The following is a 57,671-nucleotide window of genomic DNA, read 5'->3' on the forward strand; positions in this document are numbered from 1 at the left end:
TAATGTATTGATTATATGTTCGATAAAAGTCTTGTCTTGAAGTTCTACTAAACCTTTTTCAGATAACATTCGACTGCTTTTTCCACCACAAAGAATGTATGCCGGTATGTGGTTGAGTGACTTCATAAACTAAGTTTTGACTATGATTGATTTAACGCCTTAAATTGATCATTTAAAAAATGCTCACAAGCAGTGTTTAAAGTTTCAAATTGCTCAATCATTTGTTTTCCGTAGGTAGTCAATGTGGTTCCTCCACCGTCTTTACCTCCAGTATTTGTAATTACTAGTGGCTGTCTAGAATTTGCATTCATAGTATTTATAAGCTTCCAGGCTTTTTTATACGACATATTTATTTCTTTAGCAGCAGCACTTATTGAATGTGTTTCTGCTACTTTTTTAAGTAATTCAACACGCCCATAACCTAGAAAGACTTCACCTTCCTGTTCGATCCAAATTCGACTTTTAATAGCTCTCATAATTAAGAATTAAGATCTAAATACGTCACAGCATCACCGGCATTTAACTGTTCTGTATCTTCCGGAATCAGTAAGAGTGCATTACTCAGTGCATACGTGTTTAACATTGAGCTTGCCTGCCCTGTAAAGGGAGTAATCGTATTACCATTAACTCCTGCTTTTAGAAAGAGAGTTTTACCATGAATATTTGTTATGGTTTCACTCAATATTGCCGAACGCTTATTTAATAACGGATTTATACTACCCATTCTTGATCTTAAATGCGGAAGCACATAAGCATAAAAACAGGTTAAACTTGAGGCCGGATTGCCCGGCAACCCAAAAACTGATTTATCGTCTTTTATACCAAACCACAAAGGTTTTCCGGGTTTTTGATTCACTTTATAAAAGTGTTCCTCAATTCCATTATCCTGAAATGCCTGCTGTACAAAATCAAAATCACCGACAGATATACCGCCAGAAACGATTAAAACATCTGAATTTTCTAACGCCTCATGTACAGCTTTAGAAGTTGCATCCAGTGTATCTTCGGCATTTAATAATTGAATATTTAAAATACCCAGACGCTTTAAGGCATTCTGCAACATAATGCCATTACTTTCATAAATATGATTGGGTTTTAGGGGTGTACCGCGCTCTTGCAGTTCGTTACCTGTGGTTATGATGCAAACCTTCGGTTTAGCATACACTTTAACTTCAGTTAAACCTAAACCTGCCATAAAACCAATAGAGGCTTCATTTATCTGATGCCCCCGATCTAAAACTTGAGTTCCTGCCGTTAATTGCTCGCCAATAGGACGAACGTTTGCTTTAGGTAGGGGTAGCTTTTCAATAATTAAAGTATCACCTTCTCGGGTTGTGTGCTCTTGAATAACAACCGTATCTGCAGTGTCAGGAACCGGAGCACCCGTAAAAATACGTACAGCTTCTCCAGGTTTTAAATGTGGTGTGGATAAATCTCCTGCTTGTATTTGACCGGTTACTTTTAAGCGGGTTTCATTAGTATGTGTAAACGCATAACCGTCCATCGCAGATTGTCTAAAAGATGGAAGCGATAAGGGTGAAACGCAGTCTGTGGCTAAATAATACCCTAAACTATCTTCTAATTTTAGAGTTATAACCGGCAGTTTTTCTGCATTTTTTAAAACAAATTCTTGAGCCTCTAAAACCGATATCATAAGTTAAGCGTTATGTCCTAGCGAATATAACGATAGTTGCGTGTTTTCTCTGGTACAATGGGTGAGGTTTAACAGCATTTTGACGTTTATACAGTAGATATTGATCAGTCTCAAAAAAATTAAAGGTTCTGATACAAACTCATTATAGATCTTTTCATTTTAATCTTTAATTGTGGAAATATCTCTTCTGTTTTTAGTTTTTTCTTAATACTTCGGGCTTCAAATATTGTTTAAATTGAACAGGCAAAGTATCTGTGTTACGGTAATGCCACATTTTTTGCACTTCAGTAGTTTATATAAAAGATCTCAAGTGAATTAGCTTTAGATTGCTATTGCCACATTAATTAAAAAAATCAATAAAAATGTCTCAGTCTTTTAAACGCAACGTGTCTTTAACGGGTGCAGAAGAGTTTACCAATATTAAATTAGGAGAACCTGTACGCGATGCGGCGGGTATGTTAGGAGTTAAAGAAGCACTTAAACATGGCTTTAAAGAAATGGGTGTTTTACGCTCTATGGGTGCATTATTAAAGATGAACCAGAAAGACGGTTTTGATTGTCCCAGTTGTGCCTGGCCAGATCCCGAACAGCGATCTCCTGTTGCAGAATATTGTGAAAACGGAGCCAAAGCACTGGCAGACGAGGCGACTACAGATAAAATAGGTGCAGATATGTTTAAAAAATGGTCTGTTGAAGAGTTGTCGCATTTATCAGATTATGAACTCAATAAATTTGGTCGTCTCGTAGAACCATTGGTTTTAAGACCAGGAAGTTTACATTATGAGTCCATTAGTTGGGATGCTGCATATGCGCTTATTGCTGAAGAATTGAAAAAGCTTAATGACCCTAACGAAGCCATATTTTATACATCAGGGAGATCTAGTAATGAAGCTGCATTTTTATATGGAACCTTTGCACGTGCGTTTGGCACTAATAATATGCCAGATTGCTCAAATATGTGTCACGAGTCTAGTGGTGTTGCCTTAGGTGAAACTCTTGGCATAGGAAAAGGCTCAACGGTTCTTGAAGATTTATATGAGGCTGAAGTTATAATTATAGCAGGGCAGAACCCGGGTACAAATCACCCCAGAATGATGTCTGCACTAGAGAAGTGCAAAAATAACGGTGGAAAAATTATTAGTATCAATCCACTGGAGGAATCTGGATTGGTAAATTTTAAAAATCCGCAGCATTTAAGCGGTGTTATAGGGAGTGGTGTAGCTATGGCAGATGTGCATTTACCGGTAAACATCAATCAGGATATTCCGCTTATAAAATTGATTCTAAAGAAACTCGCAATATTAGATTCAGTAGATAAAACTGTTTTTGATCACGTGTTTATTGAAAAATATACCAGTGGTTATGACGCACTTATTGCAGATTTAATGTCTTACGATGAAAAAGATTTACTATCGAGAACCGGCGTAGATGAGTCTGCAATTAATAAAACTGTGGCGTTATTGCGCCATTCTACAAAAATTATTGTGTGTTGGGCAATGGGACTTACGCAGCATAAAAACGGTGTAGAAAACATACGCGAGTTTGTAAATCTGTTGCTTTTAAAAGGAGCATTAGGCAAACCGGGTGCAGGTACCTGTCCTGTACGTGGTCATAGTAATGTACAGGGTGATCGTAGTGTAGGAATTCAGCATTTTGTAGATAAAGATATGAATGCCCGTATTGAGAAGTATATGCACTTTACACCACCAGCAGAGCAGGGGCTTGATGTTGTAGAGTCTATGCAGGCAATGCACGATGGTAAAGCAAAAGCTTTTTTCTGTCTGGGAGGAAACTTTCTAATGGCTGCCTCTGACACAAAATATACCGCCGAAGCTTTACAGAACTGCGATCTTACCGTACAAATAAGTACTAAACTAAATCGAACACATTTGGTTACCGGTAAAACAGGTCTTATACTACCCACGTTGGGAAGGTCTGAAAAAGATGAACAAAATGGCCAGCGCCGATATTTTACGGTAGAAAATAGTATGGGTAAAATAAGTCAGTCTAAAGGGATATTGAAACCGGCTTCAGACAATGTGCGTTCAGAACCACAGATAATTGCTGAGATGGCAGATGCTTATTTTGATTCACATCCCTTAGACTGGAAGCTAATGGGGGAGGATTATGAGATTATTAGAAACTATATAGATCTTGTTGCAAAAGGTTTTGAAAAAACAGCAGAGCAATCTAAAGGTCACGGCTATTACTTGCCAAATAACGTACGTAATCTTGATTTTAGCATGTTGCCCGGTGGTAAAGCCCAGATAACGGTTAATAAATTACCTGAGCATACGCTTGAAGCAGATGAATTTATGATGATGACTATACGATCGCACGACCAGTTTAATACTACTATTTATGGTTTGGATGATAGATATCGGGGAGTTTATAATGAACGGAGAGTAGTCTTTATGAATCCGAAAGACATGGAATTAAAAGGATTAAAAAAGTTAGATGTTGTAGATCTAACCAGTACCTATGATGGTATAGTACGAGAAGCACATAAATTTTTGATGATACCTTATAATATTCCGCAGGGTAACGTCGCTGCTTATTTTCCTGAAACGAATATGCTGGTGCCCTATAATCACTTTGCAGAGCGCAGCAATACGCCTATAAGTAAATCTGTGAGAGTACGCATTTATAAGCGGGAAGTAGAGCCAATGGTTAGCTAAGTCTTCTTGTTCTATTTCAAAATGTAAAAACAAAAAACCATTGATAAATCAATGGTTTTTTTAATTCCTTAATTTATTAGAAACAGAGTTTAATTTCTTTTTTACCTATTATAATTTACCGTGTTCTTCTAAATCTTTAATGATACTGGTTAATTCACCGGGTCGTATAGGTTTTATGATGTAGTCTGAAATTTCACAAAGACCTTTAGCACGCTCTATATCTACAGGATCTACCGAAGAAGAAACCATATAAATGATAATTTTTTTACTCACTTCTGGCTTTATTTTTATGTACTCTTCCATAAACTGAAAGCCATCCATAATAGGCATATTAACATCTAGAAATATAACATCTGGAAGTTCTTTTTGTTTATTGAGGTTGCTTATCATGAAATCGATCGCCTCTTCACCGTCTGAAAATGAGATGATTTTCTTAGATAAATTTAGTGTCTCAAGAGTCTTGATCATTGTGAATTGATAAATGTCATCATCATCAACAATACATATATTAAATGGATCTCTCATATTTAATTAAAATTGATCGTAAAGGTTGAGCCTTCATTCACTTTGCTTTTTGCGGTAATTGTACCTCCCATTGCTTCAACCTGAATTTTAGTCATAAACAAGCCAACTCCCTTAGCATCGGGATGTCTGTGAAATACTTTATTTAAGCCAAATAATTTGTTGCCATTCCGTATTAAATCTATTCCTAAACCATTGTCTTTAAAACTCAAGATAATCTTTTTATCTATAATTTCTGACTTGATAAAAATTTCGGGTGTTTTGTCATTGGATCTATACTTAATGGCGTTACTAACTAAATTAAGAAAAATACTTTCTAAATAAACAGTATTGTAAGTAATTGTTGAAACCTGTGAGAAGTCTGTGATGATTACGAAACCCGATTCTAAGATCTCACCACTAAGAATTTCCTGAGTTTTATGCATAACTTCAGAAAACGAAACTAGCTCTAAATCTTGAGCTGAGTCACTTTTTGTTCGTAACGCTTCAATTAGCGTATTTAAGGTTAACGTAAGGTGATGAATAACTTTTTCAAATTTTTGAAATAAAATTGCCTTTTCTTCTTCACTTTCAGATGTATTATAAAATTCTAATAGCGAGTTTAAATTGCTTACAGGGGCTCTTAAATTATGAGATGTAATATGTACAAAATCTGCGAGCTGAGTATTTTGCGCAGTAAGTTTATTGGCCAAAACTTCGAGGTTTTCTTTAGCCTCTAAAATTTTACGTGATGCTAATTTTTGAGTCGTAATATCCCGAATTGCTGCAGAAACAAGAAGACCTTCTTCAGTTTGTAGTGGACTCAAACTTATTTGAATAGGAATTTCTTTTCCTTCTTTATTTACTCCAAATAAATCTTTACCACTTCCTACACCAAAAGCTTTTACTTTAGGCTTAGCAAAAAAACCATCCCGTAAACTTATATGTGCATTGTTGCCGGTAAAGTGCTGGGGTATAAGTATTTCTACAGGTTTATCGTATAACTCTTCCTGTGTATATTTAAACAGCTTTTCTGCCTGTTTATTTATAAGTTGTATGCGTCCCTTTTCATTAACAATAACCATTGCATCAGGAGCAGACTCTAACAGGCCTCTAAATTTATTCTCTGCCATTTTAGGAGCCGTAATATCCTGACATGTCCCTACCATTTCTGTAACATTACCTTGATGATTTGCAGCGATTACTCCTAAAAGTTGAATTATTTTTATTGTGCCATCATTCAAAATAATGCGATGTATTACCTTATTAAAGGCGAGACCACTTAAAGATTCAGAAATCTTTAGATCTACATTTGCTCGATCATCGGGGTGTATAAAATCTAAATATGTTTTAATTTCTAAATCTGTAGATCTATCTACATTAAAGATTTTATACATATTTTTTGACCACTTCAATTTATTGGTTTTCAAATCCCACTGCCAGTTACCCATTAGTGTGATTTCTTCGGCGAAGTTTAAGAGCTGATTGTTTCGTAATAATTCATTTTCAGCTAATTTTTGAGCAGTAATATCCCGTATTGCGGCAGATACCAGAAGACCTTCTTCAGTCTTAAGGGGACCTAAACTTATCTGTATAGGAATTTCTTTACCCGCCTTATTAACCCCAAATAATTCTTTATCATTACCCATACCAAAAGCTTTTACTTTTGGCTTAGCAAAAAAACTATCTCGCAATCCTATATGAGCATTATTGCCGGTAAAACGTTTTGGAATTAAAATTTCTACAGGTTTGTCAAAAATTTCATCAAGAGTATAGCCAAAAAGTTTTTCTGCCTGTTTATTTATAAGTTGAATGCAACCTTTTTCATTTACAATTACCATCGCATCGGGAGCAGATTCTAAAAGGCCTCTAAATTTATTTTCGGCCATTTTTTGCTCTGTTACATCCTGACAGGTACCTATCATTTCTGTAACTATTCCTTTTTCATTTTTAAAAACTTTACCTATAAGTTGTATTGTTTTTGTTTTACCATTTGTTTTAATTCGATGATTAAAATTCTCAAATCCATTATTATTAATTGCGTTCTGAAAATTAGTGGTGACAAGAACTTTATCATCAGGATGTACAAAATTAAGATAGGTATCAAATTTTAAATTTGAAGTGGTATTATCTATTTCAAATATATTAAACAAATTATTAGACCATTTTATCCTATCATTTACAATATCCCATTGCCAGTGTCCTATTTTAGTAATCTCTTCTGCAAAGTTTAATAACTGGTTTTTTCTTATTAATTCGTTTTGAGCTTTTTTTCGTTCTGTGATATCAGAGGATATTCCAAGAAAACCTATTCGTTCTCCGTTATCATTGGTAATTGCTGTAACCGTTAATTCAACAGGTAAGGTTGCGCCATTTTTTCTACGATAAGTCCATTCACGAGTACCTGTAAAATTTAAATTATTTAATAGGTTAGTTGAGTCCTGTTGAAGCATAGAATTATCAGGCAATTCGCTCAAATTCTTTTGAAAGCTATCAATCTCGTCTTTAAGATGAAAAATTACAGGAGAATGAATGCCTATAACTTCTAATGCCGAATAACCTAATAACTCTTCAGCTCCTTTATTAAAGTGATTAATTATCCCATTATTGTCTGTAGAAATAATAGCAACAGAGCCTGAATTTAAAATTGCATTCATTTCAACATTAGCTTTATTTAAAGCCAATTGCGATACTTTCATTTTATTTATATCCTGAAACATTCCTGCCAGGCGTACGCATTTACCATCTACCATTTCGGGCTGACCTATAGAGCGTGCCCATATTGTTTTTCCTGTTGCTGTCTCAATTTCTACTTCTAAATCAAAGGGAATACCATCTTCAACAGCCTCTTTCATGGCTTTTAATATGAGGTCTCTATTTTTTCCTTCTTTATAAAATTTTATATTAGTCTCTACTTCAGGAATGAAGTCATCAGAAACTTCATGAATTTCATATACTACCTTACTCCAATAAACTGCATTAGTAATGAGATTAACTTCCCAAATTCCTATACGAGCAATCTCATTTGTATTCTCTAATATTTTTTCAATTTTCTTTCGTTCTTCATCATTATTCTTTATATGAGTAATATCGCCGGTGTGCATGATTAAACCGCCAATCTCATTTTCAGAAATATACCAGGGGCGCACATCCCAATAAATCCATTGCACTGTGCCGTCTGCTCGAATAAAAGGAGCTTCATCACAAATATCAATAGCACCATTAAGGCACTTTTGATGATTGGCTTTCCAGTCGTCGCCTATTTCAGGAAAAAGGTCATAATGAGAACGACCAATAATTTGCCTGCCTTCCATTTTATAATCTGCTACCCATTTCTTAGAGACAGATAAGTAACACATATTTTTATCAAGCATTGCAATAGCAATTGGGGCTTGCTCAATAAAGATTTTATTATAGGATTCTCTATTTTCTGACATTTTGTTTTTGCTAACTTTCTTAACCTACAAGTGGTTTAAAATAACTTATTTGCTAGCTGCTAATTATCAATTGTGTATGTTCACAAAAATAACTTAAAATTTAAAACAAGGTTATTTAAACGAATTTTTAAAATAATGTATATCTGTCACGTAAATCTTTACATAATGGTGTATAAATAATTAAATATTACAAGTATAAAGCGCTTAAAATAGTGCTATTATTTCGTTACGGTATGAAAATATAACTTATAAAATAGGTATAGGGCGTACTTATGATTTAATTCTTATTTGGGTCTAAGTTTATAATCAAAAAAGTCCCTTCAAATTTAATTGAAGGGACTTTTTAAATATCAAAATAGGATACACCTTACTGGCCTGCAGCTGCAATCTCTTCTTCTATTGCTTTGTCAATTCTTCCGGCGAGGTACATGTGATCTGAGGCTGAATTTTTACGTAATACATTCGTCATTAAGCACACGATATATTTAGAACCATTATCAGGATGCTCTACAATAATTACGGAATTCATATAGTTAAAAACATTACCGGCGTAGTCTCCGCAAGCTCCTTTAGAGCGATCACATTTATAAAAACTTCCACTTTTAAAATATACTGCAGCAGAGTCGAGCGTTTTTGATTGGGCATACCTAATACGACGTTCTGTCTGATACATAATGCGCTTCATTTCTAAGCTAGAAAGTGAATCTATGGCTTTCCCCTGTTCAATATTTATAAGAAATTTCATTAGACCTTTAGGAGAACCGGTACTACCACCTTGTCTGCTTACATAACGTTCTGCACCATTTGTAAAGAAACCTCCTAAACGCCACTCATCTTCACTAATTCCCATATCACGTAAGGGTTGATTTACAACTTCAAAAGCTAGATCTGAAATCTCTTTACGACTTGTATCTTTAAACCACTGCATCGCTTCTTCATCGGTAAGGTCAAAGTATTTTTCTCCGAAAACTTTAAGTAATAAAGCTTCGCGATACACAACACTCGCAGCACCATTATTGCTTACTGCGACCATATGATCTATCCACTCGTACAGACTAAAAACATCATCTTCACGAGCCGTTCTGCGCGTTAATTTATCTTGCTCGATGTCGTAAAGCGGAATGGTATGATGATCATATACTGCAAACGGCCCGCCTTTAACACGCTTATGTTTTAAAAGACTCTCACGAGCACCCCAGTCATCAGGGCATAGTTTTTCTAATTGATCAAACATTGCTAGAAGTATCGCAAGTTTTCCTACACTTCCCGGTTGATAACCTCGTGTTTCATTACGGGCGGCATATTTTAGATTAGTCGTGTCTGTCATATCTAATACCGAAATAGAATAACTGGCATCAAGACCATAAAACAGGCTTGATATTTTTTTCTGCAATGCAGGATCTTCAGTCATATAGGTGATAGCACTTTTTTTTTTTGTGGTTAATCGCAATTTTATATCAGCTGTAGATAGATAAGCACCTGCTGGAATACGAGTGTACTTCACACTGTCACGTACAATTTTTTGTAGATATGCCAGGCGATCTATCCCGGTACGCTCATACCCATCAATAGGATAGAAGGAAGGTACTGTAAAGGCGAGTACCAGAGCGAGTACCGGTAATAAAAGGAGTAATTTTTTCATAATTAACTTTTAAAATAGTTATGGGTATTTATTTCTTCACTCAAATTTGCTTTTTAGCAAATTAGCGAAGCATTAAATTTATAATTGGGTGTCTAGATCTATAAACGCTTCTTCATTTGTTTTAGGCGATATCGAATCAAGATACCCGTTGCTTAAGGCATTTTTATTTTCTACAAAAGGACGTATCTGAAACAGCCACAATTTATTATCCTGAAATCCTAATTCTACATCATAAGCCCCTACATAATCTGAACCCGTTTCCTGCGGAATTTTCGAACGAATCTCGTTAGCAACTTCACGCAAACTTTCAATATTTTGAGAATTGAGTATAGGGTTTTCAAACGTAGTCATATACTTTTTTGTAGCTCCGGATGATGGTAATCGTATATAATCGGGTTGACGCGCAGGAGCAAGAAGGCGATTGTCTTTGTCAGTAACTAAACGGGTTTCTGCCGCCTGGCCATCTACTGCACCACCGGCACCACGACTAAACGCCACCGTTAAATCTTTATCAACACCTTCATTAATTCCTTTAGTGATCATTACACCAGAATAATCAACATCTACACTGGGTATTACTAATATAGACGGAAATACATTCTCAGGATTTGATAAATAAACCTGTCTCCATTTAAAACTACGTTCGGTATAGGGTGAAGCCCAGACTGATTTTATTCCGTCTAGAATCTTTTGTTCTTCAACCACATTAAACAACGTCAGGTTTAAGCCCGCTCCGGTAAACTCTTTAAGATCTTCCATATTAGTATCGCTACGTAAAAACACCGGAGTTTGACCTATAGGTTTACCAAAGTTCGTTACAAATGAGTTTCGCAATTCGGTGATAAAAGAGGGTTTCAATTTCATTTCTGCAATAGCGGTGCGTAGCGTTGCCAATTGTTTTAGCTGAAAAGCTTCAACCTGACTTTCTGAAGTGCCTGAAGCTCGTTGTTTTTCTGCGGAAGCAAACATATCGGTAAGAAACTCCCAGTAGCTTACACTTTGACCCGGCATTGGCAAATTCATATGATCTCTAAAAATCCCAAATGGAATTACCAGACCTTCAACCACATGCTCAGGAAACATTTTTTTAAGTTCTCCTAAATTTGCTGCTTTTGGTCCTGCTAACTTTCCGCTTGCAGAAGCGTCAATGTCGCGCATATTAAGTATATTCTTGAGATCAAGTCTAATTTTTTCAACAGGCACGGCAATTTTAGTTTGCTTACGCTCTTCTTGGGAGAAAAGTTGTTTTTCTTCCTTAGACATATCTTCAGCAAGTTTTAAAATCACAGTTCCTTTATTAGAAACGGCATAAAAAACTTCTTTACCATTAAATTCTTGCAATGCCTCTAGATTAGAATCTATAAGTGCTGCGTTAGGAATACCCAGATTACGTGCAAGTAATTGTACGTGTGAAACCAGATTTCCTTCATCTACAGTGGCAATACCTGCAACCGGTTTAAGATCTGATGGTGGTCTTTTAAAAATGTATATTTTTTTACTAGAAACTTCTACAGCATCCGGGTTACCGGGTACAACGACAAGTTCGCCCATTGCATAACCGGGATTTAAACCGTGAATAGCGCTTTGGTTTTCAATGCGCATCACTTTGTTCTCCAGATTATATTTTTGAGAGACTAAATCTCCCAATTCGCTTACTGCTTTACCTAAAGGTAGCGCCACAGAAGAACGCACGCGATCGTCTATAAAACCTGCTGCCAGTGGCTCAAACGCGGTATATTTTTCTACATCACTATCATAGGTTGCTTTTACCATGGCGGCGCTCCACTGTACGACATTGCGGCTTGTGTTAAGCATCGTATTCAATTCAGCCAGTGAAACATTTGTATATTTTATGGGCGCTAAGGTTGCGGCAATTTCTTCCCATTCCCACACTTCAGTTAGGCCTGTTCCCGCAGTTGCATAAGATAAATGATATACTTTGTCTAGTAGACCACGTAAATCTTTAGGCTCCCAGGATGGCGCTTTCTTAAGAAGCATTTCTTCTAATTTTAAAGAAATGTCTAATATGGTTAGGCGGTCTTCTGGTCTTTTAATTTGAGTAATTTGCGTACGTATATTGCACAATAAATCACTTATTTCAGGAATTATTTTTTCTGCAGGAGTATCGTTTGTTATTGTTGTAGTAAATTGTAACAATTGCTTCTTTACTTCGGGCTCACTTTTTAAGCTCGAGATTTGATTTTTTAAACTCTGTAAATTGATAGGAGCATAGTACTCATTAAGTGTAACAAGCAAATTATCAAACTCTGTGTTAATCTTAGGTGTTAGCTGATCTTGATATTTTTGCTGAAATTGTTGAACTAATGCAATATCACTTACATCTGGCTGGCCGTGTATTTTTACACGAGCATCCATAAACTTGGGAAACAACTCTGCGATAACTTTAGATTCACTACGCATACGCTGTGCGATATTATCATCGCCTGAGTGTGGTATATCTTTTAAAGATTGGCGTATGAGATAATAGTTAGCTTCAACAGCATCATCCTGCTTTAATAAATTTTTATAAAAATCTATTCCCCAGGCTTCTTCATCTTCAGATTGTATGGCACCGCGATAGTATTGAGCTCTTTGTAAAATCCACCCATCATCAACACTTTGTAAATATTTACCCAGTTGATATTGTTTTAAACGGCTGTGATTATTTGAAGCATCCCAAAACTTTTTAGGGTCTGCGGCTGCGAGAATTTCAGCAAAATACAATTGATTGCGTTCTGCTAGATTTTTTGTAATTTCTTTATAACTGGCGTGCTGCACCCCATCTACACCATCTGGACATGGGTCTTTAGGTTCGCGCATTGTACCATCTTCACAGAACCAGCGTATACGCAAATAAGGACCTCTGGCGTCATTTTTAAATTCATTAATAGTTTTCTCTATACTGGCGGTAGAATATTCTTGTGCGCTTGTTGTAATTGCTGTTAATAGCGACAAAACAAGAGCAAAACGTAAGATTTTTTGCATAAAAGGTTGTTTCACACAAAAATAGGGGTTATAGGTGTTAATTAACCCTTAAAAAAAGACTATGATTTACTTAAATTATAATTCTTTTTAAGAATAATAGAGTTCTAAGATTGTATTAATCTTAAACAACAAATCCCACCAGAAACTGGTAGGATTTGTAATTCTAAAAGAAAATCTATTTAATTGCGCAACTCTAGTTTATTCAATTCTTTATAGTTACGGTGTAACCTACGTAATAAAATACCATATAGTAATTTATAGAACAACCAGAATAAACCTATTATTAGTAAAAACATACCCATAAAAGTAAGTATAAAACTTAATGGTAATGTCTGAGTACCATCTTCACCTTGTACATAAATTTCTTGAATTTTTGGGCTATATATTGCAGAGGCGACGAAGACAATTACGCCTATGATAAAAGCCATTACCAGATTATAGATTACATAATAATTTACAGTTTTGCGTACTTTTAAAATACGCTGCATCAGTTTGCTTGTATTCTCGGTGGTTTGTACTTCTTTATAGTTTTTGTAAAATACGTAGATGAAATAAATTAAAATACAATAATGAACGAGTGTTGCTATTATTTCAAATTCATACAGATGCAACTCTTTAAGTGAGTTTAAGCTTTTAGTATTAATCGTAAACGCATTAATTACGGTCCAAAATAGGAATTCAATTATTGAGATATATAAAATCCACTTCATAATAGAAGAAGATCGTTTATGAATCATTTTATAAATAGATTCTATATTCACTTTAGGAAGGTCGGCCTCCTGCCGTTTCCAGTCTTGTTTTAAAAATTCAAGTTCGTCCATCTGCTGCTACACATTTAATAAGTCTTTCAACTTGCCTTTTACACGATTCATTTTAACCCTTGCATTTACTTCGGTAATACCTAAAGTTTCTGAAATCTCGCTGTAGGGTTTATCTTCGAGATATAAAAAAACCAGCGCTTTATCTATATCGCTAAGCTGGCGTATTGCTGAATACATAAGTTTTAATTGTTCTTCTACGGTATTATCATATTCTGTACTCGCAATCTTAAACATAACACTGTCATAATCCTGTGTACGTACACTACGTTTTGATTTACGATAAAGAGTTATTGAGGTATTGAGTCCCACCCGGTACATCCAGGTACTAAATTTTGAGTCTCCTCTAAATTTAGGGTACGCCTTAAATAATTGTATTGTAATCTCCTGAAACAAATCGTTGTGTGACTCCTGATCGTGCGTATATAATCTACAGATTTTATGTACGATGTTTTGGTTTGCTTCAAGCTGGGTTACAAATTCTTTTTCAAGTTTTGGATCCAAAAGCTAATTGTTAGTTGCCTATTTGTATTGATAGCGGGTAATATGTTACAACTAAAGCTAAATAAATAATAAAGATTAAACGGTTTAGCATCTGTTAAGTAACTTTACTAAAACTAGCAACTATGAATATTCCTAAAACTCAGGAACCACGTATAGTAATTATAGGCGGAGGTTTTGGAGGGATTAATCTTATAAAAAAACTCAAGAAAACAAAATACCAGGTAGTTTTACTTGACAAGCGAAATTTTCACACCTTTCAACCGCTTTTGTATCAGGTTTCTACATCGGGTCTGGAGCCCGAATCTATTGCATATCCCTTACGTAAACTTATACGCAATCAAAAAAATATGCATTTCCGCCTTGCGGAAGTAAATCATATAGATACCACTCTTAAAAAAATACGTACAGATATAGGTGATTTAAGTTATGATCATCTGGTAATTGCCACGGGAACGCGTACAAATTTCTTCGGAAATAAAACTATTGAAGACAATGCAATCTGGATGAAAAGCCTTCCGCAGGCATTAAACATACGCAGTTTAATGTTTGAAAATCTGGAGCGTGCAAATCGTACTGAAGATCCCGTAAAACGTAAAGAATTATTACGTTTTGTGATTGCAGGAGCAGGACCTACAGGTGTTGAATTGAGTGGAGCCTTAGCAGAATTGCGCTCTAATGTATTACAGGCAGATTATCCTGATATGGATGTAAGTGAGATTGAAATACATCTTATTGAAGGTGCAAACCGAGTGTTACCACCGTTTAGCGAATACTCATCAAAGAAAGCGCATAAGTTTCTTGAGAATATGGGCGTTACTATTCATTTAGAAACATTTGTAGCTAATTATGAAAATAATCGGGTAACTACTAAAGGTGATTTAATTTTAGACACAGCAACATTTATCTGGTCTGCCGGGGTTACAGGTGCTTCTATTTCCGGTTTTGAGGAAACTGCATTACTGCCTAAACTGAATCGATATAAGGTTGACCGTTATAATAAAATCGCAGGATTTGAAGATATTTATGCAATAGGAGATATCGCGCTTATGGAAACTGAGGCTTTCCCTAAAGGGCACCCGCAAGTGGCACAGCCTGCAATTCAACAAGGTAAAAATTTAGGCGAAAATTTCAAAAATATGCTGAAGAATAAGGAGTTAAAACCCTTCAGTTATTTTGATAAAGGGTCTATGGCAACTATAGGTCGTAATAAAGCCGTTGTAGATATAGGTAAAATACATTTTGGAGGCTTCTTCGCCTGGTTTATCTGGATGTTTATTCACTTATGGTTTTTAGTAGGTTTTAGAAACCGTGTAGTGACCTTTTTTAATTGGACGTACAGCTACATCAACTTTGACAAGGCTGCACGCTTAATCATAAGACCGTTTAAACAGAATAAAATTATTGCGGAAGAAGATTAGACTCCAATCTATTTCAGAGTAATTGCATATTTTATTTAATACCCTCTGTAAATTCTTTAATTTCTTTAAAACGCGTACTTAAAGGCCAGAAAAACTGAGTCACCATAGGTACGTGTTTTTTATTTAGCGTAATGAGTTTAGCCTGCGGCTGAAATTCTAGAAGTTTTTGATGAAAAAGATCATTGTAATAATATAAAGAAGGGATGGTCTTAGTTCCTAAATAGGTTAAAATAGGAGGGGTATTCTCATCGAGAAAATAATAAGGCGAAGCATTACGCCATTCTTCAGGATCTTTGGTCCAGGTCACGTCATAGTAATCTTCACTGGTAGGTGAATTTTCCTGTAGATATTTAAACTGATCGAGCGCAGCGGCATCGTCAAAAATAAGGCCCTTTACAAGTGAATCATCATTTAAGTATTTGGGATTCATAGTCGCTAAAGCGATTAAATGACCTCCGGCAGAATGTCCCATTAGAAAGATGCGATCTGGATTACCCCCATAGTTAGCAATATTTTCTTTCGTCCATAAAATAGCTTCGGTAATTTGTTGGGTCATTGTGTCGTAGTTAGCAAAAGGACTCAGGGTATAACCGGGAATTACGGTTACGTAGTCGTTTTTGGCAAAATTACGACCTAATACAGAATAGGTATTTTTTGAACCGCTATTCCAGTTGCCCCCGTGTACAAAAATTAGTACGACGTGCTGCTGTGTTGAATCTTTAGGCTGAAAAATATTAAGGGTAGGTTCTTCAGTTGAAGCTGAATATTCAGACTTTAAATAATTTATGTCAGTATGTTTTACTGAAGAACAACTGGTAACAAAAACTGCGACTACAAGTGATGCGGCTAATCGAATCGATTTCATATTTAGAAGGTAAAATTCTTTAAAGTTCAAATTACGTAATTAACCGAATAGATTCAGCCAGTTTTAACTCCTGTTAACTTTCAAAAATTTAGATCGGTTTAAAATAAATTAATATAGCGCTTTCAGGTTTTTAAAGTAATTATCTAAGTCTTTAAAATCAACTTTGCAGACTATTTTAAGTCTATAATTTAACATGCTGAATTTTAATTTATTATATCGCTATTTTACTATTTATAAGGCTCAGAAATTCAGCTTAATTTTTAACTATAATTTTAACGCTTATGCATTAATATTTATGAAAAAGGGATTGAAATTCGTTATACATTAGTGGTATTAATTACGATTACAATGGCAACAAATAAGTCATCTAAAAAGGCTGCTCCAGCTAAACAGGCTACTAAGCCTGCTGCTGTAAAGCCGGTGAAGACTGCTTCTAAAAAGAAGTAATCTTTAATATCTAAGGGCATCCAGGATGCAGCCGATATAATTAAAATTAAACGCCGCCTAAAAGGCGGCGTTTTTTTATTCTACGTTAGGCAATGTGGCACTTTTTATAGCACCTAAAATACCTAAACCAGAAAGAATCGCGATTATACCTTCTACCGAAATCATTGAAGCTAAAGCGCTAATACCACCGGTAATTAAAAGAATAAAACCAATAAGTGTATTGCTTACTGCAACGTAATCTGTACGGCGATTGCCTTCAGCCATATCTACGATATAGGTTTTTCTACCCAGTCTTACTCCTTGATGTGCAATGCCCAAAATAAAAAAGGCTACGGGGTAGAGCCATACCTCATCACGCCAGGCAGGTATAAACTGAATAATACCAACAATTAGTAAGCCTAAACTTGCGGTAAGAATCGCAGAATAGGTCATTACTTTTTTACTTGATTTATCAGCCATTTTGCCCCAAACTGGAGCACTTATGATAGATGCGACCCCATTAGCAATTACAAACAAACCAAGTAAATACGCTTCTTTACCCACATAACGTTGCGCTAATAGCACATAGAAGGGAGCGGTGAGAGCAGAGCACAGCAATAAAGATCTTGTAATTACAAAATTGCGGAATTGTTTATCTTCTTTTAAAAGACTTAATCTGCTTAATGCTTCCTTAAAACCATTTTTACCTCCTTCAGTCTCACCGGGAAATTCTTTAATATTTGCATAAATAAGCGCGGCAATTAGCCATAATGCTGAGGCGAAAAAGATGAGATAACTGTAAAATTCAATGCCCACATTTTCTTTTGATTTATAAAGAATAAAAAGTCCGGCAGCAAGAACTAAAATTCCACTTACTGATGCAGTATACCCCTTTAATTTTCCACGTTTTTGCTTGGGGATTGTTTTCCCTAAAACATCTTTAAAAGCAATAGAACAGAGACCGCGTGCCAGACTAAAGGCTACTAAACAAACTATAATGAGCCAACCGGCTGCACTACCCTCAAAAGATAAGGCGACAAGACCAATACCGGCAATTGCCAGAAATTGCAATACAGAACCCAAAACCCAAACGTATTTACGCACCGGTTTTTGTCTAATGTAGTGCGCTATGAATAACTGCGGAAGCATGGAGCCTGATTCTCGTATGGGTACGATAAAACTTATGAGCATCACGGGAGCATTTACATAACTCATCACCCAGGTTAGAACTGTTTTAGGGTTACCTAGCGTATCGCCAAGTGAGGTAAGCATATTACTTACAAGCAATAAAAAATAATTTTTTGGAGTCTCCTTACAAGCCTTATCGTCTATGGCCTTACACGTTCTTGCATCTTCTTCGTCGTTTAGATAATCGTAGAGCTGCTCAAGATTAGATTCTTTAGAAGTCATTGAGGTTTTAAAATAAGTCTATTTAGGGATTTATCACAGCTTAAAGCTAGAACTGGTATTCGCGAAAAATTTAAAGATCTGGTGAATTTAATCAGTTGAATTTGATTTTAATAGCGGTCTTAAAATCGGGAATACATTAGCTGCAAGTATTTTATGTCCTTCTGCGGTAGGGTGTATTCCGTCAGCCTGATTTAAACGTGCTATACCGCCTACATTTTCTAGTAAAAATGGCACTAGCGCTATATTGTTTTGTTCTGCTAAGTCATAAAAAAGAGCTTTAAAATCTGCAGTGTATTCTGTACCTAAATTAGGAGGTAATTGCATACCGGTAAGTACGATTTTTGCAGTGGGTTTTTGAGCTTTTACCTCATCTATAATGTATTGTAGATTTGCTTTAGTTTCAGCAACAGGAATTCCACGCAAACCATCATTAGCGCCTAATTCTAAGACAAAAATATCAATGTTTGTTTCTAAAATCCAGTCTAATCTGTTTTTACCCCCAGAGGTGGTTTCCCCACTAATACCCGCATTTACTACTTGATATGAAATACCCAGACTATCTATTTTATCTTGTATTAAACCCGGGAAGGCATCGTCAGGGTCGTCAAGCCCATAACCTGCGGTAAGACTGTCTCCAAAAAATAATATTGTTTTGAGTGTCGTATCTTTTTCTACACCATTAGATTCAGTAGTGCTAATACTATCTGATTGTGTTACAGGCTGGGATTCATTTGTATTTTTACAAGATGTTGATGCTACAAAAAACAAAAAACAACAAAACATTAACAGGGTTCTCAAAGTGATCTAATTTTTAATTAACTGCAATTGGTTATTTTTCCGCAAAGCGGAATTTAAGAAACAGAAATCAACGTATTTTGTTAGTTTCTGTAAGGTTTCAGACTAATAGTTGGTCAAAATAATTCTTTGTTACAAACAATCACGCAATGACTTCCATATTAAAGATTTCAAATTTAGAAAAAAGCTATACTAGTGGATCTAAAAAGCTCACTGTACTTGAAGATATTAACTTTAGTATAACAGAAAAGGAGACTTTTTCCATCGTTGGCCCATCAGGAAGTGGTAAAACAACGCTTTTAGGTATTTGTGCAGGTCTCGATAAGCCAGATTCGGGCACGGTAACGTTAAATGGTATTGTACTTAGTAGCCTTTCTGAAGATGAACGAGCAGCGCTGCGTAACAAACACGTAGGTTTTGTTTTTCAGGATTTTCAACTTTTGGCAACATTAACAGCATTAGAAAATATTGCAATTCCGTTAGAATTACAAGGTTCAAAAAATGCATTATCTAAAGCAAAAACGCTTTTAGAGAAAGTAGGTTTAGGAAATAGGGGAAACCATTATCCCTCTCAATTATCTGGAGGTGAGCAGCAACGTGTTGCACTGGCTCGAGCATTTGCAAACGATCCTAAAATATTATTTGCAGATGAGCCTACCGGAAATCTCGATGCAGAAACCGGTGAAAAGGTAGTAGAATTACTTTTTGAACTCAATAAAGAATTAGGTACCACCCTTGTGTTGGTTACTCACGATATGGATTTGGCAAAGAAAACACAGAACATTCTTACTATAAAAGGGGGTAAAATAGCAAGCTTAACAAATACAGTCCATGTCTAAATCTATTAAGAATCAGGCAGGAACCTACTGGTTATTTAAAATGGCCTGGAGAGATTTTAGGGCAAGTGCAGGAAAGTTAAGTTTGTTTATGCTTTCAATTGTTCTGGGTATCGCCGCTATCGTTTCTATTCAGTCTTTTGGAGAAACGTTGAAAACAAATATTGCGCTGCAGTCTAAAGGTTTAATGGGTGCAGATTTTAAAATAGATAGCGACAGCGAACTTACAGATGAAGCTTTATTTATCGTAGATTCTCTGGGAGGTGCAGATGCAAAAGAAATTACGTTTGCTTCTATGGCATTGTTTCCTAATAATAATGCTACTAAACTTGTTCAGGTACGTGGTATTTCTAAAGGGTTTCCTTTCTACGGAAAATTAGAAACCACACCAGAAAAGGCAGCAATAAATTATGAGGAGCAACGAGGAGCATTAATTGATGCTACCGTGATTTTACAGCTAAACATCAAAATCGGCGATAGTATAAAACTAGGGGCTGTAACCTTGCCGGTGTTAGGAGCACTAAAAGCCATTCCCGGAAGTAATGCGGTTTTCAGTGCAATAGCACCACCGGTCGTGATTCCTTATGAGGTTATTGCAGAAACCGGTCTTGTGCAAGTGGGAAGTCGTATTGCTTATGAATATTATTTTAAATCACCTCAAACTGATTTGACTAAATTAGAATTGGCTGTATCAGATCGTTTAGACGCAGTAGAGGCAGATCTTGACACCCATTTAGCAACAAGTGAACGATTGGGAAATCGCTATGCTAATTTTGGTAAGTTTTTAAATCTGGTAGGTTTTATTGCTTTACTCTTAGGCTGTGTAGGGATTGCCAGCGCCACTACGATCTATATACGTGAGAAATTAAAATCTGTAGCCGTTCTTAAATGTCTGGGAGCTTCAAATAAACAGGCTTTTCTTATCTACCTGATACAAATAGCCGTTTTAGGTCTTGTGGGTGGCATTTTAGGAACACTTGCCGGTTTATTTTTACAGCAGCTATTTCCGCTACTATTAAAAGATTTACTCCCTGTAGATGTAACATTGACGTTCTCGTGGCTGGTTATTGTAATGGGAATCGTAACCGGTGTTTTTATGTCTGTACTTTTTGCGTTATACCCATTGCTAAATACCTTACAGGTTTCTCCGCTTCAGGCATTACGGGTAACAGAAACGGGTACACAATCGCGTAAAACAGCATTAGGCGTAACCCTGGCAATCCTTGTATTTGTATTCTTATTTGCACTTTGGCTATTGCAAGACTGGAGATATGCCTTAGGATTTTTGGCAGGAATTTTAATCACCTTTAGTATTCTGGCAGGAATAGCACGTGTATTTATGCGTGCGCTTCGTCGTTATTTTCCCACTTCATGGAGCTTTACCTCGAGACAAAGTTTACGTAATTTATTCAGGCCAAAAAATCAAACAGTTATTCTAATTCTAGCTATTGGCGTGGGTTCTTTTTTAATAAGTACGCTCTATTTTACAAAAGACATTTTGTTAGCTCAGGCCGCGTTAGATGGTAATACCGAAAGTGCTAATATGATTTTGCTCGATGTGCAAAAAGACCAAATGGCACAGTTGGTAACTACTTTAGAAAACAACAGTTTAGATGCTTTAGATCAAATACCCATTGTAACAATGCGGGTTCAAAGTATTAATGGTAGAACCAATACCGATCTTAAACTCGATAGTACAAGCCAAATAAACAGATGGATTCTCAATCACGAATTTAGAACCACATATAGGGATTCGCTAATCTCTTCAGAGGTTTTGCAAGAAGGAACATTTACAGCGCGAATGTCTCCTCAATTTGAAAAAATTCCTATTTCGGTGAGTGATAATTTTGCACAAGATGCTCAGGTAGCACTTGGAGATGAAGTTGTTTTTAATGTGCAGGGCAAATTAATAACTACAACAATAGGCAGTATACGTACAGTGGACTGGAGTAGAATGCAATTAAATTTTTCAATAGTATTCCCGGCAGGAGTTTTAGAAAATGCACCACAATTTGGTGTAATTACTACAAATGTGGCTAATGATAAAGCTTCCGCAGCTATACAGCGTGTGTTAGTGACAAAATATCCTACATTATCAATTTTAGATTTACGACAGGTACTTAATGTTATTGAAGAATTGCTTATTAAAATTAGCTACATTATTAATTTTATGGCATTTTTTAGTATTCTAATAGGTATCATTGTCCTTTTAGGAGCGGTTCGTACGAGTAAATATCAGCGTATACGAGAAAGTGTTCTTTTACGTACGATTGGAGCAAAGGGGCGACAAATATTAAAAATACAGGGCTTAGAATATTTATATTTAGGTATTATAGGTTCTTTGTCGGGTATACTTTTATCCTTAATAGGTAGTTTGTTACTGGCATATTTTGTTTTTGATACCAGCTTTGTTCCCTCGTGGATTCCATTTTTTGTTTTACTACCGGGAATCACACTTTTAGTTTTAGCGATAGGCCTCAGTAACAGTAGAAGTGTTATTAAAAGTTCGCCACTCGAAGTACTGCGGAAAGCTTAAGGATAATCTAAATCAATCTTTTTACATTATTTAAATATCAATTTTGGCAGAAGGTATAATGTTGATTATACACTTATGTTTATAAAACTTTTCTATTTTTACGAAAAACTCAATACATCAAAATTGTAGAATGACCTCGATCACGTTGAAAAGATGAAGCAAAAAAAGGAAATTACCATTTATGACATAGCCAAGAAGTTAAAGTATTCTACTTCTACAATTTCCAGAGCTTTACGCGATCATCATTCTATAGGAAAATCTACAAAAGAACTTATTAAGAAAGAAGCAGAGAAGATGGGGTACAGGCCAAATTCTCTTGCTGCAGGTTTGCGTAATAACCGGAGTAAAACTATAGGGGTACTTATATCGCGCATTAACAGACCCTTTATGTCTTCGCTAATTAGTGGGATAGAAGACGAGGCCAAAAAAGCAGGTTATACTGTTATTATAATACAATGTAATGATAGTTATGAAAGCGAGGTACAAAATGCGAGAACGCTTTATGATATGCGTATATCAGGTATAATTACTTCACTATCTATGGAGACAGTTGATTATAGTCATTTTGAACCTTTTTTACATCAACAAATACCTATAGTATTTGTTGATCGCGTACCAGAATCTTTTCCGTCCTACAATATTGTAATAGACAATTATGCGTCGGGTTATAAAGCTACAGAGCATTTAATCAAAAATGGATGTAAACGAATTGCACATTTTGCTGGTTCTCAAAATCGAAATATTTATAAAGAGCGTAGAAGAGGATATGAAGATGCGTTAAGAGCATATGACTTACCGGTATTTGAAGAGTTGATCATTCAATTTGAAACCTTAAGTGCTAAAGAAGGTAAGAAAGCGACTAAACAGTTGATGAGTCTAGAAAATCCGCCAGATGGTATTTTTTCTTCAAATGATACTGCAGCTGTAAGTGCCATCCAATACGCAAAAAAGAATCAAATAAAAATTCCTGAAGATCTCGCTATCATTGGTTTTAATAACGATCCTGTTTGTTCAATAATAGAACCGGGTCTTTCATCGATTACGCATCCTGCCTCTAAGATGGGCAAATTGTCTGCAAAATGTATTTTAAATCATCTTGAACATACAGAAATTGATACCACACTTACTCAGGTAACGATTTTAGAAACCGATTTAATAAGTAGACAATCCTCACTAAAAATCTAAGTACTTCAGACTTCATTTACGCAACAATCGGTTGTGCAACTTTTAATCTTGATATTTAAATACTAAGAAAATTCAGACTTTAAAATTAAAATTTTAGGGTGCTGATATTGAATGCTCTGTACTTTTTTTCTAAGGAATAATTAAATTTTCAATCTCGGTTAGCTTGAAGAATTCATTTAAAATGTAAAAAACACATTTTATTTACGCAATCGATTGTGTAGTCTAAATTTTTTGTTAATTTTGGAATTCAGATAAATGAGTACGAGTTCAAAACCAATTAAAATTTAATTTTTATGAAACAACAAATACCTATAAATCGAATTCTTTCGATTTTTATTTATTTGGGCTTTGCATTAGGACTGCAAGCTCAGGATGTAATTAAAGGTAAAGTGACTGATGCTAATAAGTTACCTATTCCTTATGTGAACGTAATTGAGAAAGGTGCATCTAACGGTGCTATTTCTGATATTGACGGTAATTTTTCTTTAGAAGTACAAAATAAAGCTACTGCAGAACTGGTATTTTCTTCTATTGGTTTTAAAACGCAAACGATTTCATTAAACGGAAAAACAACTATTGAGGTTGCCTTGCAAGATGATGTAGCATCTTTAGATGAAGTTGTTGTTGTTGGGTATGGTACTCAAAAACGTAGTGATGTAACCGGTGCTGTTGCAAGTGCAAACTTAGAAGCTTTTGAAGACGCCCCTAATACAAACATAGCACAAAGCTTACAAGGTACGGTTCCTGGTTTAAATATTGGTCAGGTAAACAGTGCAGGTTCTACACCAGAAATTTCAATTAGGGGTACAAGTACGCTAGGTGGTAATCGTGATGTACTAATTATTTTAGATGGTATTCAATATAATGGTTCTCTTTCTGCACTAAACCCTAACGATATTGCATCTATAGACGTTTTGAAAGATGCAAGTTCTACTGCAGTTTATGGTGCTCAGGCAGCTAATGGAGTTATTTTAATTAACAGTAAAACAGGAAAACGTAATCAAAAACCAAGAATAACGATTTCTTCATCATACGCAACTCAAGGACCTTCAGAAGATCTTAGGCCTATGCGAAGAACCGAATATCTTGATTTTATAAATACCCAATTGTATGATATCGCATTTTTAGGTCCAGACTTTACAACGCCTAATCCAGATTTTACAGGATATTTTGGAAATGGAAATGGAATCAATCCTAATTTTGAACTAGAAGACCCAGACAATCCAGGTCAATTTAAAACTACAGATTATGACTGGTGGGAAGAAGGTACTCAGACAGGTTTTGTGCAGGAAAATAAAATTAATGTAACCGGTGGTTCTGACCGCATCAGTTACTTAATGTCTGTAGGTTTGACAGAGCAGGAAGGTTATATTAAAAATGATAATTTCTCCCGAAAGAGTGTGCGTGTGAATCTTGATGCAGATGCAACTGACTGGTGGAAAGTAGGTGTTCAAACCTTTGGATCATTTGTTAAGCAAGACGGTGATGAGCCAAGCCTATCTCAGTTAGTAAATATGTCGCCGTTATTAGTGCCACGTGATGAGAATGGTGACTTAATACCTAACCCTGCAGGTACTATTGAGCCTAACCCTTTTTTAGGATCAAATACTCAGGATTATGAGCGTCACGACTACTTTTTTGCTAATTTATATTCTGAAATTAGTTTACCATTTATAGATGGTTTGAAATATAGAATCAATTTTGGTAATAATTATAGAATTGATAAGGCTTACGGTTCAAGTATCTACGCCGCAGGTCAAACTGGTGATGCTGGTAAATTTATACGTTTTTACAAAGATTACACTTTAGACAACATATTGTCTTACAACAAGGTTTTTGGAAAACACGATATAGGAGCAACCTTATTATACGGTGCAGTAGAGCGTAGGGACGAAACTACAAATGCATATGCTTCAGGTTTTGATAGATTATCATTAGGCTATAATGATCTTAGTGTAGGTGCTCTTCAGTTTGTAGGGTCTTCTGCATATACAGAGCGTTTAAATTATCAAATGTTTAGAGCAAACTACAAGTTTGATGACCGTTATATTTTAACAGGAACAATACGTAGGGATGGTTTTTCGGGGTTTGCAGATAATGAAAAGACGGCATACTTTCCATCAGGTGCTTTTGGTTGGAGTGTTTCGAATGAATCTTTTATGCAGAACGTAGATTGGGTTAATAACTTAAAACTTAGAGTAGGTTATGGTGTAAGTGGTAATCAAACTCCACGATATACATCTTTAGCTCGTATAGGTACTCGTGCTGCATATGTTTTTGGAGATGGTTCTGGTCCTGCTTTTGGACAAGAGTTAAACTCTCTGGCTAACCCTAATCTTAGATGGGAAAAAACAGCCGGTTTGAATTTAGGTGTTGATTTTGCATTATTTTCTAATAGATTAACAGGTAATATCGATGTGTATGATAATATTACAGATGATCTACTATTTGCAATACGTATACCTTATTTAACAGGTTTTAATCGTATTCAAACAAATGTAGGTAAGCTTCAAAACAGGGGTCTTGAGATATCATTAACTGGTGATATTATACGTACTCAAAATTTCACGTGGTCTATGACGGGTAACTTCTCTACTAATAAAAATGAAATCTTAGCACTAACCGGTGAAGACGCAGATGGAGATGGTGTTGAAGATGACCTTATACAAAGTGGATTATTTATAGGAGAATCTATAAATGCAATTTACGGTTATGAAGTTAATGGTATTTATCAACTAGGTGAAGAGAATATTCCTGAAGGATATGGCCCAGGAAGATATAGAATAGTTGATCAAAACGGAGATGGTGAAATTACTCAAGCTGATGATCGTAAGATTTTAGGTACCAGAGATCCGGCCTACAGATTTTCAATTTTAAATACGTTTAGCTATAAAGGATTGAGCTTAAGTGTATTTATCAATTCAATTCAAGGAGGTAATGATAATTATTTAAACTATAATGATAATTCGGTATTTAGAAATGCAAATACACTTTATCAAAACAGATTAAGTGGTATAAGCTATTGGTCACCATCAAACCCTAATGGATTGAATGCCTTATCATCAAACAGTTCTGGGATTACCGGTGCAAGACTTGAAAGTAGAAGTTTTGTACGCCTGCAGGATGTTAACCTAAAATATAATTTTGATAGCGAATTCTTAGACAAGCTTTCTATAGCAGGATTAAGCATTTTTGTTAGCGGTAAGAACTTAATTACCTGGACAGATTGGAATGGTTGGGATCCAGAATTTCAAGATACTAATAGAAACATTTATGGTGTAGGATTAGGAAACGGTGGTAGACCATTAATGAGAGGCTATTCGTTAGGAGTGAACATATCATTTTAAAAAAAAAAGACATGAAAAAAACAATAATATTTTTAGTATTAGTTTCTCTATTCTGGTCGTGCGAGGAAGAATTTTTAGATGAGAAACCAGAGGACTTTTTGAGTTCTGCAAATGCGTACACAAATTATGCAGATTTTACAGCCTCAGTTAATAATTTGTATTTCTTAGTAAGAAGACAATTTTATGATCGTGATGAGAACCGTCCTTTTGATTTTATTTATGGGACAGACCTCGTTTATGATGGTGAACCAGGAGGTTCTCAAAGACACGGAAACATGGAGCAGGCCTATAGACCTGACGGTGATATAGCTACTACACATTGGAATTTGTTATACAAGACTATTGCCGAAGCAAATACCGTTATAGGTAGAGCTCCGGCATCTGAAATGTCTGAGGCAGAAGCAAAAGATATAATATCTCAAGCTCGTTTTTTTAGAGGATTTGCATATCGTGTTTTAGTTACATTATATGGAGGCGTACCGTTAGTTACAGAAGAGGTAACAGCTCCTAAGATAGATTTTGTTAGAGCGTCTAAAGAAGAAGTACTTAATCAGGTAGTTGAAGATTTAACATTTGCATCTCAAAATTTGCCTTCAATAACAGAAGCTACAGACGGTCGTGTAAATAATTTAGTTGCTTATCATTATTTGGCTGAAACATTCTTAGCATTGGGTAAGAATACAGAGGCGATAACTGCTGCGTCTATGGTTATAGATGATTCTAATACAGATTTAATGCGTACACGTTTTGGTTCTAGATCTACCGAAACTCCTGGAGATGTTTTTTGGGATTTATACAGAAAGAATAATCAAAACAGAACTAGCGGTAATAAAGAAAGTTTATGGGTTATTCAGTTTGAATTAGATGTTCAGGGTGGTGGTTTACAATCTGGAAATAGAGGTGGTTCTTACGCCTTTGAAAGACATTTTGCACCATTATTAAGATTTAGACCGTTTAATTCTTGGCCAGTAGGAGACTATACCGGTGGTCGTGGTATTGGATGGGGTATTACAACTGAGTTCTATTCTAACCAAATTTGGGGTGGAGATGCTTCTAACCCAGATTTTACTAATGATATTAGAAATGCAAATCACAATTTTGTGAGAGTTTATAATCGTGATAATTCAAGTGCATTAGGTATTCTAGCTAATGATATAGGTCGTGATACAATCTGGTCAACAGAAACTCAACCACGTAGAAGAGAGTTTTATGCATATCCTTCAAAAATCACTACTCCCTATAATCACCCTGACGGTTTGCTAAGACCTGGGAGTGTGCCATTTGCATTAACTTCGTCTGCAGGAGGTACGTATACAGATCAATATATGTTACGTTTAGCAGAAACCTATTTGCTGCGAGCAGAAGCTTACTTAGCAAATAGCCAGCCAGCATTAGCTGCTGCAGATGTTAATGTTGTGCGTAGTAGAGCCAATGCCTCTTTAGCAACACCTAGTCAAATGAATATAGATTATATTTTAGATGAGCGTGCCCGTGAATTAGGATTAGAAGAAAAAAGAAGACTTACATTAATGCGTACAGGTCGGTTGTACGATCGCGTTATAGAAAATAATCCATTTTATGTACAGCAGGGAATGCAGGAACACTTCAATCTTTGGCCAATACCTGCAGATGAGATAGAAGGAAACCGTGGAGCTGAACTTCAGCAAAATCCGGGATATAATTAAAATTAAATGCAGACTTATAAATCCTAAATTAAAATGAATACTATTAAATTGAAAAATGCATTCGCCTGTTTAATTTTTGTTTTTTGTATTAAAAGCATGTATGGACAGCTAAGTCTTGCTGAAAAAGCCTCTTCTAAAGAGGCTTTTTCTATAGTAAATGCTGGCCAGGCTGTAACTATATATTATGATCGTGCAGATGCAGATGTAGTGGAGATCGCTGCAAATCTACTCGCTGAAGATATAGAACGTGTTACAGATAGTAAACCAAAGGTAATTTCAGACTTGCCCGTAACTAATGGTATCCTTATAGGATCTTTAGATACTAATATTTTATTGCAACAACTGGTACGAGAAGGCAAAATAGATGCAAAAGATCTTAAAAACGGTTGGGAACGCTATACGATACAAACCATTAAGAAACCATTTACAGGGGTAGATGAACTGCTTGTGATTGCTGGTAGTGACCGTAGAGGTACTGCTTACGGCGTGTTTGAACTTTCTAAAACAATAGGAGTTTCTCCCTGGTATTGGTGGGCAGATGTTCCGGTTGTAAAGCGAAAAGAGTTAATGCTCACTCAAACTAATTTTACATCAAAAGCACCTTCTGTAAAATACAGAGGTGTATTTCTTAACGATGAAGACTGGGGATTAAAGCCCTGGGCATCTAAGTTAATGGATCCTGAAATAAAGGATATAGGCCCCAACACCTATGCTAAAGTGTGCGAATTGTTATTGCGTTTAAAAGCAAATATGCTTGCTCCGGCGATGCACGAAGTTACCGGTGCCTTTTTTAAATATCCCGAAAATAAAGTAGTGGCAGATAAATATGCCATAATGATGACCAGTAGTCACGCAGAGCCTCTTTTATATAACAATACTACAGAGTGGGATCACGATGTTGATGGGGATTGGGATTATGTATCTAATAAAAAGGGCGTTTTAAATGTACTCGACAAGCGGGTTCAAGAAGCGGCTCCTTATGAAAATATCTATACAGTGGGTATGCGAGGTATACACGATACCGGTATGAAAGATGTTCCGGAAGGATATACTAAAGCGAATGTACTCGAACAGGTAATTGAAGAAGAGCGTGTAATTTTATCAAAGTATATAGAAAAGCCTGCAGATTCCATTCCGCAGATATTTGTTCCTTATAAAGAAGTGCTAGACATTTATCGTAGTGGTATGCAGCTGCCCGAAGATGTAACGCTGGTATGGCCTGATGATAACTTTGGATATATTAAAAAATTAAGCGATCCTAAAGAGGCGCAGCGAAGTGGTGGAGCAGGAGTATACTATCATATTTCATATTTAGGAGAACCCAACGATTATCTATGGTTAAATACCACCCCACCGGCCCTAATGTATGAAGAGATGTACAAAGCATATCAAAATGGTGCAGATAGATATTGGCTTTTAAATGTAGGCGATATTAAACCCGGAGAGTTAGGTATGCAATTCTTTCTAGATCTTGCCTGGGATATAAATTCTATCACTTATGAATCTTTGCCCAGGTACAATGCTGAATTCTTAGCGTCAATTTTTGGTGAACAATATGCTGAAGAATTTCAGGAAATTTACAATACCTATTTTCATTTAGGCTTTGAGCGTAAACCTGAATATATGGGGTGGGACTGGAGATGGAATAGCTTAGATGCTAAAGAAAACATCATAGATACTGAGTTTTCATTTGCTAATTATAACGAAGGTGAAACCCGTATTCAAGACTATACCACAATTGCAAACAAAGCTGAAGCGATCTATAAAAAACTTCCAGAGGCTCAGAAATCAGCTTATTATCAGTTAGTTTATTATCCGGTGGTGGGTGCATATTTAGAGAATGTAAAAATGCTAACAGCACAAAAAAACAGATGGTATGCACAACAAGGTAGAGCCGCAACAAATGATTTAGTTGCAGAAGTTAAAATGCTTGACGAACGCCTCTCGAAAATAACCGCAACATATAACAATCTTGAAAATGGCAAGTGGAACGGTATTATGACGGCTCCCGGCAGACTGCCAGAATTGCAATTACCACCTACTGTAACAATTGACAATATAAAGAAAGCTGAAATGGGAATATTTATTCCGAACTCAACTATTTCATCAGGTGTTTTTGTGCTTCCGCAGTTTTCAATATATACTCAAAAATCGCATTCATTTGAAATTTACAACAAAGGTAACACGGCATTAAGCTGGAAAGCTGAAGCATCAAAACCCTACATCAAATTGAGTAAATCTAACGGTAAAACAACTACTCAAGATCTTGTAGAAGTTAGTATTGACTGGTCTAAAGTTCCTGAGAAAGCTAACAGTGTAGAAGTGATTACAATTATTTCCGAAGGGAAAGAGCAGCGTATTTATCTATCAATTAATTCTAAAAAGGATGAGGTTGCTAACGATGTGATGTATGTTGAGGACAACGGAGTTGTGGTTTTAGATCCATCTAAATTCTCAAGAAAAACTGAAAAAAATGGCTCAAAAATTCAGATAATCGATGAGTTGGGCTATGCAGGAGCAAGTGTACAATTAGGTTCTATAATTGATAAAGGTTGGGCTAATACAAGCACCGAATATGATTTTTATGCAGATAAAGCGGGTTATGTAACGATACAAACCTACGCACTTCCGGTTTTTGGTAAAGACGATAATACGGGTACCGCTTATGGTGTACAAATTGATAACAGTCGTGTTAGTTGGGAGCAGACTGCTTCAGCTGAATATTCATTTAATTGGAAGCAGAATGTAATACGCAATGCGACAATAAATTCAAGCAAAATTTTAATCGATAAACCGGGCAAGCATACCCTCAAGTTAATAGGAGGTAATCCCGGTATGGTAATTCAAAAAGTAGTTATTGATTTTGGAGGTCTTAAAGATTCTTATATGGGACCTGATCCTACTTTTAAAAAATAATGATATTTATAAATTAAAATATAAAGAGTTAATGAGCTTAAAAACGGCAATAGTTACAGGTGGTAATTCAGGATTGGGATACGCGACCGCATTAAAATTCTGCAATGCAGGCTATCGTACCTACGTAATAGGTCGTAATGACGAAAAAACACGAAATGCCTGTAGTGAGATGGGTACAGATGCAATTCCGGTAGTATTTGATTTAGATAATCTGGATGCTATACCGCAATTGATCGCAGACATTGCTAAAGAATCAACTACCATAGATGTTTTAGTAAATAACGCTGGTATAAATATGAAAAAAGAATTTACTGAGGTTACCGATGCAGACTTCGATAAAATCATACATACTAATGTAAAAAGTGTATTTGCTATAAGCAGAGAAGTGGTAAAGGTTATGCAAAATAATGGAGGCGGAAATATTGTAAATATAAGCTCTATGGCAGCTCAGTACGGTATTCCTAAGGTAATCGCATACACAGCCAGTAAAACTGCAATAGAAGGGATGACGCGTGCCATGGCGGTAGATCTAGCTCAATTTAACATACGGGTAAACTGTATCGCTCCCGGTTTTATTGAAACACCTATGACAGCAAAAGCTTTAAACAGTGATCAACAGCGTAAAGATAAAGTGTTTTCCAGAACGCCTATGGGTAAAATGGGGCAGCCTTCAGATATTGCAGATGCCGTATTTTACTTTGCAGGAAATGAAGCTAAATTTGTTACCGGAGTGGTGATGTGTGTAGATGGTGGTAATTCAATTGGTTTTTAAGATATATTCTACATTATGAAAACACAATTTAGAACTCAACAGACTATGCGCTGGTTTGGACCCGGTGATGCTATTGCACTTCGCGACATTAGACAGTGCGGAGTAACCGGTATTGTAACTGCGTTGCACGAAATTCCAGTAGGTGAAGTTTGGAGTATTGAGGTTATTCAGGAGCGACAGGCTCTACTCGAGAAAGAAGGATTAGAATGGACAGTGGTCGAAAGTTTGCCGGTAAGTGAAGACATAAAAAAACAAAATGGAAATTATAAAACACATATAGCAAATTACAAGACGAGCATTGCAAATTTAGCAGCCTGTGGGATATACGTAATCACTTATAATTTTATGCCTATTCTTGATTGGGTACGCACACATCACAATCACGTGAATCAGGATCTTACTCAGGCATTATTATACGATCACACGGCATTCATATTTTTTGATGTATATCTTTTAAATCGGCCAGGTAGTGAACTCGATTATTCTGAGCAACAATTAAAAGATGCTTTAAAGTACGGTACAAATTTGAGTGAAGTTGAGAAGAAAACATTGTTTAAAAACGTTCTTTTAGGACTACCCGGAAGTAAAGGACATTTTACCGCCGAACAAATTTTGACCTTGCTCGAAAACTATAAAGATATTGATGATGAAAAGCTGCGTAAACATCTAATTTATTTTTTACAGGAAGTTGCTCCGGTAGCAGAAAAATATAGTGTAAAGCTCGCTATTCATCCTGATGATCCTCCATTTTCGGTAATGGGTCTTCCGCGCGTGGTATGTACACAGGCCGATTTGAAGCAGATTTTTGACGCAGTACCACTTACCGCAAATGGATTATGTTATTGTACAGGATCACTGGGCGCAGAACCTACTAATGATTTATTACAAATAATTGATGATTGTGCAGATCGCATTCACTTTTTACACCTTCGGAATATTATACGTACAGATGAAAATATTTTTCAGGAATCTGCACACCTTGATGGTGATAATCCTATTGCTGCAATTATGCAAAAATTAGTAAACCTGATGCAAACGCGTAAAGTAAATCTGCCTTTACGACCTGATCACGGTTTTTTGCATTCCTTAGAATTGGGTAAAGAGCAATATCCCGGTTATTCACTAATAGGTCGACTTAAAGGCCTTGCAGAACTTCGTGGACTAGAGGAAGGAATATTACATAATTTACAATCGTAACAATTCGGGAATATTTCTAATTACTTCAGAAATTTTAAAAAGCGCTTCTCAAACTACCTTAGTTTCAGAAGCGCTTTTTTAATATAGTTAAGGATAATGAAGTCTTCTTTTTTGCAACGAATTTTAATTTTAGTTCACCATCAAACATTATAAACGATACATATCAAATTCAATATAATTTTATGAAATAAAACGTGTATAGTGTCTAAGTAAATGATAATCAATATTTTATATTTTAAGTCAAATTAGTATAAAGTGATTTACTTATAATTAACCGTTTTTAGATTAACAATTTATTATATAATAATATTAAATTTTGCACAATTATAATATTTCAGAAATAACGTTTGAATTTAAGTTGCTAAATTTAAAATATAACTAACGAAAATATTATAGCTATGCAACTATCTAATCAAAATCACTATCATAAGACTTTAAAAGATCTCCTAGAACGCTATAAATTTTCAGAGGCCGAACTTGAAAAAATAGCGCTTTTAAATACCACAACCATTTTAAGTTTAGCTTATACAGATAATGGAGGTTTTAGAAAACGCGACGGATCGTTCACAGATTTAGAATCTTCAGAAACCTATAAATTGCGCGTTTATTATTTTGATATAAAGGCCTCAAAATCCAGAATGATGCTGCTTTTGCCTAATACTTCGAGTTATAATCTAAATCTAAATCTCGCAACTTTAAGAAGTAAATATTAATAATTAGTAATTCATTTAAATTTCTAAATTATGAGTGATAAGACAAAAAATGATCAAAAAGAAGATAAAAAAAGTATTGATAAAGGTCCTTTAAAAGACAAGCACGTAAACCAATACGGCGATCAGGATGATAAAAAGAAAAAGCGAAAAGCATAAAAAATACTTCAAAAAAAAAGGTAACCGGGCGGTTACCTTTTTTTTTGCTAATTAAATTAATACGATTTACTCTTTTAAATTTTAATCCTGCTCTTCCTCTTCAATTTCATCTTCAGAGATTAAATAATGATCCTTACCAAGTCCTACAATTGTAATTATATTAGTGACAGTTGTATATAGTAAAAGAATTACGGTTACCATCATTCCGCTTAAGAGTGAAGAAAAGAATAAAGTGACCCAGTATAAATACTTAAACCATTCGGTAGGCATATTTTCAGATTCCGTAATAGGAATATTGAACATTTGAAACATTATTAAGGCAGAAATAAATAAAATAGTATCAATTTTTGCAATATTTAATACCTGTTTATAATGTGCTTTTTTCAATTTTGAATTGGAGCTGGTGCTAATTCCCAGTAAAGTTAAAAGTAATGCTAAAATAGTGGCAGATCCTAAAACTATAGTATTGCATAGCATATTGATTCCTGATAGAGAAGCTTCAATAAGCTCCTTAGCTTTATAACCACTCATATCTCCCAGAAAAAATACACCTACCCCTAAAAATATGAAGGTGATTAACCCTCCATAAATTGAAAGTTTATTCTTCTTGAAAAAATCTTTCATAATTTAAGTTATTTAGAATATTTCAATTTGATAAAGACCATAATACCATTAAATAATACCGAAAGTCCATTAGTAATTATGATAGGCCAGTCTTCTTTTACAATACCGTAAAGCGTCCAGGATCCTACTCCTATAAGTAAGCATACAAACATCCAGATAGAAATATCTTCTGCAGATTTTGTCTTAATAACTTTAAAAACCTGAGGAAGAACTGCTATAGTTGTAAATACGCCTGCAATGATTCCTAGTACAGTTATTAATATAGACTCCATTTTTAAATTGTATCTAAGATTTCAAACTGTATAGGCTTAAATGAACCACCATTACTATCGCTGGCGGAGCAGGCAGTTAAGGCACCTACTAAATCTATTTGTGCTTCAAAAATCACATAGTCTCCCGCTTTAGAAGTAGGAGGTAAGACTGAAATTTTTCCGGCCTGGTCAAATTGAACATTCATAAAAACATTGAATGCTGTAGGAATGTCGTAATAGGGAATATCAAATATTTTAAGAGCATTCGTAAGATTATTAAAACAGCTGGGGTGGTCTTCTTTTATACCATACATAATCTCGAATGTTTCTTGCGAACAAGGCGCCAATAAGAAATCATTACGACCATTTGTATCTTCTATTATTTTTAATAATTTATTCCCCAGATTACTCCAAATAAAATTGCCGGTAGTCAACAGGATTGATTCTTCAAAATCCATACTCTTACCGGCGGAAATTTTCTCGTTATAATCATTAGCATTGAAGACTACAAGATCACTTACTTGCTCACCTTTTACATCTATAACTTTTAAAAATTGGCCTTTTTTTAAAGTAAATGAATCTCCAGATTGTATTGGTATTGTTTTTAACATGGTTGTTTAGTGTTTAAAAGGACATTTCCATTTTTCAGTTACATGTCTACCGCTATATTGTAAAGCTTCAGAACTGTTGCCAAAATCTGCTAGCATAGGATTTATCGATCCGTTTTTTTCTAGATCTCTTTTACGTATGCGGTCGCGTACATTGCCGTAAACGCCCATATTTCTTAGAATTTCAAATTGATGATGTAAATTGAAAACTAAAGTTACGTTTTTTGTTTTTCGTGCATTTCTAGAACTGTTAGGGTGCATACCTATTATATAAAATGCTTTCCCTAATATGCTATAACTAAAGTTAGCATCGGTAACATCTGCACTTACAGCAGGGTCCCATTTGTGTTTATCGTGTTTTTTAAGACGACCTAGAAAGTTCCACAAATCAGTTTCAAATTCTATTTCAGTTTTACAATAATCGTCTGTGAATTCTATTATAAAGGTTTGAAATTTCTTAGAATTAAAATCATAGGCATCAATATACCGCTTTAATCTATGAAGTATAATATGATCATTTGACGGATTTTCAATATTGTCAAACTTAAAATGACTAACTGCTTTTGTTTTAAAAACCGTTTGTGCCATTACACAGGGATGATCGCTTTCTACTATAAAATCTTCTAGATTATTTAAGCCGGAGAAGTGGTCGTTATTGTTACTTTTAAGTGATTTCATAGTCCTTTTATGTTGGTCTTTCTATTCGAATTTTTTATCCTAGAAAGATTTTATAAAAGTAGTACTATGAAACAGGCATATCTTGTAACGAAATATTAAATAGTTATAAATAATACATAAATCGATACTAATAAAAACTTAAGATGATTAGCTAAAATCCATTCCCAAATCTAAATCAATAGGCTTGACCTTCTTCGCATCTTCAACGGTGTCGTTAAAACTTTTTGGCGAAGTTTGATGTGCTAAATGCTCTGGAAGGCCTTCTAAAAAATAGGCGCTTTTAGAAGTGTCATCTTCTTCTGCATCGATTTGATGATGATACGCGTTAATAGATTCTTTAGAACGCGTAATTATTAGATCATTTTTAGCGCGCGTTAATGCCACATATAAAACGCGACGGTCTTCTTCAACTTCATCATTATTTCCTAAACTATAGGCAGATGGGTAGGTTTTAGGAGAAACATTAAGTACAAAGCATACATCTGCCTCGAGACCTTTAGCGGAATGTACGGTTGAGATCGTCACATGATCTTTAAGTTCTGCGGTATTAATTTTTGAGCCACCCAGCGTATTACTTCCTGCAACATTTGCCGAATTGTCAAGAATACCTTCAGAAATAAATTCACCCAGGGTCGAGTAGTTTTCAGCTAAAATTTCTAGCACCGGGAAATCTCCTTTACGTTTTTCGTACCAGTCTTTGCTATACTTCATAGCAAGGTCAAACTCCATAGTCTTATACAGATCTTTAATGGCTTGTTTTACATTGCCTTTATTCTCGTAAGCCGCTTCGTAATAACTTTTAGCTTTAAGACCTTCCTTACCCGGAATGATGGTGGTAAGATCAACCACATCTACATTTTCCCGGTCTATACGCATAACTTCAGACATATAATTTGTGGCCTTTACCGCACCTATACCGTGTATAAATGTAAAAAACCGAATCCATGCAATCTCATCTAGAGGATTGTTTATGACGCGCAATACCGAAACTAAATCCTTAATGTGAGCGGCTTCTAGAAATTTTCTTCCGCCAAAGGTTTGATAGGGTATTTTCTTTTGTAAAAATACAGCCTGCAGTGGGCGCGTATAATATTGCGATCTGCTAAGAATCAAAAACTCTGAAAACGAATTTCCACCTTCAGAGAAACTCTCTAATATATGATTTGCGATGTAATTTGCTTCTTCAAACTGGTTGGCAACATTGAGTATAGTAGGTAATTTTCCGGGACCACGACTCGCTGTTAGTTTTTTATTGTAATTAATAGGAGAGGTCTCCAGAAGCCAGTTTGAGATATCTAAAATCTCTTGCGTAGATCTGTAATTTTTGACTAAAACCTTAATTTCAGAATCTTTAATACGTTCTGTAAACAAATGCACATTTTTAAAATCTGCACCTCTAAAACTATAAATAGATTGGGCATCATCGCCCACACAAAACAAATTGCATATGTGCTCAAAAGGTTTAAGTAAATACCACTGCAAGGGATTTGTATCCTGCATCTCATCAATTAAGATATGATCGTATGCCTTGGCAAGAATCTGTCGTGCTTCTTCATCTTTATTGAGCCTATTTGCAACTACTAAAAGAAGATCATCATAATCTAAATACTGCTGGCGCATTTTTTGACTTTGATACTCTTTAATAAGCAGTTCTACCTGTGGCTTTAGCGCATTGATGTCTTCAGTAGTTTGTAAATCATCTTTCCCTTTAAAAATGATTTTCCGAAGGGTTTCAGTAAGATTTATGCGGGTATTTCTGGCAAATGAAAACAAGTCTAACAGCTGTTGAGGCTTTAGTCTGGTTTTACCATAATCTTCTTTTGCAGTGCCACACGCCATTTTCATTAAACTCAATTGATCGTCAGGATCAATTACCGTATAGTTGGCTGCTCCAAAAAGATTAGGAAATTTTATGATGAGTTGGTTACACCAACTGTGAAAAGTAGAGCCGTTAAGCGAGCGCACATCCTGGTCTGATATTCCGGCTTTTACGCGTTCTACAATCTCACTTGCAGCTCGTTTGGTAAAAGTAAGAATCTGTATTTTTTCGGGTCTAAAACCGTTATTTATTAAATATTCTGCTCTACCTACAATCGTCTTCGTTTTACCTGTACCGGCACCGGCGAGAAGTAATAGATGTTTACCCGAAAACTCAATCGCTTCGCGTTGTTTCTGGTTATAATTTTCTGAATAGTTACTTTTCTCAATCACCCTGCAAATGTAGGAATTATTTCATAATTTTGGAATTTTTCCGATAGGCTCGATTAATGATAGCATTCTTAGATATACAAGCAACTACTAATAATTATAAATATGCAGAAATCATTGCATTTTCAATCGTCTTGGTAGATGATGGCCGTATTATCGAGCAATTAAAAACTGAGGTAAAACCCGTATTTGCTTTAAGCGAAAAAGAGGAAGAGTGGGCTGGCCATACTAATGCTGAATTACGCAATAAGCTGTGTTTTGCAGATTGTCTACCGCAGGCTATAGCATTGCTTGAAGGAGCAGAAGTATACTTTTTTGATAAATTTTCTGAAATGATCTGGCGCAAATCATTACGAGAAGTAGGTCTTCCTCTAAATAAGTCTCATAATATACTTCAGGAACTACTTTTACGAAGGGGTATAGTCGCTAAAAAGCTCGACCTGATGGAAACTTTAGAGAAACTTTCTCTAGAATACAAACCTGAAAAACAAGGTCTCAATGCGGAAGCCCTACTAGCTATTTATGAGCTATTAGAACTTACTCCGGCAGATACCGCAGATACTCAACTTAAGAATGTTGCAGAGTTTTCAACAGTTTTAAACCTAGATGATTTACCTGCCAGGCCCGGAGTTTATTATTTCTTAAATCAACATAAAACGGTGATTTATGTAGGGAAAGCAGTAAATCTTAAAGAGCGGGTAAAGGCGCATTTTTTTAGTAAGCTCCCTTTTGAGGTAGAACTTACCGCCGCCACGTTCTCATTAGAATATAAAGAAACCGGTAACGAACTCATATCGTTATTGCTTGAATCTGCAGATATATCCAGACTTAAGCCGCTTTACAATACGCAGCAGATAGATTCTATTTTACCGTGGACGATAGAATCACGAATTGATAAAAAAGGTGTTTTTAGATTAGCGCCTAAAGAGAAAAATTATTCAGACAATCAACACAGTATTTCATTTAACCGAGATTCGGTTTTGGTGAAGCTTAAAAATCTTGCTTTGCAATTTAGTTTATGCTACCGTTTTGCAGGTTTAGAACGGAGTTCAGGAAGTTGCAGCAGCCCTTTATGCAAAGGGGTTTGTAAAGGTCTTGAAGACAAAGAAGTGTATAATCTCAGAGCAAAAAAAGCCTTTGAAACGCTAAGCGAAAAAAAAGAATCTTATTTCTTAAAGCTTGCCGGACGTACGATTTATGAAGAAGCCTTTGTGCTTGTGCGCGATGGAATTTACATGGGGTTTGGCTTTATTCCACTAGAATACCCAGTAAAATCTATTGAAGATTTTGAAGCCTTTATAGAACGGCAGGAAAACACCTATTTTACAAACCGAAGTATTCTACAATACCTTAATACTAAAGGAGTTTCTAAATTTGATTTGGTCTAATTGCATTTTACATTTTTATAACGCATACACGTTAAATACTCATAAGCTTTTAGATTAAAATGAATTAAGCCATTAATTTCAAATCAAAATTCGTGTAACTATTTTATATGATTTTAAGGTTGTTATTATGGCAAAAGAGAAAGGCTTACTTTGGTTTAAAAATGATCTCCGTTTATTAGATAATGAGACATTATGTAGAGCTGTTAATTCTTGTACTAGTATTTTACCGGTTTATATTTTTGATCCCAGGTTATTTGCTAATACAGTATATAATTTTCCCAAGGCCGGATTGAATAGATTTGAATTTTTAAAACAAACGGTTGACGTTTTGCGAACAAATCTTCAAAATTTAGGAGCAAACTTATTAGTTGAAATTGGTCATCCCGAAGAGCTCATCCCAGCACTTATTAAAAAACATAAAATCACAAAGCTGTTTGCAGAACAGGAATATGCTTCAGAAGAATTAAAAATAGTCGATGCTGTTAAGCAACAGCTTTCTGAAGAAGTAACTTATGATTTTATATGGGGAAAGACACTCTATCACATTGATGATATTCCGTATTCAATTGATAAAATACCATTAACCAGTAAAGCATTTAGAATAAATACCACTAAGAAAGCAGAGGTACGGGAAACATTTGATATTCCGAAGAAAATTGAAATCCTTTCTCTTAACGATTGGGGAACATTACCAGAAGCAACTCAGTTTAATTTTGAAGTTTTAGATGATCAAAAGGAAAATCTATATGTAAAAGGAGGAGAAGATTTAGCCTTAGAACGACTTAATTATTACACGGTAGAAACGGAATTACTTACCTCTTATAAATGGACCCGTAATAAATCATTAGGTTTAGATTATAGCAGTAAACTTTCGCCTTATTTAGCTGTGGGAGCCATCTCGCCCAGAACAATTTACTATGCGGTTAAAGCGTATGAAAAAAATATCAAAAAGAATATAAGTACCTGGTGGCTCGTATTTGAAGTGGTATGGCGTGACTTTTTTACATTTAAAGGAATGCGTATGGGGAATTCAATTTTTAAAACCGAAGGATATAAAAATAAAGAAGTACCCTTTGAGAATAATACTGAATATTTTGAACGCTGGTGTGCGGGAACCACAGGAATTCCATTTATAGATGCGCATATGCGCCAATTAAATGAAACTGGGTATATGAGCAATCGGGGTAGGGTGAACTGCGCAAGTTATTTTGTACACGATTTAAAAATAGATTGGACCTGGGGAGCAGCCTATTTTGAAAGTAAGCTAATAGATTATGATGTTTCATCTAATTGGATGAACTGGCATATGCAGGCTTATGAGATCTGGTACACAAATCCTGTAAATCAATCTATAAAATATAAAGCTGCAGATTATATTAAAAAATGGATTCCTGAACTTGCAGCTGTAAATGATGAATTAATACATATTCCGTGGAAAATAGAAGAGTACAAACTGAAATATCCCAAACCCATAGAAGTCTATTCTAAGTGGGAAAGAGCTGAGATTAAAATCTTAAAACTATTAGGATAAAATCTTCAAATTTTGACTATGTCGTACATAATTACCTGGTTATTTTGATGTATTGTCCTAATTCTTCCCAATTTCTCACAATTCTTTGATAACAAACTCCTATTTGTATTAACGTTAACAATATCAAATTGCTGATTGAAATAGATTCGTAAAAAAAATTACTATCAACTAATTAATCAGCTATGAAAAACATTGAAAATTTATTTGAGTACTCAGTAGGTCAGTTTGAAGCAATTGACCACTTATTAACTATGGGAGTGGGAGCACATCTTGCCGCCTTAGTTTTCTTTTTAATAATGTCACAATTTGTTGCTCCTAAATATCGTGTTGCAACAGCATTATCGTGTATCGTTATGGTTTCTGCCGGTCTTATTCTAGTGAGCCAAGCCGGTTTATGGACAGATGCTTTTAAGTTTAATGGTACAAACTATTCATTAACAAATCTTACGTTTAGTAATGGATTTAGATACGTAAACTGGATGGTCACCATACCGTGTTTATTGACTCAGCTTCTAATTATTCTCAATTTTAGAGGGTCTGCATTAAAATCAAAAGCGACCTGGTTAATCCTGTCAGCCTGGGGAATGATTATTACAGGATATATAGGACAATTATACGAAGTAGAGGATACCAGCAAACTTATGATTTGGGGTGCAATTAGTACTGTATTCTTTATCATCATGAATTTTATCGTAGGTAAAGCTATCGCAGCAGGTAAAAAAACAATGGATGCCCGAACTTCAGGACGTGTAATGAATGTATTTTGGTTAATGATGTTTGCGTGGACGTTATATCCTATTGCTTATTTAGTACCCGTATTTATGAATAGTGCAGACGGTGTTGTTTTAAGACAGGCATTATTTACAGTTGCAGATATCTCTTCTAAGGTTATTTATGGATTAATGATCACCTATATTGCTCTTGATCAAAGTGCTAAGGCAGGTTACTTACCGGCTCAAAAAGTTTTAGGAAGAGTAGCTATAGGCACAGACACAGAATTAAGAAATTAGTTTTATATGCTTAAAGTTTTAAAGAAAATACTTCAAAGTATAGCGTTAGTACCATCGGTGCTGGCGCTTTGCTTTTTTGTATTGGCCGTACTTATTATTTCAATAGATATTAACTACGATGAAATCGCACTCCTAAAGAGGCTAGTATTTAATGATAAAGAAGATGTTCAGTTTGTATTAGCTTTCTTAATTGGAGGCATTTTTACACTTACCATATTTAGTTATACGATGGTCATGAATGTTTTGAACAGAAATATAAATAACTATTCTCCGCGCTTAATTCCTATGATATTAAGCGAAAAACATCATCAAATTATATTAGGCTTTACTAGTGGTACGATTATATATGCAATGACGCTTTCAATTGCTTTGAATGCAAAAAATAGTCCGGAATTTCCCGGTATTGCTGCACCATTAGGTGTGTTTTTTGGTATCATAAGTGTTTTGCTGTTTATCTATTTTATTCATAGTGTGTCCCGCAGTATTCATATAAATTATATCGTAAAAGAGGCATACGTAGAATCGTATAATACTATTAAAGATTTAAAGAAGTATGAGTCTAAACTTCAAAAAACAGATGAGAAATTTAATTCTTCTGTAGATCTCGTTTCAGTGGAAGTGGGTTATCTTAAAATGCCAGATTTAAGTCAGGTAGAACGCATTTTAGATAAGCATCAGGTTTCTATTTCTTTACACAAACATCCGGGTGCGTTTATTCGGAAAAACGAGCAATTAATTTCGCTATCTAAGTCTGTATCACCTGAAGTACAGCAATCTATTTATAAGCTCTTTCCAATAGATCATACAGTATCTATGGACGCGATTGAGACCGGTTTTAAACATCTAGTTGAAATAGGAGTGAAGGCTATGTCTCCCGCGATTAACGATCCCGGTACGGCTATTACTATAATAGATTACATTACCCAGCTATTTATAGACCGTTCTCAATTAAAAACCTTCAACTTTTTTAAAACGGAAAACAATAACAACTTTCATTTTAAAATAGTTGAGATAGAGCTGTTACGTGATTATTGCTATCTCGAGTTGTATCGTTATATTAAAGAAGACCCTATAGTACGCGCACATTTGCTCAATTCTTTAGAAATCGTAAATGCGCTAGAGGGTTTAACCAGGCTTCAAATTCATATGCTGGACGCAAAACTTTAATATGATAAAAATTACAGCCATTAGTTTATCTGTACTGCTAATTGTTATTGGTAATTTAGCTGAAGAACTATTGGCAACCGATTTAGTTCTGAAAATAGCCTTGTTCTTAATTGCTACTTTTGGGATCATTCACGGTTGTAACGATCTTCATCTTCACCGGCTCAATCCAATCTTAAAGCGCTTTAGCTTCCTAAGCCGATTAATTTTATACTTAAGTGTGGTAGGTGTATTTATACTTCTATATCTGTTGTCTGCGCAAATTTGCCTGGTGTCTTTTGTAGTATTTAGTGCTTATCATTTTGGTGAAGAACAACTTGAAGAACGAATTTTTACAGATTTTAAATGGAACCGATTACTTTATTTCGTTTTTGGTAACTGTATATTATTATTGCTTTTTACTTTTAATTATATAGAAACACTGCGTTTTTTAAAAGAATTTGAGTTGCCGGCAATACAACAGCAAACATTTGTAATTTTGTGTGTAGGCAGTCTCATTATGCAGTTTATGATGCTCTTATCTTTAGCCACTTTACAGATCATCTCCTTTAAAATTTTTATACTCATGCAGCTTGAGTTACTGTTAATAGCTGCGTTATGTGCAACTACTAATTTGCTTATAGGCTTCACAACTTATTTTATATTTTGGCACAGTATCCCATCCTTAAAATCACAGTATATTTTGATTAAAACTAAATTTAGTAAGCAGCGGTTTAAAGCAATAGCGCTTCAAAGTGGGGGTATTTATTTAATAGCGCTGACGACCGTGTTTTCAATATTTTTTTTGATTGAAAGCACATCACTAATGCTTAATATATTACTCTGTGTGGCTATTGCTATTACCATACCACATATTCTCTCAATCGCCGGAATGTACAGACGATAATTACTCTCAATTAGTAGTGTTCAAATTGTTATGTTTTTTTTCCTATTAGATGTGTATAAAGTGCACTAAATAAAAGAGTTCACAATTATAGAGCCTAATATTTGCGTAAATCTCAAAATAAATTAATTAATTTTTTATTTGGTTAAACGTTTAACTTTAGTATATTTATCAAATATAACGATGTAGTGAAGCGTATTTCAATAAAAGATGTTGCCAAAGAAGCCGGTGTTTCCATAGCCTCGGTGTCCTATGTTTTAAATGATAGGGCAGAGGGGCGTATAGGTGAAGATACCATTAGGCGCGTTCAAAAAGCAGTAGCAGATCTGAATTACAGACCTAATAAAATTGCTAAAAGTCTAAAAACGCAACGCACATTTACACTGGGACTTATTGTGGCAGATATATCAAACCCATATTTCTCAGAATTGGCACGTATTATTGAAGATGAAGCCAGAAAAATAGATTGTACCCTAATTATAGGAAGCTGTGATGAAGATAAGAAAAAGTTTGAGAGTCTTATAGATACATTTAGAGAGCGACAGGTAGACGGATTAATTATGGCGCCGGTTGAAAATAGTGGAGCCTATTTAAAAAGATTACAAAAGAGTAAAATACCATTTGTTCTTATTGACAGAAATATGCCGGGTGTAGATGCTCCTTCGGTACAAATTAATAATTATGAGGTATCATATACGGCAACAGAACATTTATTAGAACAGGGAAGACGCAATATTTGTTTTGTAAACTATACGTCAAAACTAGAAAGTCTTATAGAACGCGAGAGGGGTTTTATAGCTTCGATTGAAAAAAATAAAGAAGCAGATTTTAAAATTTTAGGAATTGATAAAGATCACATAGACCGGGATATTAAACTGGGGATTGAATCTATTTTAATTGCCGAGAGTAAAGTAGATGCATTATTTTTTAGCAGTAACAGATTAGCTATTTCTGGACTTAAGCAATTGAGAAAACTAAAAATACCAGTTCCTGAAAAATTTGCAGTTTTAGCGTTTGATGAAACTGAGGCTTATGAATTATTTAATGTACCAATTTCGATAATTCGCCAGCCTTTAAAAGAAATAGGGAAGCTGGCTATAGCAACTGTAGATAATCAAATACGGAATATTGAAACTTTAAAAGTAGCCACAGTTTTAAAGGCAGAGTTAATCATTAAAGAATCAAGTTTAGGATAATTGTTTTTTTGAATATTTAGTTAAACGTTTAACTAAATATAAAAATTTAATATTATCGTATTTATAAGGCAGAAAATTTATTGCTTTCAACTTAATAGATGTTTGTTTTTGTTTAGGGGGAGGGCCATTTTTATAAGCAAACGATTTCGTAATAACGATCGAAGATATACTAGATCAAAGTTTTAAAAATAAATTAGTTAAACGTTTAACAAGAATTAATTAGTTATGAATAAAATAAATCAACCCACCGTTTTTTGTTATGGGGAAGTACTTTGGGACATTTTTCCGGAAGGTAAACAAGCAGGCGGAGCGCCTTTTAATGTAGCCTACAATTTAAAACGTATGGGCATAGATGCGCATATGATTAGCAGAGTAGGAGCAGATGACCTGGGCGACAAATTAATTACTAAAATAAAAGGATGGGATATTCCTGTAGAAGATTTACAACTTGATACAGCCAATCCTACGGGAACGGTAACTGCAACAATAGATTCTAATAATGAGGCTAATTACGAAATCGTTACTAATGTGGCCTGGGATTTTATTGAGCTTCGGGAAGACTATAAAGAGCAAATAAAGAATGCAGATGCATTAATTTTTGGTAGCCTTATTGCCAGAAACCCTACTTCTTACAACACATTATTAGAACTTCTAGAATTGGCTCCTTATAAAGTATTTGACGTAAATATAAGAGAACCTTATTTCTCTATTGATGTAGCTAAAACGTTGTTAGCTAAATGTGATTTGGTTAAAATGAATGAAACCGAATTACAAACCATTATTCAGTTGTTAGGTCAATCCTACACCACAGATGATGATTGTGTAAACTATATAAAAGAACGCTTCAATATTTCTGGAGTGATTATTACTATGGGAAGTAAGGGTGCATTGTACTATGAAGATACGCTCAAATATAATTTCCCTGCAAGGCCAGTTGCAGTAAAAGATACGGTAGGTAGTGGTGATGCATTTCTGGCAGGGTTTGTGTCAAAAAAACTTAGCGGTGGTTCTCCTGTAGAATCGATGAAGCAAGCTGTTTCTTTAGGCGCATTTATAACTTCAAATGCAGGAGCCTGCCCAGAATATGTATTTAAAGACTTTCAGGATTTCTGCGAAAGTGAACTTACATTTTCATAAATCAAATCAATCACTTATTAATTTAACGTACTTGTAAAATGAATACTAAAACCGGAAAAAAAGCGGCCGTAATACCTAAAAATGTATTGGTTCCCTTTTTATTAGTAACCCTATTATTTGCCTTATGGGGCTTTGCAAATGCAATCACAGACCCAATGGTACAGGCCTTTAAGAAGGTTTTAGAATTATCTAATTCTCAGGCTGCGTGGGTACAGATGGCATTTTATGGCGGATATTTTTGTATGGCGCTACCGGCTGCTTTATTTATGCGGAAATACTCCTATAAGACAGGAATATTAATCGGTTTAGGATTGTACGCAATAGGGGCATTACTGTTTTATCCTGCGGCTGTAACTCAGCATTTTTGGTTTTTCTGTATTGCGCTGTATGTATTAACCTTTGGACTTGCATTTTTAGAAACAGCAGCAAACCCGTATGTATTAGCAATGGGACCTAAAGAAACGGCAACTTTACGATTAAATTTAGCGCAGGCGGTTAATCCTGTGGGTTTAGTAGCCGGTCTTTTTATTGCACAACAATTCATTCTTAAGAATATCAAGTCTGACGATATCAATAATTTTAGTGCGATGGATGAAGCCGCTAAAGCCTTAGTTCGTACTTCAGATTTAATGGCAATTCGTAACCCGTATGTGATTTTAGGCCTGGTGCTTATTGTGGTTTTTATATTGTTTCTGGCTATAAAAATGCCTCAATCTAAAGAACAGGAAGCGATGCCAGGCATTTCTAAAACCTTTTCAGATTTAGGAAAAAACAAAAAATATGTACTAGGTGTAATTGCTCAAATTCTATACATAGGCGCTCAGATTATGTGCTGGACGTATATTTATCAATATGCAGAAGCTAAGGGGATAGATGGTGTTACCGCGGGTTATTATCAGATTGTTGCGTTTATAGTGTTTACTGTAGGACGTATTCTGGGAACTTATTTATTACGCTTTATAAGCTCGGGAAAGTTACTAGCAAGTTTTGCAGTGTTAGCCGTTGCCTTTGTAATAGGTGTTATTACTAGTTCAGGAGAATTTGGATTGTATTGTCTGGTAGGTATTTCATTTTGTATGTCACTTATGTTTCCTACAATTTATGGGATTACTCTCGAAGATTTAACCGAAGAACAATCTAAAGTAGGGTCTGCAGGTTTAGTTATGGCTATTGTAGGTGGTGCATTAATGCCAAAATTACAAGGAATGATTATCGATGCAGGAGGTACAGGGGTTTCCGATATTCAGATTTTAGGCGTAGCCGAAGTCAACTTTTCGTTTATTTTACCCTTATTATGTTTTGTTTACATCAGCTGGTACGGCATCTATATTTCAAATAGACATGAGGCAAGTAATGCAGTTTCTTCTGAAACACTTGCGGTATGATGACTAAATTTCAAGGATATTTTCTGATTGTCCTTACTCTGAGTATGTACGTAGGAAATGCGCAAATACAGATTACCAATAAGAACTTCTCTTTTGGCACAACCGGTCGCATAGGTTTTGGGTATTCTCCCGGAATAGAAGGACATACCGGTCGTCAGCTCAACTTATCGGGGCAAGGTTCCTTAGGAGGTAGAATGGATCAGGGAGATTATATAGATTTATTACCGGCTTTTCATTTTACACCAGTAAACGCAAATAAAGACAGCACGGTAATAGATTTTCAGGCGCGATTGGCTTTTTACTCTACTAATAATACTTTTTTAGGTAACGTGAGCTCGGGCTCAATAAATGGAATTGTAACCAGTTTGCCGGAGGCTTTTGTAGAAGCAAAAAACATAGTAGGTAGTGAATGGAGTGTGTGGGCTGGAGCACGATATATGCGTTATGATGATGTGCATATAACAGACTATTTTTATTTTGACGATCATTCTGCTGAAGGTTTCGGTATTAAATATAAAAACACCTCATTTTCGATGTTTTTTCCTGCGGTAATTGATACCTCGTCTACTAATACCACACCGTATTCCTATACAAACATAATAGATGGAAACCAGAATCTTACGTATCGTCAGCGGGAGGTTATGGTTCTGGAACACACGGTAAATTTTAAAGAGAATCACCGTCTTAAATTACTTGCAGAATACCATACCGTTCCTAATATTTCAGACAATACAAATACACCTTATCCTGCAGATAACGGCTATGTGATAGGAGCTAAACTAAACTCTGAATTAAAAACAACACTTCCGGGTTCATTTAATCAGTTTGCTGTTAGATATGGTACCGGTATTGCAAATGGTGGCGATAACGGCAATACACAAACCTGGCGTACGTATGGAGCGCCACAGGTAGAAGACGGCACATATGCAGGAGCTTATTCATTTACTGTAGTTGAGCATATGCTGTATAATGTAAATAACAGATGGAGTATAAATCCGTATGCGGTTTTTACTAAAAGTAAAGGTGGCGCAAAATCAGCTGATAAAGCAACAGATTTTTACGGTCGCAGTATTTATAACCGAAAAACAGATGTAGCATTAGGAAGCAGGTTTTTGTATTATGCTAAAGACTGGTTTCATATATTAACAGAATTGCATTACACCAGTCGTAAAAATGGAAACGATCCTACTGCGGGAATGGTTAAATTTACGCTAGCACCTACGATTGTACCCACGGCAGAGCGAAGTGCCTGGGCACGACCGCATATTCGGTTTATAGCTTCAGTAGCACGATATAATGATTTTGCACAAAATAGTCTGGCTTCTCCATTTTTACAGCAAGCGGGGTCTAAACGCTTTGGGACGTATTTTGGGGTACGATCTGAATGGTGGATTTTTTAAAAAAATAATATAAAATTATGATGAATATAAAATATGGAGCCTCGTTACTGTCCTGGACTACTCCAAACTGGACGCACGAATCTGGCTTATATGCTATAGAGAAAACAGCCGAAACCGGTTTTGAACTGCTCGAGATTCTCTTGCCACACACCGTAGATTTTGATGCACCGGCAGTTAAAAAACATTTAAATAAACACGGTATTTCAGCGGTTTGCTCGCTTAATTTTTCCGCAGAAACACATCTACCTGCGCATCCTAAGCAAGCATTAGCACTTATAAAAAAATCATTAGATCGCACAGCGGCTTTAGATGCAGATTTTATGGGTGGTGTATTGCACTCTGCGATAGGTTGTTTTACAGGAAACCCTGTAACAGAAGCAGAGAAAGATACGGTTGTAAATGTATGGGGTGAAGCTGCTTTATATGCATTAAAACGCGGTATTACTATAGGGATAGAACCTATAAACCGCTATGAAAGTTATGTATGCAATACGGCTGAAAATGTATTAGAACTCATTGAAAAAACCGGAATGCCCAATCTGGCTTTACATCTGGATACCTTTCATATGAATATTGAGGAAGCTAATTTTAAAGATCCAATTTTAAGAGCCGGTAATAGATTAAAACACCTGCATATCACAGAAAGTCATCGCGGAATGCCCGGGGATGGAACCGTGAATTGGGATGAGCTTTTTGAAGCATTAAATACCATAAACTTTGAAGGCAATCTGGTTTTAGAGAACTTCTCATCAGAGGTACCGGGTATGCAGCAAGCTGTTTCCCTATGGCAAAAATCACCGTATTCTGCTCAGGAGCTTGCTGAAGGAAGTTTAGCTTTTATGAAAAACAAAGTAAAACAATTCAGTATCTAGAATAACTACGTATTAATTTCAAAATTTTAAGTTCATGAATGCACATGATAATAAAGCAAAAGATTTTTTACCACAGCTAACCGGTTCATTTGCCCAACCTGCGGCAGAAAACCCAACTGTTGCAATGGTTGAAGCAGCCTATAAACACCACGGTTTGCATTTTAGATACATCAATTGTGAAGTAAGTCCAGAAAATCTGGAAACTGCGATACAAGGCGCTAAAGCTTTAGGATGGTCTGGTTTTAATTGTTCGATACCGCACAAGGTTGCTGTAATTAAATATCTAGATGGTCTAGGTGAATCTGCAAAACTTATAGGGGCAGTAAATACCATTGTAAAACGTGACGATAAATGGATAGGTGAGAACACAGACGGAAAAGGTTTTGTGCAGGCACTTAAACAGATTATAGATCCTGCACAAAAGCATATTACACTTTTTGGTGCCGGTGGTGCAGCTCGTGCTGTTGCTGTAGAACTTGCTCTTGCAGGGGCAAAAACAATAACTCTTGTAAATAGAAGTAGCGAGCGCGCAGAAGAGGTAGTAACATTATTAAATGACAATACTCCAACTCAGGCGGTATATAACTCGTGGGAAAACAGATACGCTATAGACCCTAAGACTCAAATTGTAATAAATGCAACCAGCGTGGGACTTTATCCTGATGTAGATCAGCAATTAAATATAGATTTTGACAGCATACATCCTGATATGGTTGTTGCAGATGGCATCCACAATCCGCCGGAAACGCATTTATTGAAAACGGCTAAAGATAAAGGGTGCAAAACCGTAAATGGTATTCAAATGCTCGTTAATCAAGGTGTAATAGGTATAAAATACTGGACCGGGGTTGATGTTGATGCGCAAGTTATGCACACTAAATTAAATGAAGTGTTTGACCTGTAATAAACCACAAATTTTAATATGTATTCAAAAGGAAGATTTTATAAAGATCTTCCTTTTGAATACATATAAATTAAATTGTATATAGAACAAACGTTCCATTCTTAATTATTTCATCATTAGAAATTCAATAGGTCAACATTTTTAAATTTATAAAACAATTAAAACTAAATTCAATTATTCTAAGTTGATCTATAAAAATTTAATCAAAGACAAAACCTACAATTGAAAAAAAATATAATTGGGTAGGCATTGATTAAAATGACTTTCTATAGTTTAAAAACCTCCTAAACTTCTTATACTAAACTTATATTGCCTTATAAGTCCTTGCGGTTTGTTTTGAAGTACCCAAGCCTTCAATGCCCAATTCAACTACATCACCCGGTTTTAGGTAGCGTGGTGGCTTAAAGCCCATTCCTACACCAAAAGGAGTTCCGGTTGAAATGATATCTCCCGGAAGCAGGGTCATAAACTGACTGATGTAACTCACTACCTCCTGCACATTAAATACAAAATCTGAAGTATTGCTGTTTTGCAATTCCTCACCATTCAATTTCAGCCACAGGTTGAGTTTGTTTGGATCTTTGATTTCGTCTTTGGTAGCAATATAAGGACCTAAAGGCGCAAAGGTATCGCAGCTTTTTCCTTTGACCCATTGCCCGGCACGCTCGATCTGAAAGGCACGTTCGCTGTAATCGTTGTGTAGGGTGTAACCTGCTACATAATCTAAAGCTTCTTCCTCGCTTACATAGGAAGCTTTTTTGCCGATTACCACGGCGAGTTCAACCTCCCAGTCTGTCTTTTCACTTCCCTTAGGGATGATCACATCGTCATTGGGTCCCACAATTGCCGAAGTCGCTTTAAAGAATAGAATGGGTTCTTTGGGAACTTCCATCCCGGTTTCTTTAGCGTGAGAAACGTAATTAAGACCGATGCATACAATTTTTGAAGGACGTACCAAAGGTGCGCCTAGACGGGTTTCTGCGGAAACTTCCTCACAATTGTCCTGTTCTTTGTTTAACCATGTTTTAAGTCGGTTGATGCCGTCAGTCTCAAAAAATGCTTCGGTGTAATCTTCACCAAAACCTGATACATCTATGCGTTTTCCGGAGTCTAAAAGCACTCCCGGTTTTTCATTTCCGGCTTCGCCGAAACGTATTAATTTCATAATCTTCTAGTTAAAAAGTCATCCATTTAGTTTTATAAATCCGCCGTCAATAGGGAAGTCTGTCCCGGTGATGAAAGATGCTTCATCAGAGGCCAGATACAGGGCGAGATGGGCAATTTCTACAGGTTTGCCCATACGGCCCAAAGGTTGGGTTTTAGATAGATTTTCAAACATCTCTTCCTGATTGTCAGGGTAATTTTTTGCAATAAAACCATCTACAAAAGGGGTGTGAACGCGGGCAGGGGAGATGCTGTTGCATCTGATGCCCTCATCAACATAATCTTTAGCGATGGAATAGGTCATCGTGAGTACGGCGCCTTTTGACATGGAGTACGCAAAACGGTCTGAGATCCCAACCGAAGATGCAATCGAAGCCATATTGATTATGACTCCGCTTTTGCCCTTCATGTGTTTAATCACGGCTTTTGCGCAGTTAAATACGCCCTTGATGTTTATGGCGTAAATACGGTCGAGATCCTCTTCACTAGTGTTCTCAATAGTACCCACGTGAGCAACACCTGCATTATTTACTAAGATATCTATTTGATGGTTTTTAGCAATATCATTAATTAAATTAGTGACTTGCTGTACGTTAGCCACATCGCAAAATTCAAAATACACATCGAGATTTTGTGACTTTAGTTCTTCAGCTACTAAAGCGCCTTCTTCCTTATTATAGTCAAGTATAAATACCGAGGCTCCATTTTGAGCATATACGGTACTTATTGCTTTACCAATACCACTGGCGCCACCGGTTATTAGTGCTGTTTTACCATTTAATTGAAATACCGACATATTTCTTATTTTAAAATTATTTTAATAATAGTGTCCACGTCGTTCTGATGATCAGAATCAATCTCAAAACTCAGTTTCCCATTTTTTAATGAATAGTTTAAGGGAGTCGCATCACTGAAATAAACTACTTGTTTTATTTTATTTTTAAATTGAGGAATTGAAATCGAGTTAAAATTTTTATCTAAAATGTGTAAATAAAGTACTTTCCCTTTTTGGGTTGAAACCATAGTGTCTTTTTGGTATTCACCACCACGAGTGTCGTAGATACTTTCTCCATTTGCATTCAACCAGGCTCCCAGTTCTTTTAGACGCTCTTTATGCTCTTGTTGAATAGCTCCGTTAGGCATAGGGCCTATATTAAGAAGAAAATTGGCATTATTACCTGCCGCTTTAATGAGATATTGTATCAATTCTTTGGCAGATTTATGATTGCCATCCTGCAGGTTAAAACCCCAGGAATGATTTATGGTTTCACAGGTCTCTAAGGGTAAATTACCTATTTGAGAACCTTCACTAAAGCCAGCAGTATTTTTCCCCGGAAGGTCTTTTTCAAACATTTGAAAATCTTCACCTGCAATGGGTGCAAGATGGTGGTTATTACCTATGAGCAAACCGGAATTCACGCCGTGAATGATTTTATACGTTTCTTCCAAATCAAAATCCTCATAAGGTTTGCCGGCTTTTTTTAAATCGTTTTGATCCCAATATCCATCAAACCAAAACCCTGCGATGTCATAATTTTCTGCCAGTTCTTTGATTTGTGCATTTTGATACAATAGATAATCCTGCCAGTTACCAGATTCTGGTCGACCTAAATCCTGACCGGTCTTCCCTCGGGGATAGTAATCCGGATGATGCCAGTCTAACTGCGAATAATATGCAAAAAGCTTGATTCCCTCTTTTTTACATGCTTCCTCAAGCATTCTAAAAATATCTTTGCCATAGGGGGTATCGTCTACAATATTATAATCGGAAACTTTTGAATCATACATCGCAAAACCGTCGTGGTGTTTTGTTGTTATGGTGATATATTTCATACCGGCAGCTTTTGCAAGACGTACCAGTTCTTCTGCATCAAAATCTTGTGGATTAAAAAAGGAGGGAAGCAGTTCATACCGGTCTGTTTTAATTTTTTGTTGTTGCATTACCCATTCGCCATCGCCCAGAATACTGTATACCCCCCAGTGAATAAACAGGCCAAATTTTGCATCCTGAAACCAGACTCTGTTTTCCAGATTTTCAGGTGAAGGCGTGTAGCCGGTCTGACCTAGAGCCAAATACAGATTTAGAAACAAAAGAATTGTAATGCATGTGCGCTTTTTCATAGTTTTATTTGGTTTTGGCGATTTCCTGCCAGATTTTTCCGGTTGGAAACGTATAATCTTTAAGTGATTCCGGTTTCATAGTGATGCTGTAACCCGGCATTTGTGGCGGCATATAGGCACCGTTTTTAATCACTACAGGGTCAAAGAAATGATCGTGCAGGTGATCTACATATTCTATGATACGATTTTCAAACGAACCGCTAATGGCAATATAATCAATCATAGACAAGTGCTGAACGTATTCACAAAGGCCTACGCCACCAGCGTGAGGACATACTGGAATTTCAAATTTGGCAGCCATAAGCAACACCGCAAGAACCTCGTTAACACCGGCTAATCTGCAGCTGTCTATCTGGCAAATCTCAATGGCACCTGCCTGCATCAATTGTTTAAAAATAACCCGATTTTGACAATGTTCTCCGGTTGCTACTTTTATAGGAGCAACCGCTTTTGCGATCGCGGCATGTCCCAATACATCGTCTGGGCTCGTAGGTTCTTCAATCCACCAGGGGTTGAATTTTTTAAGTTCGGCCATATTCGCGATAGCTTCGGTTACATCCCATTTTTGGTTGGCATCCATCATCAGCTTAAGGTCGTCACCTATTTCTTCGCGAATAATCTGAGCCCGGCGCATATCGTCTTTAAGGTCTTTGCCTACTTTGATTTTCATATGCTTAAAACCTTCGGCTTTAGCCTCACGGCATAATTTCCGCATTTTCTCGTCGCTGTAACCCAGCCAGCCTGCAGAGGTGGTGTAGGCAGGGTAACCGTTCTGAAGCAAATCATCAATACGCTGCTGTTTAGAACCTTCCAGTTTTTTTAACATGGTTATCGCTTCAGCAGGGGTAATCGCATCGGTAATGTAAGTAAAATCTACGCAAGAGACCAGTTCTTCCGGACTCATATCTGCCAGTAGTTTCCAAAGCGGTTTTTCTTCCGCCTTGGCGTATAAATCCCAAACGGCATTTACCACCGCTCCCGTTGCCAGATGAATCACTCCTTTTTCGGGGCCTAACCAGCGCAGTTGACTATCGCCTGTGATCATTTTCCAAAAGGCACCCATATTTTGGGTAAAGGATGCCAGTGTTTTATTGAGAATCAATGGCATTATCGAGTCAATCGCGGCCACACAGAGCTCGTTGCCACGACCTATCGTAAAGGTGAGACCGTGACCTTCCAGACCTTCCTGCGAAGTTTTGAGAATCACATAAGCAGCAGAATAATCGGGATCGGGATTCATAGCGTCTGAACCGTCCAGAAATTGGCTGGTAGGGAAGCGTATATCTACAACTTCATAGCCGGTGATTGTGACTTCGGTTTGCATAATTTATAGTGAAAATTAGAGTGAAACACTTCAAAATTAATGCGCCTGCATCCGTTTTACTGAATGATTTTTTGCTGATGCTTACTCTTTTTTTGCTTTTAATTCAATTCACATTCTTTTTTGGTGATATTCTGCATATTCCAGAGGCGTCTTTCCGGTTATAATTTTAAACTGTCTATTGAAATTAGACAGGCTGTTAAAACCACAAGCGTAGCAAATTTCGCTTACATCATAGCGTTTTTCAATAAGCAACCTGCAGGCATAACCAATGCGAATCTCATTGAGATAGCGCGTAAAACTCTTCTTGTGAAATTTGCTAAACAAACGACTAAATGCTGATGAGTTCATCGGGATTAAAGCGGCCACTTCTCCAAGCATAATGGGCTTCCTGAAATTTTTAAAAAGGTATTCATAAACTGCATCAAAATTTTTTGAGTTTGAGGTAAGCGCGCTATTCTGGAATCCCGTGCTGCTTATCGCCCGACCGGGAGTTGTGCTTAGTTCGTGAAGCAGGTCTAAAAATTGCATAGTTCGCTCAAACGGACTTAAGGCGCTAAGTTGCAAGATTTTTTGCTTGATTTTAGAACTTACTTTTTCAAACACGATACCTCGTGCAGCGCGATCCAGGAGGGAAGCTATTGAAGCCATTTCGGGAGTTTCTAAAAAATCAGTCCCCAGAAATTCCTTTCTAAAGTGTATGGCGATAGCTTCAGCTTTTAGTGCGGTATGGGGTTCAAAATATTCAGGATCATTAAGCCACATGTGCGGCAGGTTTGAACCTAATAAAACCAGTTCGCCGGGAGCAAATTTTGAAATAGAATCCCCAATGAACCTCGTGCCCGTGCTCTCTAAAATAAGCACCAGTTCGAGTTCGGGATGATAGTGCCAAATCTTCAAAAAATGAGCATCCTGAGTGGTGTTGAGGCTAAAAGAAGAAGCATTGGGACTCTTGCGGTCTATCTTGATGAGTTTCATATTCAGTTAATTTGAAGGCTTTGCTTGCGATACGCTCCCGGTGTGATGTTGAGGTGTTTTTTAAAGACTTTGTAAAAATGTGGTAATGTATTGAAACCGGTTTCAATAGCAATATCAAGTAAAGTTTTATTAGTGGTTACTATAAGATATTGGGCGCGTTCAATACGTTTTTCGTGTATATACATTAATGGCCTTGATCCTGTGTGTTCTAAGAATATTCGTGAAAAATAATCTTTACTTTGATTTACATAATTAGCAAGCTCAGCAACCGTAAGTCCTTTATTCAGATTAATTTGTATATAATTTATCGCATCTAGAACGGCGTAAGGTATTTTTTTAATTTCTTCCGGTTTAAAGCGGTAATATTCTAAA

The 57,671-nt window shown here is 35.9% G+C and carries 47 protein-coding genes (2 of these 47 cut by a window edge); 23 read left to right on the top strand and 24 right to left on the bottom strand.

Annotation, left to right across the window (positions count from 1 at the left end):
- The 3 genes in view from ACEN25_RS02095 to ACEN25_RS02105 are tightly spaced (at most 14 nt apart) and all read right to left on the bottom strand, a layout consistent with a single transcriptional unit that may run on beyond the window.
- Positions 1 to 126 carry the beginning of a molybdenum cofactor guanylyltransferase gene (locus ACEN25_RS02095; protein WP_441801428.1) on the bottom strand. It extends 468 nt beyond the left edge of the window, so the window shows 126 of its 594 coding nt (coding positions 1-126); its start codon is at positions 124 to 126; its stop codon lies off the left edge, out of view.
- Between the two features lie 14 nt (positions 127 to 140).
- Entirely contained in the window at positions 141 to 476 is a 336-nt protein-coding gene (locus tag ACEN25_RS02100) for a winged helix-turn-helix domain-containing protein (protein ID WP_441801429.1), read from the bottom strand.
- A gap of 2 nt (positions 477 to 478) precedes the next feature.
- Positions 479 to 1,654: a molybdopterin molybdotransferase MoeA gene (locus ACEN25_RS02105; protein WP_441801430.1), complete on the bottom strand. Its 1,176-nt coding sequence runs from the start codon at positions 1,652 to 1,654 to the stop codon at positions 479 to 481.
- Positions 1,655 to 2,016: 362 nt separating this feature from the next.
- On the opposite strand from ACEN25_RS02105, the gene ACEN25_RS02110 reads away from it, so the two are divergent.
- On the top strand, positions 2,017 to 4,332 hold the full coding sequence (locus tag ACEN25_RS02110; protein ID WP_441801431.1) for an FdhF/YdeP family oxidoreductase: 2,316 nt from the start codon (positions 2,017 to 2,019) through the stop codon (positions 4,330 to 4,332).
- A gap of 108 nt (positions 4,333 to 4,440) precedes the next feature.
- On the opposite strand, the gene ACEN25_RS02115 is transcribed toward ACEN25_RS02110, so the two are convergent.
- The 6 genes from ACEN25_RS02115 to ACEN25_RS02140 all read right to left on the bottom strand — a co-directional run bounded on the left by ACEN25_RS02115 (position 4,441) and on the right by ACEN25_RS02140 (position 14,219).
- Positions 4,441 to 4,857, bottom strand: a complete 417-nt coding sequence (locus tag ACEN25_RS02115; protein ID WP_441801432.1) for a response regulator — start codon at positions 4,855 to 4,857, stop codon at positions 4,441 to 4,443.
- A 2-nt stretch (positions 4,858 to 4,859) separates the two neighbouring features.
- The gene (locus ACEN25_RS02120) at positions 4,860 to 8,270 is read right to left on the bottom strand and encodes a PAS domain-containing sensor histidine kinase (RefSeq protein WP_441801433.1); all 3,411 of its coding nucleotides are present in this window, start codon (positions 8,268 to 8,270) and stop codon (positions 4,860 to 4,862) included.
- 367 nt (positions 8,271 to 8,637) lie between these two features.
- Entirely contained in the window at positions 8,638 to 9,912 is a 1,275-nt protein-coding gene (locus ACEN25_RS02125; protein WP_441801434.1) for a serine hydrolase, read from the bottom strand.
- 78 nt (positions 9,913 to 9,990) lie between these two features.
- A complete protein-coding gene (locus ACEN25_RS02130; protein WP_441801435.1) occupies positions 9,991 to 12,897 on the bottom strand; it encodes a PEP/pyruvate-binding domain-containing protein in 2,907 nt (968 codons plus the stop codon).
- Between the two features lie 179 nt (positions 12,898 to 13,076).
- Positions 13,077 to 13,718, bottom strand: a complete 642-nt coding sequence (locus ACEN25_RS02135; RefSeq protein ID WP_441801436.1) for a hypothetical protein — start codon at positions 13,716 to 13,718, stop codon at positions 13,077 to 13,079.
- A gap of 6 nt (positions 13,719 to 13,724) precedes the next feature.
- On the bottom strand, positions 13,725 to 14,219 hold the full coding sequence (locus tag ACEN25_RS02140) for an RNA polymerase sigma factor (RefSeq protein WP_028375453.1): 495 nt from the start codon (positions 14,217 to 14,219) through the stop codon (positions 13,725 to 13,727).
- Between the two features lie 122 nt (positions 14,220 to 14,341).
- Between ACEN25_RS02140 and ACEN25_RS02145 the strand changes: the two genes are divergently transcribed.
- Positions 14,342 to 15,637, top strand: coding sequence for an NAD(P)/FAD-dependent oxidoreductase (locus ACEN25_RS02145; protein ID WP_441801437.1), 1,296 nt, complete (start codon positions 14,342 to 14,344; stop codon positions 15,635 to 15,637).
- A gap of 31 nt (positions 15,638 to 15,668) precedes the next feature.
- On the opposite strand, the gene ACEN25_RS02150 is transcribed toward ACEN25_RS02145, so the two are convergent.
- The 4 genes from ACEN25_RS02150 to ACEN25_RS02165 all read right to left on the bottom strand — a co-directional run bounded on the left by ACEN25_RS02150 (position 15,669) and on the right by ACEN25_RS02165 (position 19,136).
- On the bottom strand, positions 15,669 to 16,502 hold the full coding sequence (locus ACEN25_RS02150) for an alpha/beta hydrolase (RefSeq protein ID WP_441801438.1): 834 nt from the start codon (positions 16,500 to 16,502) through the stop codon (positions 15,669 to 15,671).
- Positions 16,503 to 16,819: 317 nt separating this feature from the next.
- Entirely contained in the window at positions 16,820 to 16,969 is a 150-nt protein-coding gene (locus tag ACEN25_RS02155) for a hypothetical protein (protein WP_441801439.1), read from the bottom strand.
- 55 nt (positions 16,970 to 17,024) lie between these two features.
- A complete protein-coding gene (locus tag ACEN25_RS02160) occupies positions 17,025 to 18,338 on the bottom strand; it encodes an MFS transporter (protein WP_441801440.1) in 1,314 nt (437 codons plus the stop codon).
- An 87-nt stretch (positions 18,339 to 18,425) separates the two neighbouring features.
- Positions 18,426 to 19,136 carry an arylesterase gene (locus ACEN25_RS02165; protein ID WP_441801441.1) on the bottom strand — a complete coding sequence of 237 codons (711 nt, stop codon included), beginning with the start codon at positions 19,134 to 19,136 and terminating at the stop codon, positions 18,426 to 18,428.
- Between the two features lie 146 nt (positions 19,137 to 19,282).
- On the opposite strand from ACEN25_RS02165, the gene ACEN25_RS02170 reads away from it, so the two are divergent.
- The 10 genes from ACEN25_RS02170 to ACEN25_RS02215 all read left to right on the top strand — a co-directional run bounded on the left by ACEN25_RS02170 (position 19,283) and on the right by ACEN25_RS02215 (position 34,476).
- Positions 19,283 to 19,972: an ABC transporter ATP-binding protein gene (locus tag ACEN25_RS02170; RefSeq protein WP_441801442.1), complete on the top strand. Its 690-nt coding sequence runs from the start codon at positions 19,283 to 19,285 to the stop codon at positions 19,970 to 19,972.
- Entirely contained in the window at positions 19,965 to 22,505 is a 2,541-nt protein-coding gene (locus tag ACEN25_RS02175) for an ABC transporter permease (protein WP_441801443.1), read from the top strand. The genes ACEN25_RS02170 and ACEN25_RS02175 overlap by 8 nt, the downstream gene beginning before the upstream one ends.
- Before the next feature lie 153 nt (positions 22,506 to 22,658).
- On the top strand, positions 22,659 to 23,690 hold the full coding sequence (locus ACEN25_RS02180) for a LacI family DNA-binding transcriptional regulator (RefSeq protein WP_441801444.1): 1,032 nt from the start codon (positions 22,659 to 22,661) through the stop codon (positions 23,688 to 23,690).
- A 293-nt stretch (positions 23,691 to 23,983) separates the two neighbouring features.
- Complete coding sequence (locus ACEN25_RS02185; RefSeq protein WP_441801445.1) at positions 23,984 to 27,037, top strand: SusC/RagA family TonB-linked outer membrane protein; 3,054 nt, start codon at positions 23,984 to 23,986, stop codon at positions 27,035 to 27,037.
- 11 nt (positions 27,038 to 27,048) lie between these two features.
- On the top strand, positions 27,049 to 28,722 hold the full coding sequence (locus ACEN25_RS02190) for a RagB/SusD family nutrient uptake outer membrane protein (protein ID WP_441801446.1): 1,674 nt from the start codon (positions 27,049 to 27,051) through the stop codon (positions 28,720 to 28,722).
- Between the two features lie 33 nt (positions 28,723 to 28,755).
- A complete protein-coding gene (locus ACEN25_RS02195) occupies positions 28,756 to 31,638 on the top strand; it encodes a glycosyl hydrolase 115 family protein (RefSeq protein WP_441801447.1) in 2,883 nt (960 codons plus the stop codon).
- Between the two features lie 31 nt (positions 31,639 to 31,669).
- Positions 31,670 to 32,410 (top strand): SDR family NAD(P)-dependent oxidoreductase, encoded by a 741-nt coding sequence (locus ACEN25_RS02200; RefSeq protein ID WP_441801448.1) that lies wholly within the window; start codon positions 31,670 to 31,672, stop codon positions 32,408 to 32,410.
- A 15-nt stretch (positions 32,411 to 32,425) separates the two neighbouring features.
- The gene (gene uxuA, locus ACEN25_RS02205) at positions 32,426 to 33,607 is read left to right on the top strand and encodes a mannonate dehydratase (protein ID WP_441801449.1); all 1,182 of its coding nucleotides are present in this window, start codon (positions 32,426 to 32,428) and stop codon (positions 33,605 to 33,607) included.
- A gap of 398 nt (positions 33,608 to 34,005) precedes the next feature.
- Positions 34,006 to 34,320 (top strand): hypothetical protein, encoded by a 315-nt coding sequence (locus tag ACEN25_RS02210; protein ID WP_396510490.1) that lies wholly within the window; start codon positions 34,006 to 34,008, stop codon positions 34,318 to 34,320.
- Positions 34,321 to 34,350: 30 nt separating this feature from the next.
- On the top strand, positions 34,351 to 34,476 hold the full coding sequence (locus ACEN25_RS02215) for a hypothetical protein (RefSeq protein WP_441801450.1): 126 nt from the start codon (positions 34,351 to 34,353) through the stop codon (positions 34,474 to 34,476).
- Between the two features lie 81 nt (positions 34,477 to 34,557).
- On the opposite strand, the gene ACEN25_RS02220 is transcribed toward ACEN25_RS02215, so the two are convergent.
- From ACEN25_RS02220 to ACEN25_RS02240, 5 genes are all read right to left on the bottom strand, one after another.
- A complete protein-coding gene (locus ACEN25_RS02220) occupies positions 34,558 to 35,100 on the bottom strand; it encodes a hypothetical protein (RefSeq protein WP_441801451.1) in 543 nt (180 codons plus the stop codon).
- 8 nt (positions 35,101 to 35,108) lie between these two features.
- Positions 35,109 to 35,372 (bottom strand): SemiSWEET family sugar transporter, encoded by a 264-nt coding sequence (locus ACEN25_RS02225; protein WP_441801452.1) that lies wholly within the window; start codon positions 35,370 to 35,372, stop codon positions 35,109 to 35,111.
- 2 nt (positions 35,373 to 35,374) lie between these two features.
- Positions 35,375 to 35,962, bottom strand: a complete 588-nt coding sequence (locus ACEN25_RS02230; protein ID WP_441801453.1) for a DUF1989 domain-containing protein — start codon at positions 35,960 to 35,962, stop codon at positions 35,375 to 35,377.
- 6 nt (positions 35,963 to 35,968) lie between these two features.
- Positions 35,969 to 36,637 (bottom strand): guanitoxin biosynthesis heme-dependent pre-guanitoxin N-hydroxylase GntA, encoded by a 669-nt coding sequence (gene gntA, locus ACEN25_RS02235; protein ID WP_441801454.1) that lies wholly within the window; start codon positions 36,635 to 36,637, stop codon positions 35,969 to 35,971.
- 147 nt (positions 36,638 to 36,784) lie between these two features.
- Positions 36,785 to 38,848, bottom strand: a complete 2,064-nt coding sequence (locus ACEN25_RS02240; RefSeq protein WP_441801455.1) for an ATP-dependent helicase — start codon at positions 38,846 to 38,848, stop codon at positions 36,785 to 36,787.
- Positions 38,849 to 38,904: 56 nt separating this feature from the next.
- On the opposite strand from ACEN25_RS02240, the gene ACEN25_RS02245 reads away from it, so the two are divergent.
- From ACEN25_RS02245 to aroE, 11 genes are all read left to right on the top strand, one after another.
- On the top strand, positions 38,905 to 40,233 hold the full coding sequence (locus ACEN25_RS02245; protein WP_441801456.1) for a GIY-YIG nuclease family protein: 1,329 nt from the start codon (positions 38,905 to 38,907) through the stop codon (positions 40,231 to 40,233).
- Positions 40,234 to 40,360: 127 nt separating this feature from the next.
- Positions 40,361 to 41,764, top strand: coding sequence for a DASH family cryptochrome (locus ACEN25_RS02250; RefSeq protein ID WP_441801457.1), 1,404 nt, complete (start codon positions 40,361 to 40,363; stop codon positions 41,762 to 41,764).
- 182 nt (positions 41,765 to 41,946) lie between these two features.
- Positions 41,947 to 42,774 carry a bacteriorhodopsin gene (locus ACEN25_RS02255; RefSeq protein ID WP_441801458.1) on the top strand — a complete coding sequence of 276 codons (828 nt, stop codon included), beginning with the start codon at positions 41,947 to 41,949 and terminating at the stop codon, positions 42,772 to 42,774.
- Between the two features lie 6 nt (positions 42,775 to 42,780).
- The gene (locus tag ACEN25_RS02260) at positions 42,781 to 43,941 is read left to right on the top strand and encodes a DUF2254 domain-containing protein (RefSeq protein WP_441801459.1); all 1,161 of its coding nucleotides are present in this window, start codon (positions 42,781 to 42,783) and stop codon (positions 43,939 to 43,941) included.
- Between the two features lies 1 nt (position 43,942).
- On the top strand, positions 43,943 to 44,824 hold the full coding sequence (locus tag ACEN25_RS02265; protein ID WP_441801460.1) for a Brp/Blh family beta-carotene 15,15'-dioxygenase: 882 nt from the start codon (positions 43,943 to 43,945) through the stop codon (positions 44,822 to 44,824).
- A gap of 185 nt (positions 44,825 to 45,009) precedes the next feature.
- Positions 45,010 to 46,017, top strand: a complete 1,008-nt coding sequence (locus ACEN25_RS02270) for a LacI family DNA-binding transcriptional regulator (protein WP_441801461.1) — start codon at positions 45,010 to 45,012, stop codon at positions 46,015 to 46,017.
- Positions 46,018 to 46,242: 225 nt separating this feature from the next.
- Positions 46,243 to 47,154, top strand: coding sequence for a carbohydrate kinase family protein (locus ACEN25_RS02275; RefSeq protein ID WP_441801462.1), 912 nt, complete (start codon positions 46,243 to 46,245; stop codon positions 47,152 to 47,154).
- A gap of 38 nt (positions 47,155 to 47,192) precedes the next feature.
- The gene (gene fucP / locus ACEN25_RS02280; protein WP_441801463.1) at positions 47,193 to 48,539 is read left to right on the top strand and encodes an L-fucose:H+ symporter permease; all 1,347 of its coding nucleotides are present in this window, start codon (positions 47,193 to 47,195) and stop codon (positions 48,537 to 48,539) included.
- Positions 48,536 to 49,939: a carbohydrate porin gene (locus ACEN25_RS02285; RefSeq protein ID WP_441801464.1), complete on the top strand. Its 1,404-nt coding sequence runs from the start codon at positions 48,536 to 48,538 to the stop codon at positions 49,937 to 49,939. The genes fucP and ACEN25_RS02285 overlap by 4 nt, the downstream gene beginning before the upstream one ends.
- A gap of 17 nt (positions 49,940 to 49,956) precedes the next feature.
- Positions 49,957 to 50,811 (top strand): sugar phosphate isomerase/epimerase family protein, encoded by an 855-nt coding sequence (locus ACEN25_RS02290; RefSeq protein ID WP_441801465.1) that lies wholly within the window; start codon positions 49,957 to 49,959, stop codon positions 50,809 to 50,811.
- A 34-nt stretch (positions 50,812 to 50,845) separates the two neighbouring features.
- On the top strand, positions 50,846 to 51,715 hold the full coding sequence (gene aroE, locus ACEN25_RS02295) for a shikimate dehydrogenase (protein WP_441801466.1): 870 nt from the start codon (positions 50,846 to 50,848) through the stop codon (positions 51,713 to 51,715).
- Positions 51,716 to 52,019: 304 nt separating this feature from the next.
- On the opposite strand, the gene ACEN25_RS02300 is transcribed toward aroE, so the two are convergent.
- The 6 genes from ACEN25_RS02300 to ACEN25_RS02325 form a co-directional block, all read right to left on the bottom strand.
- Positions 52,020 to 52,880 (bottom strand): fumarylacetoacetate hydrolase family protein, encoded by an 861-nt coding sequence (locus tag ACEN25_RS02300; protein WP_441801467.1) that lies wholly within the window; start codon positions 52,878 to 52,880, stop codon positions 52,020 to 52,022.
- 18 nt (positions 52,881 to 52,898) lie between these two features.
- Positions 52,899 to 53,675: an SDR family NAD(P)-dependent oxidoreductase gene (locus ACEN25_RS02305; protein WP_441801468.1), complete on the bottom strand. Its 777-nt coding sequence runs from the start codon at positions 53,673 to 53,675 to the stop codon at positions 52,899 to 52,901.
- A gap of 5 nt (positions 53,676 to 53,680) precedes the next feature.
- The gene (locus tag ACEN25_RS02310; RefSeq protein WP_441801469.1) at positions 53,681 to 55,000 is read right to left on the bottom strand and encodes an alpha-L-fucosidase; all 1,320 of its coding nucleotides are present in this window, start codon (positions 54,998 to 55,000) and stop codon (positions 53,681 to 53,683) included.
- A 4-nt stretch (positions 55,001 to 55,004) separates the two neighbouring features.
- Positions 55,005 to 56,324 carry an L-fuconate dehydratase gene (locus tag ACEN25_RS02315; protein ID WP_441801470.1) on the bottom strand — a complete coding sequence of 440 codons (1,320 nt, stop codon included), beginning with the start codon at positions 56,322 to 56,324 and terminating at the stop codon, positions 55,005 to 55,007.
- A 108-nt stretch (positions 56,325 to 56,432) separates the two neighbouring features.
- A complete protein-coding gene (locus ACEN25_RS02320) occupies positions 56,433 to 57,299 on the bottom strand; it encodes an AraC family transcriptional regulator (protein WP_441801471.1) in 867 nt (288 codons plus the stop codon).
- A gap of 2 nt (positions 57,300 to 57,301) precedes the next feature.
- A protein-coding gene (locus ACEN25_RS02325) for a helix-turn-helix domain-containing protein (protein WP_441801472.1) crosses the window boundary here: on the bottom strand, positions 57,302 to 57,671 show its final stretch. It continues 509 nt past the right edge of the window; the window shows 370 of its 879 coding nt (coding positions 510-879); its start codon lies beyond the right edge, outside the window; it ends in the stop codon at positions 57,302 to 57,304.

It is taken from the genome of Leeuwenhoekiella sp. W20_SRS_FM14, from assembly GCF_052119605.1.
GTDB lineage: Bacteria > Bacteroidota > Bacteroidia > Flavobacteriales > Flavobacteriaceae > Leeuwenhoekiella.

Excerpts from the sequence above, each read along its gene's own strand:
- ACEN25_RS02100 (WP_441801429.1), bottom strand. The coding sequence starts at position 476 with ATGAGAGCTATTAAAAGTCGAATTTGGATCGAACAGGAAGGTGAAGTC.
- ACEN25_RS02105 (WP_441801430.1), bottom strand. The coding sequence starts at position 1,654 with ATGATATCGGTTTTAGAGGCTCAAGAATTTGTTTTAAAAAATGCAGAA.
- ACEN25_RS02110 (WP_441801431.1), top strand. The coding sequence starts at position 2,017 with ATGTCTCAGTCTTTTAAACGCAACGTGTCTTTAACGGGTGCAGAAGAG.
- ACEN25_RS02115 (WP_441801432.1), bottom strand. The coding sequence starts at position 4,857 with ATGAGAGATCCATTTAATATATGTATTGTTGATGATGATGACATTTAT.
- ACEN25_RS02120 (WP_441801433.1), bottom strand. The coding sequence starts at position 8,270 with ATGTCAGAAAATAGAGAATCCTATAATAAAATCTTTATTGAGCAAGCC.
- ACEN25_RS02125 (WP_441801434.1), bottom strand. The coding sequence starts at position 9,912 with ATGAAAAAATTACTCCTTTTATTACCGGTACTCGCTCTGGTACTCGCC.
- ACEN25_RS02130 (WP_441801435.1), bottom strand. The coding sequence starts at position 12,897 with ATGCAAAAAATCTTACGTTTTGCTCTTGTTTTGTCGCTATTAACAGCA.
- ACEN25_RS02135 (WP_441801436.1), bottom strand. The coding sequence starts at position 13,718 with ATGGACGAACTTGAATTTTTAAAACAAGACTGGAAACGGCAGGAGGCC.
- ACEN25_RS02145 (WP_441801437.1), top strand. The coding sequence starts at position 14,342 with ATGAATATTCCTAAAACTCAGGAACCACGTATAGTAATTATAGGCGGA.
- ACEN25_RS02150 (WP_441801438.1), bottom strand. The coding sequence starts at position 16,502 with ATGAAATCGATTCGATTAGCCGCATCACTTGTAGTCGCAGTTTTTGTT.
- ACEN25_RS02155 (WP_441801439.1), bottom strand. The coding sequence starts at position 16,969 with ATGCCCTTAGATATTAAAGATTACTTCTTTTTAGAAGCAGTCTTCACC.
- ACEN25_RS02160 (WP_441801440.1), bottom strand. The coding sequence starts at position 18,338 with ATGACTTCTAAAGAATCTAATCTTGAGCAGCTCTACGATTATCTAAAC.
- ACEN25_RS02170 (WP_441801442.1), top strand. The coding sequence starts at position 19,283 with ATGACTTCCATATTAAAGATTTCAAATTTAGAAAAAAGCTATACTAGT.
- ACEN25_RS02175 (WP_441801443.1), top strand. The coding sequence starts at position 19,965 with ATGTCTAAATCTATTAAGAATCAGGCAGGAACCTACTGGTTATTTAAA.
- ACEN25_RS02180 (WP_441801444.1), top strand. The coding sequence starts at position 22,659 with ATGAAGCAAAAAAAGGAAATTACCATTTATGACATAGCCAAGAAGTTA.
- ACEN25_RS02185 (WP_441801445.1), top strand. The coding sequence starts at position 23,984 with ATGAAACAACAAATACCTATAAATCGAATTCTTTCGATTTTTATTTAT.
- ACEN25_RS02190 (WP_441801446.1), top strand. The coding sequence starts at position 27,049 with ATGAAAAAAACAATAATATTTTTAGTATTAGTTTCTCTATTCTGGTCG.
- ACEN25_RS02195 (WP_441801447.1), top strand. The coding sequence starts at position 28,756 with ATGAATACTATTAAATTGAAAAATGCATTCGCCTGTTTAATTTTTGTT.
- ACEN25_RS02200 (WP_441801448.1), top strand. The coding sequence starts at position 31,670 with ATGAGCTTAAAAACGGCAATAGTTACAGGTGGTAATTCAGGATTGGGA.
- uxuA (WP_441801449.1), top strand. The coding sequence starts at position 32,426 with ATGAAAACACAATTTAGAACTCAACAGACTATGCGCTGGTTTGGACCC.
- ACEN25_RS02210 (WP_396510490.1), top strand. The coding sequence starts at position 34,006 with ATGCAACTATCTAATCAAAATCACTATCATAAGACTTTAAAAGATCTC.
- ACEN25_RS02215 (WP_441801450.1), top strand. The coding sequence starts at position 34,351 with ATGAGTGATAAGACAAAAAATGATCAAAAAGAAGATAAAAAAAGTATT.
- ACEN25_RS02220 (WP_441801451.1), bottom strand. The coding sequence starts at position 35,100 with ATGAAAGATTTTTTCAAGAAGAATAAACTTTCAATTTATGGAGGGTTA.
- ACEN25_RS02225 (WP_441801452.1), bottom strand. The coding sequence starts at position 35,372 with ATGGAGTCTATATTAATAACTGTACTAGGAATCATTGCAGGCGTATTT.
- ACEN25_RS02230 (WP_441801453.1), bottom strand. The coding sequence starts at position 35,962 with ATGTTAAAAACAATACCAATACAATCTGGAGATTCATTTACTTTAAAA.
- gntA (WP_441801454.1), bottom strand. The coding sequence starts at position 36,637 with ATGAAATCACTTAAAAGTAACAATAACGACCACTTCTCCGGCTTAAAT.
- ACEN25_RS02245 (WP_441801456.1), top strand. The coding sequence starts at position 38,905 with ATGATAGCATTCTTAGATATACAAGCAACTACTAATAATTATAAATAT.
- ACEN25_RS02250 (WP_441801457.1), top strand. The coding sequence starts at position 40,361 with ATGGCAAAAGAGAAAGGCTTACTTTGGTTTAAAAATGATCTCCGTTTA.
- ACEN25_RS02255 (WP_441801458.1), top strand. The coding sequence starts at position 41,947 with ATGAAAAACATTGAAAATTTATTTGAGTACTCAGTAGGTCAGTTTGAA.
- ACEN25_RS02260 (WP_441801459.1), top strand. The coding sequence starts at position 42,781 with ATGCTTAAAGTTTTAAAGAAAATACTTCAAAGTATAGCGTTAGTACCA.
- ACEN25_RS02265 (WP_441801460.1), top strand. The coding sequence starts at position 43,943 with ATGATAAAAATTACAGCCATTAGTTTATCTGTACTGCTAATTGTTATT.
- ACEN25_RS02275 (WP_441801462.1), top strand. The coding sequence starts at position 46,243 with ATGAATAAAATAAATCAACCCACCGTTTTTTGTTATGGGGAAGTACTT.
- fucP (WP_441801463.1), top strand. The coding sequence starts at position 47,193 with ATGAATACTAAAACCGGAAAAAAAGCGGCCGTAATACCTAAAAATGTA.
- ACEN25_RS02285 (WP_441801464.1), top strand. The coding sequence starts at position 48,536 with ATGATGACTAAATTTCAAGGATATTTTCTGATTGTCCTTACTCTGAGT.
- ACEN25_RS02290 (WP_441801465.1), top strand. The coding sequence starts at position 49,957 with ATGATGAATATAAAATATGGAGCCTCGTTACTGTCCTGGACTACTCCA.
- aroE (WP_441801466.1), top strand. The coding sequence starts at position 50,846 with ATGAATGCACATGATAATAAAGCAAAAGATTTTTTACCACAGCTAACC.
- ACEN25_RS02300 (WP_441801467.1), bottom strand. The coding sequence starts at position 52,880 with ATGAAATTAATACGTTTCGGCGAAGCCGGAAATGAAAAACCGGGAGTG.
- ACEN25_RS02305 (WP_441801468.1), bottom strand. The coding sequence starts at position 53,675 with ATGTCGGTATTTCAATTAAATGGTAAAACAGCACTAATAACCGGTGGC.
- ACEN25_RS02310 (WP_441801469.1), bottom strand. The coding sequence starts at position 55,000 with ATGAAAAAGCGCACATGCATTACAATTCTTTTGTTTCTAAATCTGTAT.
- ACEN25_RS02315 (WP_441801470.1), bottom strand. The coding sequence starts at position 56,324 with ATGCAAACCGAAGTCACAATCACCGGCTATGAAGTTGTAGATATACGC.
- ACEN25_RS02320 (WP_441801471.1), bottom strand. The coding sequence starts at position 57,299 with ATGAAACTCATCAAGATAGACCGCAAGAGTCCCAATGCTTCTTCTTTT.